We start from the raw sequence: 57,671 nt of genomic DNA on the forward strand, positions 1-57,671 counted from the left end.
AACTCGGTAGCGGCCATAAGCCGGGGATCATGAGCATTTAAGTCCTCAAGTATTTTGTGGTCAGGTAAAAACTTGGCAAGCAGGTGCACAGTATTAGTTTTTCCGCTGCTATGGTCTCCGATTACCAACCAATCTCGCTCAAAATCCTCTCTTTCCAGGGGTAGTGGTCCGGATAGTCCCAAAGCAAAAATGTTCGCCAAGTTCTGTTGAATAGGCGAATGCGGGAGATCAAAACGAGTAGGGAGGGCCTGCAGACGTACCTCGGGGGAGCTTAAGAAGTTTTCGGGCTCCGGAATAGGTGGCATCGCCGCCCTGAACGGAGTGGCTTCCCGGCTGGGGGAAAATACAAAGATCCCGGCCTCGCTAATCTGTTCCAAGACCCGAGGGGTAAAACCGGCTTGAGCGGCCTGTACTCCATCGCGAATCACCCCTACTATCTGGGTTTTTATTCCTTGAAATAGGCGGGAAGAAGCCGTAGAGGGGCCAGAGACTACCAGCAGGGAAATCCCCAAGGCTTCGCTTTGCCGGCAAAGTCCGGCCAGCAAATCATTACCGCTTAGCGGGCCATAGGTGCGCTCTAATGAGTCCAGCAGATCTTCACAATCATCGATAAGCAACGTGCCCGACAGCTGCCCCCGACTGGCTAATTTTAATAATTCCAAGCTCATTTGCGGGGTAGTAGCGATAGTTCCTGGCCAAGTTTTATGATGAGCTTTGTTAAACGATGCCCCAAAGAAATCTTGCGGAGAAGTGCAAATAACGTGGACTTCCTGTCCTTTATTGGCCAGTTGTAAGGCCACCATTAAAGCCAGAGTAGTTCTGCCGGAGCCTACCGAACCGACCAAATGCAGCGAAAATCTCAGGGGCAGCATTAAGGGGGCGGTGCATTGTCGGTGCGGATAATCGCCCAGCCCCAAAATTACTTTGTCGGCTGCAGGAGGCAATTGTGCTAAAGGGAGGCGGCGGGGTAGGGGAGGCGCCCAGGGAAGGCGCGCGGGAGCAGGAGGGTGCCAGGCAGCGCGGCACAGCTGCGCCAGTTGTTCGGCCTGCTCCGTATGGGGGATCCAAGCAAATTGCACCAGCTTTCCGGAAGCGTCGCTGGCAGATTTTATCCAGGCACGCCCGGCAATCGCCGGCAATTGGGCGCCGCGGCCATCCCCCAACACATCCCCAGAATCAGCAGTATCTAGTACCCGTAAACAAATCCGTAGCGCCATATTCGACTTGATCTGCCCATCAACGATCCCCGCCGGGCGTTGGGTAGCCAGAATCAGATGGATTCCCAGACTGCGCCCCAAAGTTGCTAAACGGATTAACGAATCAAGTAAATCTGGGTGGTCGGTAGCCAGTACCCGAAACTCGTCCACGACCACCACAATCCGCGGATGCTGCCGGTTCTTATGCTGCTCTCGGTATTTAATCTCGGCGTTCAAGGACAAGATAGCGCGTTTGGTTAGCGCGGGTTCAAGATCTGTCAAAATCCCCAATACATGGGGTAAGGACTGCAATTTTTGGAAAGCATCCCCGCCCTTGTAATCCACCAGCACATATTGCAGTTTGCTAGGCGGGTGGGATAGTGCCAGGGACAGCAGCCAAGTAGTCAGGGCTGCAGATTTACCAGCTCCGGTGGTGCCAGCCAAGAGGGCGTGGGGACCGTCTTTAACCAAATCCAGGTAGCTCACCCCCTGAGCATCAAACGCAACGGGAGCTTGCAGAGACTGGGAGCGTTTCCAATTGTCTCTGATAGCTGCCAAGGGTGCGACCGCGCCTACAAATTGCGGCCAAAGTTGCCCAAAAATAACTTTACCAGCGAGTTTACCTGCGGATTCGGAAGTATGACCGCGCGTGATTAAACGGCACCAGAGCAGACTCGGCAAGTCCGCGTGACGGGTAGCGCGCCGATGAGTTGGTACCGTTACAATCCGATTCGCCCACACCGGAGCTTGGCCGGGAGTTTTCGCCCAGGTAACCCAAATGTTTTCTCCGGTACCGAGAGGTTCTTTAGAGGGAGAAACCAGTACTACTCGCGGAACCGAGGATTTCACTTGTCCCGGAAGGGGATCCGGAAAGTCTGGGGAGCCGAGGGCGTCCTCGCCAGTAGCATCCTCGCTGTCCGCAGAGATGTGTGGGGGATAGTTTTCGTCGCCACGGGTGAAATCTGCCGCGGTCACCGCTAAATCCAGTCGGTAGCGGGCACCTTCTTGCCAAGCTAGCTGCGCTGCCCACCAAAGGGCTCGTTCGCGGGCATAGCTACCGGTAAAGCAGAGTTTATCTCCTCCTTTTCCGCGGACTACCCGGTGCGGGCTGATCCAGGCGCCCACTTCACCTCCCTCATGGAGGGATGCGGGGTGGGAGGCAGCGGGTTTTGGTTGGCTAGCGACCAGCAGCAGCTGCGCGGGGCTTACCGGACGGGGGCGGCGATAAAACCAAATCCCCATTCCCAAGGCTGAAAGAGCGGCGAAAACCAGCATGCCGACGAGAGGAGGAATCCGGAGTAGGGAAGTAAGAGAAAGCGGTAAAAACACTAGCACCGGTAAGAATAGCCATTGCCGCCAGGATCCAAGTTGTGACTTTGGGCGGGGACGAGTAACCCGCAGAGCGCGAGGACGAGGGGAAACTTTTAACACCGTGTTTCCGGCGCGAATCCTTGAGGAAGACCCGATCTCTTGTTCCTGGCGGATCCGCGAAAAGCAGGAAGCAAATGAGCCCCGAAAAGTTCCGTTCGCCGAACCAAGATCCCGCACTCGCAGTTTGTCCTGCTGAGAGATAAAAAGCAGGTGTTCGTGAGATACTGCCCGGTCGTGCAGCTGGGGTCTTCCCAGCGCGCAATAGTTGCCTGCGAAGGGCAAGACTAAGCCAGCCGCGGGGCCGCGCTCTACCTGCAAATGGCAGGGAGCGGCCAAGGCTTTTCGCGCTGATTCCAACTCCACTCGGCCAATCTAACTGCCGCCCCAGCAGCTCCGCCAGATTATTTTATTTGCTTGTGGATAACTTTTTGGGGAGCGGATACTTTTCTTTTCTGGATGAAAATAAGGGAAAATGAAGCCATGGCGAGTGAATACGAGCAGGCATTGGCGCAGGCACAAAAACATTGGGAAGAGCTAGTAGACCAGATTAATCAGGCACGGGTTCTCTATTATGACCGCGACCGTCCCACGCTTTCGGATGCCGAATATGACCAGTTGTTTCGCCAGCTAGAAGAACTAGAGGGACATTTTCCGCAGCTAATAAACCCCGATTCGCCTACCCAAACCGTAGGGGGGAGCGCGCAAAAAACTTTTTCTTCCGTCACCCACCTAGAGCGGATGGCTTCCCTAGATGACGTGTTCGATACCGAAGAAGTCTCTAGCTGGTATCAGCGAATGGCGCAGGCCACCGGGGGGGAAACTCCCAAAGTGAGTGCGGAAGTGAAAATTGATGGCTTAGCGGTGAACCTCACCTATCGCAAGGGGAAGCTTGTCCTGGGAGCTACTCGCGGAGATGGCAGCGTAGGCGAGGACGTGACCGCTAATATTCGTACTATCGATAACATTCCCCAAACGCTAGGCGGGAAGGTAGTACCCGAGCTGTGCGAAATCCGAGGGGAGATCTATTTCCCCCTCGCCGATTTTAACCAGTTAAATGAGCAGCGCAGCGCCCAATGGGAGGAATATAGTGCAGCGAAAAAAGCTGGTAATCTTCCCGCTTGGCGCGCTCAGCGCCAAAAAACAGGACTGCCTAGCAAGGTGGAACCCCCCTTCGTTAATCCCCGTAATGCCGCAGCCGGTTCTTTGCGGCAAAAAGACCCCCGGGTAACTGCGGCTCGCCCGCTAGCTTTGATTGCCCACGGTATCGGGAAAGTACAGTGGAAATCCGCTGATTTAGCTGCCGGTTTCACCCCGCCGACCAGCCAATTGCAGTGGTATCACCAGCTTGGGGAGTGGGGGCTACCGGTAAGCGAATATACTCGCCCGCTGCGCGGCCTGGGCAAAATCCAAGAATTTATTACCTATATCGGTAAAATCCGTCCCGAGATTAGCCATGAAATCGATGGAGTCGTCTTAAAAATCGATGACCTGAAAACTCAGGAGGAGCTGGGCTTTACTGCCCGCGCGCCACGCTGGGCGGTTGCCTATAAGTTCCCACCCCAAGAAGTCCACACCAAACTGCTGGATATCCGGGTCGGGGTAGGGCGTACCGGTAGGATAACCCCCTACGGAGTTATGGAAAAGGTGCTGGTAGATGGCTCTAATGTGGAGCGCGCTACCCTCCATAATCCCTTCGAGGTACGCCGCAAAGGCGTAAAAATCGGGGACACCGTGGTGCTGCGTAAAGCGGGGGACGTGATCCCCGAAATCGTATGTCCGGTAGTGGATTTGCGGGATGGCAGCGAACAGGATTGGCAAATGCCCAAGCAATGTCCGTCTTGCGGCAGCGAGATTCGTCCCGAAAAACAAGGCGATAAAGATTTACGCTGCCCCAACCAGAAGCATTGCCCCGCACAAATTAAAGAACGGCTTATTTTCTTAGCTTCGCGCGGTGCCCTCGATATTGAAGGACTGGGTGAGCAATCCGCGGCAGCACTCACTATGCCCGAGGCGGAGCGGGAACAAGTACTGCTCGCCCTCACCCGAGGCGCGGCAATAATGGTCGGAGGAAAATTTATCTATTGTTCTGAGGCCGACCCGGCAGCTACCACACCGTCGGAAGCCGCCAAGTCCTTGCTACCGGCGCCAGCCTCCCCAGTACTTCCGCTAGAGGCCGGGGTATTCGATTTAGATTCCGAACAGCTCTTACAGGTAAAAACCTGGAATCTTAAGCAGGTAACTAAAGTTGACCGGGAGGCGCTAAAAGCCCAGTTAATAGCCGGAGGAAAGAGCGAAGAGGAAGCAAAAGCTCGGAGCCGCCAGCTACTACGAGGGGGAGAAATCTGGAGCTATAGCGCCTATTTTGGAACTGGAGATCCCGGGGCAGCCACCTTGGGGGCACGGGGAAAACTATTGCTTGAGGAACTAGAAAAAGCTAAAACCCAGCCGCTATGGCGTATTTTGGTTGCGCTATCGATTAGGCATCTCGGTCCCCAGGCCTCCCGGATCCTAGCGGCGCGTTTTGGCTCCCTACAAGCAATCGTTAATGCCAGTGAAAAAGAGCTCACCAGCGTAGCTGATATTGGAGAAGAGATCGCCTCCTCTATCACGAACTGGTTCGCCGTCGACTGGCACCAGGAGATTGTGGCCGCCTGGGAAAACGCCGGGGTAGTAATGCGGGAAGAGGAAGCTACTAAAGCGGAACAAACCCTATCCGGACTAAACGTAGTGGTTTCCGGCAGAGTAGAGGGCTATACCCGTGACGAAGCCAAAGAAGCGGTCATGCGGGCGGGTGGAAAATCTGCGTCCTCGGTTTCAAAAAATACCGATCTTTTGGTCTACGGAGAAAAAGCCGGTTCAAAACTAAAGAAAGCCCGCGAACTGGGGGTAACTTGCCTGCCGCAAAAATATTTTTCGCAGCTTTTAGCAGAGGGAATAGCAGCAGCTCTCGCCAATGCCGAATCGGGAGACCGGGCAGGAAACGCGCGGGAAAGCAGGTCGCCAAAAGTGCACCTACCTGCGTTCTCGCCCGAAAAAACTCCGCTTTCAGAGCCACCAGCATCCGCTAGTGGTTCCGATAGCTTGTTTTAGCGCGGATTCAACAAACTCCTATGGCTAAGGCGTTAGAGTGGTAACTATGTTGAGGATCCCGAAGAAAACGATCCCACCGTTACTGCGCGGCTTAAAAATTGTGAGTGCGGTGATTGCGACCCTACAGGCCATGACGGTTACGGTTATCGTAGCTATTGACCAGTTACGCAAGTTACGACAAACCGGTAAACCTGGTGGGTATCCCCAGATTGAAAACCAACCGATCCGGGTAGATCGTTCCCGCTTGAAAACCTATATGGACGGAGAAACCCTCTATCGCGATATGTTGCTCGCGATAGAGGGCGCGAAAGAGCGAGTATTTTTTGAAACTTTTATCTGGAAATCGGATGAAATCGGCCAGGAGTTCAAAGACGCTCTGATTCGGGCAGCCGAGCGCGGTGCCGAGGTGTACATTATTTGGGATCGCTTCGGGAATCTGGTGGTAGATCCCCGCTTTTTCCGTTTCCCCAAGCTAAAAAACCTGCATGTCCTGGGATATTCCTTAAAACACACGGCGCGGGATCACCGTAAAATCCTGGTCGTGGACTCCAAGGTGGGTTTTGTGGGGGGCTATAACATCGGCTCCTATTACCTGGATAATCAGTGGCGAGATACCCATCTGCGCATTAGTGGCCCCAATGTGTGGGAGCTAGAAAGCGCTTTCTTGGACTTTTGGAATTATGCCCAAAAATGGCATTTGCGTCTAAAAAAAGTGCGGGATCCGCGCGCCAAATCCTGGAATTCAAAAATCCAGGCCTGCGTTAATGACCCGAAACGACTACTGTTTCCGGTACGCGGAATGTATGTCAACGCCCTAGATAAAGCGCAAGAATCCGCCTATATTACTTCGGCTTATTTCGTTCCCGATCGGGTAATTCAGCGTTCCCTCATCGATGCCGCCCGCCGGGGAGTAGACGTAAAAGTACTGGTACCCGCCAAATCAAACCATATTATTGCGGACTGGATTTCCCGATCTTACCTAACTGATTTGTTGGATAACCAGGTAGAACTGTGGGTCTATGACAATGTGATGATCCATGCCAAGACCGCAGTTATTGATGGATACTGGTCAACAATCGGCACCGCTAATATCGACCGGCTATCGATGACCGGTAACCATGAAATAAACATGTCGATTACCTCCCGGCCGTTAGCGGCGAATATGGAAAATATTTTCTTTACTGACCTGTTAAATGCCCGGCCTATTAGCCGCCACGAATGGAATCAGCGACCTTTTATTGCTCGGATAGCGGAGCGACTCTTACGACCCTTCGCCTTCCTGGTTTAAACCCAGCTGACCGCGGTTACCACCTTGAGTATGCCCGCGGCTCCGGGCCGTAATATGACCGGGAGTGCCGCGGGCATTAGACTGGAGCTATGTCGACAATTGATAGGGATGAAGTAGTGCGCGTGGCCGGCCTGGCGCGGATCGCACTCACCGATGAAGAAATAGACCAGTTCGCGGGGGAGCTGGAACAGATTGCGGCGGCTGTCGCCACCGTGTCCGAGGCTGTAGGTCCAGATACCAAAGCCACCTCCCACCCGATTGAAATGAGCAATGTGCTCCGCCCGGATGAGCCCGGCGAATGCCTTGACCGGGAGGAACTATTGGCCGGAGCGCCTTTGGCTGAGGACGGCCAGTTCCGGGTACCGCAAATCATTGGGGAGGAATAACCGTGGAAGACTTTTTGAAACTTTCGGCCCTGCAGCTAGCAGAAAAGTTGCGCGGTGGGGAACTGACCTCCGAGCAGCTAACCCAGGCTTGCCTAGCGCGGATTGAAAAGTTAAATCCCGAGCTCAACGTATTTGTGCATCTAGATCCGGAGGGCGCGCTAGAAACTGCCCGGCGGGTGGATCAGGATCGCCAGGGCGGAAAAGAACTTCATCCCTTGGCAGGGGTGCCGATTGCCTTGAAAGACAATATGGTTACTCGCGGCCAGGAAACTACTTGCTCCTCGAAGATTTTGGCTGGTTGGAAGCCTCCTTATGATGCCACGGTAGTTACCAAAATCAAGGATGCGGGGCTGCCGATTATCGGTAAAACCAATATGGACGAGTTCGCGATGGGCTCCTCCACCGAGCATTCTGCCTTCGGCCCCACTCACAATCCTTGGGATCCTTCCCGGATTCCCGGTGGCTCTGGCGGGGGCTCGGCCGCGGCAGTCGCCTCCTTCATGGTGCCTTTAGCTTTAGGTTCCGACACTGGCGGCTCGATTCGCCAGCCCGGGGCAGTCACTGGCACCGTAGGCGCCAAACCCACCTATGGGGCGGTTTCCCGTTATGGTCTGGTAGCCATGGCTTCCTCCCTGGATCAGATTGGCCCGGTGACCCGTACAGTTGCGGATGCCGCCACGCTACAAGAACTAGTGGGCGGGCACGACCCCTTTGATTCCACTTCCCTAGATGAGCCGGTTCCGGCTTTGCTAGAGGCAGTCAAGGAATACCAAGGTAAAACTGATCTCTCCGGGCTGCGCCTAGGGGTAGTTAAACAAGGTAGTGGAGAGGGGTATGAAGAGGATGTAACCCGCGCCTTTAACGATACGGTTGCGGCTTTGAAAGAGCGGGGAGCAACGGTTACTGAAATCGATATGCCCTCCTTCAAATACGCCCTCGCTGCTTACTATTTGATTATGCCGGCAGAGGTTTCTTCTAATATGGCGCGCTTTGACGGTATTCGTTTCGGGATCCGGGTAGAGCCGACCTCGGGGCCGGTAACTGCCGAAACCGTAATGGCGGCTACCCGGGAAGCTGGGTTCGGGTCGGAAGTTAAACGCCGGATTATTCTGGGTACCCACGTATTATCCGCCGGATACTTCGACGCCTATTATGGCAGCGCCCAGAAGGTGCGCACCTTGGTGCAAGAAGACTATTCCCAAGCCTTCTCGCAGGTAGATGCGCTAGTGTTGCCCACTTCTCCCACCGTAGCCTTCAAACTCGGGGAAAAAATTGGTGACCCGTTGACCATGTACAACTGCGATATTGCCACCATCCCTGCAAACCTGGCGGGTATCCCAGCGATCAGCGTGCCCATCGGGCTGGATCATCAAGGATTGCCGATTGGCTTCCAGGTAATGGCGCCGCAGCGTGCCGATGCCCTGATGTATCAGGTAGCCCAAGCCGCAGTCGATGCCTGCGGCACCGACGTTCCGGCTGCTTGCCCGGTGAAGTAGAGGAGAAGCAATGAGCGACTTAATGAAATACGAAGATGCAGTAGCCGAATTTGATCCGGTATTGGGGCTGGAAGTCCATGTCGAGTTGGGCACCAAAACCAAAATGTTTGATAGCGCCCCGAACTCTTCGCTGGGTGAACCTAACACCCGGGTAACTCCAGTTTCGGTGGGTCTGCCCGGATCCTTGCCGGTTGCTAACGAGCGGGCAGTGGAATACGCGATCAAGATTGGCCTGGCACTCAACTGCGAGATTGCCCCCTTCTGTCGGTTTGCGCGCAAAAACTATTTTTACCCTGACCTGGCAAAGGCCTACCAGATTTCCCAATTCGATGAGCCTATCGCTCATGACGGGTATGTAGATGTAGAACTCGAGGATGGGGAAATCTTCCGGGTCAATATTGAACGCGCCCATATGGAAGAGGACGCCGGCAAGAACACCCATATCGGGGGAGATGCCGGACGGATCCAAGGTGCCGCCTATTCCCTGGTGGATTATAACCGCGCCGGGGTGCCGCTGGTAGAAATCGTTTCTCGTCCGATCGAAGGTGCCGGTGCGAAAACCCCGCAGGTAGCAGCGGCCTATGTACGTACTCTGCGCGACATTTTCCGTGCGTTGGAAGTTTCGGAGGCGCGGATGGAACGCGGAAACGTGCGCGCGGACGTGAACGTGTCTTTGCGTCCCAGCCCGGATGCTCCGCTAGGAACCCGCACCGAGACCAAAAATGTGAACTCCTTTAAGGCCATTGAAAAAACGGTTACCTTCGAGATTCGCCGCCAGGCAAAGATTCTTTCTGAAGGCGGCAAAGTAACCCAGGAAACTCGTCACTGGCACGAGGATACTTCCTCCACTTCTGCCGGGCGGGAAAAATCTGATGCTGAAGATTACCGTTACTTCCCGGAACCGGATCTAGTGCCGGTAGCTCCCGCGAAAGAATGGGTAGAAGAGTTGCGCGCCAATCTGCCGGAACTGCCGGTAGCCCGGCGCCGCCGCCTGCGGGAAGAATACGGTTTCTCCGATATGGAAATGCGGGATGTCGTAAACGCTGACGCTTTAGATATTATCGAGGCCACGGTAGAAGCGGGCGCCGCGCCGCAGGCAGCACGCAAATGGTGGATGGGGGAGATCTCCCGGATTGCCAAAGAAAAGAACCTGGATCTAGAAGAGGTAGCGGCTAAACCTGCCGATGTGGCGCAGCTACAAGATCTGGTAGACCAGGGTAAACTCAATGATAAGTTAGCCCGTAAAGTCATTGCCGGGGTACTGGAAGGTGAAGGTACCCCCGCAGAAGTGATGAAAGCGCGGGGATTAGAAATCGTGCGCGATACTGCTGCCCTAGAGGCCGCGGTAGCCCAGGTGATTGCCGATAACCCGAAAGTGGTAGAGCAAATCAAGGGTGGGAAAGTCAAGGCGATTGGCGCCCTCATGGGGGGAGTCATGCGTGCCACCAAGGGGCAAGCTGATGCCGGTGAAGCTCGGGAAATGATCCTTAGGCAAATCAACGGCTAGTTCCCGTACTTTGTATCGGTGACGCACGGGAGAGAGATTTTTCCTCCCGCCCAAGAATTCGGAAAACGTCGCTACGTTTTCCGAATTCTTGGGCCCACCGCGCCTACTCGGATAAAATCTCTCTCCCGCGCATTTAGCTAGCTACTTTAGCGCTCTAGTTCTTCTTGGGGGGGGAGTGGGGTTGGGAACCGATCCTTTTTTGGAACGCGGACGCACCATGGCCTGCAGTCCTTCGCCAGAAACCGCCAACCAGTAGAGGTCAAACTGTCCGAAAGTAGCGCTGCGTAGCTGGGTGGGGTCAGCCACCGGAGATAGCAAACGCGCAATCACCATGTCGGAAGCTCCCAGTTTCCGTAGCAAGCTGGAGAAGGTCTTAAAACTGGCAGTTTTGCCGATTCCGGCTACTGCTATAGAGGAAAAATCAGGTTCACACTCGTAAAAAGAACGCTGATCCTGGGGGATACACTCGTTAAAGGCTTCCCCCAGGATTTTCTTGGCGGCTTCACTATTGTGACTACGCCGGTAACGTAAAATTGTCCAACCGGCGACGATCCCGACAATAACTCCCAGTAAGATCCAAAGCGCCATACTTATCCTTCCAATGCCGACAGTGCCTGTTGATAAACCTGCTGGTCTTTCCGACTAAAACAGCAGATCGTAACCGATTTTAAAGTGGAGGGGAAACTAGAAAAGTCTTTGATTTCTGCCATTGCAATCGTGGCGGCCTGGTCAATGGGAAAGCGGTATACCCCGGTTGAAATCGAGGGGAAGGCAATGGAGTGACAATGGTTCTCCGCGGCTAGATGCAGACAGTTGCGCCAACAGGCCGCCAGAAGCTCGGCTTCTCGGCTACCTCCGCCATGCCAAACCGGGCCAGGAGTATGAATCACATGCTTGGCAGGCAGGTTATAGCCGCCGGTGATTTTGGCCTCCCCGGTACGAGCTCCGCCCAGGGTGCGGCATTCTTGGAGCAGACCGGGGCCGGCCGCGCGGTGAATAGCTCCATCCACGCCGCCTCCTCCCAAAAGGGAAGTGTTAGCCGCGTTTACGATTGCGTCTACCTCCAGGGTAGTAATATCAGCTAAAATTACTTCTACCTGCAGATTTCCTAGTTGCATTTCATTAGTCCATTATCTTTAATCGAGCAGTATCCGAACGGGTTTTTCTCTAGATAACGTTGATGGTAGTCCTCAGCCGGGTAAAAGATGGGAAGCTGGGTGGCAGCAGAGATCTCGGTGACTGGCTCGGCTCCGTAGAGGTCTAAGATTTGGTTTTTAAACTCTGAAAGCACTCTTAGAGCTGTATGCTCTTGATCCGAAGTAGTGGGAAAAAGCTGGGAACGGTATTGGGAACCCACATCGGCGCCTTGCCGATTACGAGTAGTGGGGTTGTGGTGGGAGAAAAATACCTCTAACAGTTGGTGGTAACTGATTTGTTCCGGGTCGAAATCCACACGCACTGTTTCCGCATGACCGGTAGTGTCAGTGCAAACCTGCTGGTAACTGGGGTGTTCTAGGTGTCCTCCCATATAGCCGACTTCGGTTTGCTGCACCCCGCCCAATCCTGAGAAAAGACGTTCTGCTCCCCAAAAGCAACCCATTGCAAAATAAGCGGTTTCGGTGTTTCCCATGGTTTCAGTATAGAGGTCGAGAAGTTACTACTTCCGGTAGCAGTAGAGTATTTACTCCAGGAAATCGTCAGTGACCGGAACTAGCTGCGGATATTTGGGGCTGTGTCCGTCTCCAGAGGAGCGTTCTCGGGGGGGGGAAGTTCTACGGGACTTAGCCCACTGATGGTTCCCCGGATCCACCCTAAGCGCCCGTGATCCTACCCGCAGAGGATGTAGCCATCCGGGTTGGAAATAAAAAAATATCTCACCGCATGCGGTGAGATATTTTTCAGGTAAGACTCTATTGCGGAGCCTCTGGCCTGGTGCCAAATGCTCTTGAAGAGTTACTTCTCCATGGAGTTAACTAGCTTCGCCAGCTTCGACTTGCGGTTAGCCGCCTGGTTGCGGTGAATAATCTTCTTTTGCGCGGCACGATCCAGTTTCTGGCTGGCCACACGCAATTCAGACTCGGCTAGCTGGGCATCGCCAGCAGCCACCGCTTCGCGGGTACGACGTACCAGCGTTTTGAGCTCGGACTTTACCGAGCGGTTGCGCAAGCGGCGCTTTTCATTCGTACGAATACGCTTCTTCTGAGACTTAATATTTGCCAATGTTTCACTCTCTATGAGTATCCAATATGCGGTCCAGAGGGCTGAGCCGGATTCGGACTGGCGTGTGGGGCACGCTGGCAAGAAACCGGCAAGACTAAAGCCGACCGGGGCTAAAGTCTGCGAATCAGTTTAGCAGGCGCGAAGCCCTAGATGCTAAATAATTCGGTGGTGGTAACCAAGTTCACTCCTATGGCCGCCTCGTAATAGTTGCTTTCACCCCGAGCGCCCCCGGTGAATGCTCTCGAGTCTGCCTCGGAAAAGTTTGCCCCCAGTTACTAGTTTGATAAAGCCCGCGCCTCAGCTAGAAGACTTCGTCGGGGCTAGCTGCCAGAAGATCACCGCTAGCGGCGACCCTGGTTGGGGCTACGCCCTCGGAGCCGGTCTAGTTGACGACGTTCTTTCTTCGTGGGTCTCCCAGAGCCAGCTTCCCGGCGCGGCAGGGAAGGTAAATACAGCTTCGGAAGCCGCTCGGGAGTTAAATCTTCGTATGCTAAACGCGCTAGGGGATAGCTAACCCGCCGTTCCAATAACTGCTTGACCTGCAATATGTGGTCGAAGCCTCCGATCCGCACCACTACTTGGTCTCCGAGACGCACCGGCGAAGAGGCTTTAGCACTTTTCCCATTGATTTTTACGTGGCCAGCTTTACAAGCTTTAGCGGCTGCCGAACGAGTTTTATACTTCCGCACTGACCACACCCAAATGTCGGCGCGTACCGAACCGAGGTTAGCGGTTGCGTCCGCTTCCCCCTGGTTGCCTTCTGCTGTTGCCATCTGGTTTCTGCCGCTCCTAAAGTCACTAAGTCCTAAGTATTCCGATGTTTAGCGCGGTTTTTTATTTTTCATTCTAGAGGTTAGTGGTTCTGTCCCCCGCTTTGGACACAATTAGCGTAACCTTAAAGAAGAGGAATATTGTCCCGTGAGGGGTGTTGAGGAAAGGAATAAATTGGTACCTAATCCAATTCCCGCTGCCAAATTGGCCAATGGGCGGGTTCCTTTGAACATTTTGGAGTTGGCGCCGCTTTCTACCGGCATGACCCGGAAAGAAGCCCTGGACACTTCGCTAAATCTAGCGAAGAACGCTGACCGCTTGGGTTATACCCGCCTGTGGGTAGCAGAGCACCACGGTTCGCAAGTTTTCATGTGTTCAGCTTCTTCGGTAATAATCACTCGCGCCCTGGAAAACACTACTCGTCTGCGGGTAGGCGCCGGCGGGGTGATGCTACCTAACTGGGCTCCGCTTACGGTAGCGGAAACTTACGGAACTTTGCACACTATTTACGAGGGGCGCGTTGACCTGGGGCTAGGACGGGCTCCCGGTACCGATCCGGCTACGGCGCGGGCGCTGCATCGCGGCTCCAGTGAGCCCGCCTATTTCGAGGAAGATCTAGAAGAACTCGCCAGCTATCTTTCAGATCAAAAATCAGTGGTGCACTCCGGGGTAGTTTCGGGTGCCGAAGCCTCGATTCTCGGGATTGAAGTTATCGGTGTGGATCGCCCCTACACCCGGGTACGTGCCATTCCAGGGGAAGGCACCTGCATCCCTATGTGGATGTTGTCTTCGTCCTCTGCAGGCGCAAAAGTTGCAGCTGACCTGGGGATGCCCTATGTGTTCGCCGGCCACTTCGCTCCTTATAACATTGATGAGGCGGTAGAGATATACCGTCGGGAGTTTAACGCCAACGCCCCGACTGCCATGGTGGATCATCCGGTAGTGATGATGGGCATGAATGTAATGTGCAACGAGGACGAAGCGGAAGCAAAGTACCAATTCACTACTACCTACCAGGTACAGGGGAATGTGCTTTCCGGACGGCCGGGCACGCTCACCCCGCCCACCGATGACCTGGATGCGACTTTGGGTGAAAACTTGGCCGATCGGGTGCGGGCGCTGCCCTCTATTTCCGCGGTCGGTACCCCCGAGCAAGTAGTCGAAAAGATGGATTGGGTTTCCCGCAAATACCTGGTGGATGAGATCATCACCGTTACTCACGCTTACGACCCCGAGGTACGCATTCATTCTTTGGAGCTGGTGGCTGAAGCTTGGGGCTTGCCGATACTGCCAAAAGATGGGGAAGTAGAAGCTGCGGAGCCAACATCTCCCAGTCCGGAACCAGAAGTGGTAGAAATCTTCGAGGAGGAACCGGAGGGAAAACCGGTACCTCGACCTGGTGGGACGCGGAATCGCTCGGCAGTGTACGGGCCGGTGCATCGCAGTGAAAGAAAGAAGCCAGCGCTAAAGAACTCTGCCGCTAGTTCTGCGAAAGCAGCTACCGCTAGTGAGGATACCCCGGCAAAGAGAGCTACTGCCTCAAAAGCAGCGCCTGCTAAAAAGCCGGCAGCTAGGAAGAGCACTGCTGCTAAGAAACCTGCCGCCAGAAAAACCGCGGAGAAGACTCCCACGAAAGCAGCCGCTAAACCAAAACCGGAGGCAAAAACGGCAGATAAATCCGATGCTGCTAGTGAACAAGCAGACTCTGCAGCAAAGTCAACTACGCGCATCCGTACGCGGCGTAAGCCACGCCCTCGCAGTTAGGGTTTGGGGAGTTAAAGCAATAGGATAACGCCGAGAACACAGCGGGATTTTAATAGGAAGATAATAGTATTGGCTAACAGCGAGCGGGATTTAGGGATTGCCCCCGGTAACACGGATCCCCAGCGGATTCGTAATTTTTGTATCATCGCCCATATTGATCACGGCAAGTCTACGCTGGCTGATCGGATGTTGGGGGACACCGGGGTGGTCTCGGAACGAGAAATGCGTGAACAATATCTGGATCGAATGGATATTGAACGCGAACGGGGTATCACTATTAAGTCCCAGGCAGTGCGAATGCCTTGGCAGGTGGGGGATACCCACTATGTGCTGAATATGATTGACACCCCCGGCCACGTGGACTTTTCCTATGAGGTTTCCCGCTCCCTAGCTGCTTGCGAAGGGGCGATTCTGCTAATCGATTCTTCGCAGGGGATTGAAGCGCAAACCCTGGCTAACCTGTACTTGGCGATGGAACACGACCTGGTAATTATTCCGGTTCTTAACAAGATTGATCTTCCGGCGGCGCAACCAGATCGCTGCGCGGAGGAAATCGCAGGACTGCTGGGAGGTTCTCCCGAGGATTGCCTGCGGGTTTCCGCCAAAACCGGCGAAGGAGTGCCAGAGCTCCTGGATCGGATCGTAGCGGAGGTTCCGGCGCCTCAGTCCAGCAGTAAGGCACCGCGTGCCCTGATTTTTGATTCCATCTACGACACTTACCGCGGAGTAGTGACCTATGTGCGGATGATGGATGGCAGTCTCCAAAAGGGTCAGCGGGTAAGAATGATGTCCACTGGTTCTGAGCATGAGCTGTTAGAGATTGGGGTTATTTCTCCGGAGCCTACCCCAGCCGCCGGGCTCGGGCCGGGCGAAGTTGGATATTTGATTACTGGTGCTAAGGACGTGCGGCTATCTAAAGTTGGCGACACGGTAACCAGTGCCAAGGATCCCGCCAGTGAGATTCTGCCTGGCTATCAGGAACCTAAACCCATGGTTTATTCGGGGATCTATCCGGTAGATGGGGACGATTTCCCGGATCTGCGAGAGGCATTGGATCGGCTGCAGTTAAATGATGCGGCGATTACTTTTGAACCTGAAACCTCTGTGGCTTTGGGGTTTGGTTTTCGCTGCGGGTTTTTGGGGCTGCTGCACCTAGAGATCGTGAAGGAACGCTTAGAGCGGGAGGCGGGACTGTCGATTATCGCCACTGCGCCCTCGGTGATTTATCAGGTCACTCAAGAGGACGGCACGGAACTAGAAGTGACTAATCCTTCCGAATATCCGGATGGGAAAGTCTTGGACGTACAAGAACCGGTAGTGGAAGCCACCGTTTTGACCCCTAACGATTACGTAGGACGAATCATGGAGCTTTGCCAAGGCAGGCGGGGCACCCTAGGGAAAATGGAGTATCTATCCTCTGACCGGGTAGAGATGCATTATCGTTTGCCGTTAGCGGAGATCGTGTTTGACTTTTTTGACCAGCTGAAATCCCGGACGCGAGGATTTGCTTCCCTGGATTATCACGAGGCGGGTACCCAATCAGCTGACCTGGTGAAAGTCGATATTTTATTAAACGGCGAGGGCGTGGATGCGTTTAGCGCCATTGTGCATCGCGATGCGGCCTATGCGTATGGAGATAAAATGACGCGGCGGCTAAAAGATTTGATTCCCCGTCAGCAGTTTGAGATTCCCGTACAGGCAGCAGTGGGATCGCGGATTATTGCCCGGCAGACTATTCGGGCGCTGCGTAAGGATATGTTGGCGAAATGCTATGGCGGGGATATTTCCCGTAAACGCAAACTTTTGGAAAAACAAAAGGCAGGAAAGAAACGAATGAAAGCAGTGGGCGCGGTGGAAATCCCGAACTCGGCTTTCATTGATGCTATAACCCAAGATACTCCCACGGGAAAGGGGTAAATCATGAGTGAAGAACTATCTGAGCGCAAGGAAGCTGCAGAAAACCAGGGTTCGGAGGCAGAACTGGCGGCGAGTGAAGCCGGAGGGGAAACGTCCGATTTTGACCTGTCATCTCCGGAAGGCCGCTATCTGGCCAGGTCGAAGTCTTTTGTCTCCCGGGCACGTCAGCTTAGTGATTCTTTGCAACATACTTGGGACGCCCATGCCGGTGACTATGTGGTACCGGTACCTACTGGAGCTGGACATACCGCGGTGGCCGAGGACGCGAAGCCCCTATCGTTTAAACGGCTTTTCGATCGCAAAGCAGTAGTGCGTCTGGAAATTGGTACGGGTAATGGCGATCAGATTGTGTCGGCGGCGGTATCTCATCCAGATCGCGACTATATCGGGTTCGAAGTTTACCGCCCGGGAGTGGCGCAAACCGTGTCGAAAGCGGTTAAAGCTGGGGTGGATAACCTGCGGATTATCGAGGCTGACGCGGCTCAGGCATTACCGATTCTGTTCCCGGAAGGCTCTCTCGATGAAGTCTGGACTTTCTTCCCGGATCCCTGGCGCAAAACCAAGCACCATAAACGGCGCCTAGTGCAGGCCGAGTTTGCGGAAACGGTGGCGCGAGTACTGCGCCCCGGGGGAGTGTGGCGCCTGGCCACCGACTGGTCGGATTATGCCTTCCAGATGCGGGACGTGATTGAGGATTCCCCCTATTTCGAAAATCCTTATGCCGGAGTTAATCCCCATGAGGAAGACCCGGATCCGGGGCGTGGCGGTTTTGCACCCCGCTGGGAAGGGCGCGTGATGACCAAGTTTGAACGGCGCGCCATCGATGCGGGACGCGAAGTATTTGACCTGGTGGCGCAGCGGCTTTCGTGAGCGGCACCGCCAAGCTAACAGAGCTTTTTTCCGCAGCTAATGAGGGCGGGCGCTCGCAGCTTTCTCCAGTAGCGGGGGAGGGCGCGGCGCACGCTGATTTAAGGCAGCAGGCAGCCGGCTTTGCGGTCTATATTCATGTGCCTTTTTGCCGGGTGCGCTGCGGGTACTGTGATTTCAATACCTATGTGAACGGTTTTGGAGCTGGCGCTGACCGGGCAAGCTACCATGATTCGGCTCGCCGTGAGCTAGCGCTGGCTGCTCAGTTTTTGCGTCAGGAAAAGCTAGTTCCCCCGCCAGCGTCCTCAGTTTATTTCGGAGGCGGTACCCCCACCCTGCTCAGCGTGCGGGCGCTGCGGGCAATCTTGGAGGAAGTTGAGTCCACCTGGGGGATAGCTCCGGGCGCCGAGGTTTCGATTGAAGCTAATCCGGACACGATAACTGCGCAGGTAGCGCAGGAACTAGCAGCCAGTGGATTCACCCGCGTGTCCCTGGGAATGCAATCGGCGGTGCCGCAGGTATTGGCCACTTTGGAGCGGACTCATTGCCCGGAAAATCTTCCCCAGGCAGTAGCGGCTTTGCGTGGCGCTGGCCTCGCGGTGTCCCTGGATTTGATTTACGGGACTCCCGGGGAGTCTTTAGCGGATTGGGAAGCCTCGTTGCAGGCAGCCTTGGCCTTAGAAGTTGACCATATTAGTGTCTACTCTTTGGTGATTGAGCCCGGCACCAAAATGCACGCCCTAGTCGATCACGGAAAGCTGTCTCCGATCGATCCCGATAGCCAGGCGGAAAAATATGAAATGGCGGACTCGCTGCTAAAAGCGGCGGGTTTTAAATGGTACGAGATCTCCAACTGGGCTAGGCGGCAAGAGGGCGAAAAGCTTCCTAGCCCACAGATTCCGGATGCTACTTATTTGGCGAATGCATCGCGGCACAACCTGGCTTATTGGCGGGACTGGAATTGGTGGGGGATTGGGCCGGGCGCCCATTCTCATCTCGGCCAGGTGCGCTGGTGGAATCAAAAACATCCCCGCGGCTACGCGAGCCGCGTAGCCGCGGGTGACCTCCCAGTTCAAGACGGGGAGGTGGTCGCTGCGGCCAGTCGGGAACTGGAGCGGGTTATGTTGGGGCTGCGTACCGCGGCGGGAGTAAAAAGCTTGCGTGCAGAAGAACGAGCCCAGTTACCGGCGCTAGTGGCAGCGGGATATCTTGAAAAGGAGGCAGCAGGTCGCGGCGAAGCGATCCTAACTTTGCGGGGACGTTTAATGGCGGACTATGTTACCGGCCAGCTGCTGGGCTGGTAGCTAGCGGGTGCCGGCGGCGGTAACGAAATCGATTAGGGACTCGACCGGCCCTAAAAGACCCGGTTCCAGATCTCGCCAGTCGCGGACTTTCCGCAGAATATGTTTCCAGCCTTGAGCGATATCCGCCTGGTTTGCTGCCGGTAAGCCTAACGCTTGCAGACTGCCAACTTTGATATCCGTGCCCCGGGGTACCTCCGGCCAGGCGGATAACCCCAAGCGTTGCGGTTTTACGGCCTGCCATACGTCCACGAAGGGGTGTCCCGCAATCGCGACTGCGTCCTCTCCAAAAGTGTCAATGCACTGCTGGGTGATACGCGACTCTTTAGAGCCGGCAACCAGGTGATCCACCAAGGCGCCGATTCTTTCCTGCGGGGTAGGAGCAAACTCTGCCAGCCGCTCCTGCAGATGATCCACCCCGTCCAGGATCTCAACTACCACCCCCAGCTCTCGCAGGTCGTCACCCCAAACGTGCTCTACCAGTTCCGCGTCGTGGCGTCCTTCTACCCAAATCCGAGAAGCCCGCGCTACCCGGGCTCGCCGTTTATCCTGCTGCGGCGCGCGCCGCGAACCGGAGTTAGTGGCGGCACGACCGCTCACCAGTTTAGGAGCCTGATCGTTTTTGGCTGCCGGGGCGGGAGCCCGTAGTTCTACCGGTTTCCCGTCAATCCAAAAACCGGCTCCTAGGGGGAAAGCTCGCACTTTTCCGCGGCGATCCTCTAATTCCACCAAATACATGCCGCCGGCTTTATAGCAGCGCAACACGGCGCCTACAAAACCGGTCATCACGTCCTCAACTACCAGGCCGCGGGTAGCAGCCACCGGACGGGAAGCCGGGAGCTTCCGCCAATCATCATTAGCGAGGACGTCTTTTCCGTAGCGATCAAACACGCCCTTACTATAGGGGAAACTTCAGGCGCTACAGGCTACCGCCCCGCTAGAGTCTTCAGATTCGCCGCTCCCGGAATAGTTAGGATCCAGGGCCGCTGCCTCTTCCGGGCTCACCCACGCTGGCAACTGGCTTAGGCGTGAAAGATACTCGCTAATCGCCTCGAAATCACTCAAAATCTGGGGATCCGCAGAAGAAAGCACTTGGAAAACCACAAAAGCGCGAATATCGCTTTCGATGGGCTGCTGGCCAGTAAGGAACGGATTTTCCCGTAACATATCCTCCAGGCGCTCCAAAGTCAGCGAAAAGTTCCGCTGGGTTTGTCCGTCGGCTTCACCGTGAGAAACCGCCCAGGAAGGTGCCACCAGCTGTTTATTTAGCCAGGTATCGAGAGCATCGAGTTTTGCCCGCTCATTCTTTGGGTACAGATCCGGGGCTTCAAAATGACTGAAAGGTTTCCAAGCGGTGCAAAAATCTAGCAGCATATCAGCGGACTCGGTGGCCACAATCTGGTTATCACGCTGGGAATCTAGAATCACCGGTACGGTTTGCGGATCATCAGGCTCAAAAGTGGGCTGGCGGCGATATAGTTCGCGTGCCGAACGCACCATCAGCAGCGGGTCATAGGAATAACCATCCCGAATAAATTCGAAACCATCGGGACCGGAGCCGGTAGCGTAACGCACCCCGATTGCAGCCTCTAAACCTAAGAGCCGTCGCGCAATGGTCACCCGGCGGCAATAGGGGCAGAGGGGAGAAACAACTAGCAGGTAACGGCCGGCCTGTACCGGTAACTCTTCGCTACCAAAACGATAATTCGGGATCATAGAAAGCTCCTGTCCTGGGTTCAACTCTCATTATCGCAAATGCAGAGCGCCCTCGCGCGCTGAGCGAATCGAGTCAAAATGTGGCATAATAAACGGGTGCTCCGGGGTCGGTGAAAATCCGAACCGGCGGTAAAGTCCGCGACCCGCCCACTATGGGCGGCTGAACCGGTGAAATTCCGGTACCGACGGTTATAGTCCGGATGGAAGGCAGCACGGGCAGTTATGCCTACCTGGCGTCTGCGCGCGCCCAAGCCTCCTCGGAACACGCTCTAAACGAGGAGGATTTTTGTTGGCGCTTTCAATGCCCCCTAAGGCTGCGCTTACTCACGCTCTCGCGGCCGCCAGCAAAGCTGCCCTCCAAGGTCCGCGAACCGGGGGAAATCCCCAGGTGGGCTGCGCTATTCTTTCTCCTGCCGGTCGGATTATCTCGGTGGGATATCACCGGGGAGCTGGAAGTGCCCACGCCGAAGTAGACGCCCTCGCAAACTTGAAAGAGGATACCGGATCGGCTCCGCTAACCGCCGTAGTCACCTTGGAGCCCTGCAACCATAGCGGTAAAACTCCTCCCTGTACCCGCGCCCTGATTGAAGCGGGGATCAAGAATGTTATTTGGGCAGCCGATGACCCTAATCCGAAAGCTGCTGGTGGCGGGGAATATTTAAGAAGCGAAGGGATTAATGCCCAGCCTGCCAGCGAAGTAGGGATTGAGGAAAACGTCCTCGCTAAGGCCCGGGCAGTTAGCGCCCACTGGGTGCAGGCCATAAAGCGCGGCCGCCCCTGGACGATCGCGAAAGTAGCACAGACTCTGGACGGGTATTGCGTCGCTAAGGACGGGTCTAGTCAGTGGATTACCAACCGACTTTCGCGAGCCTACGCACACCGCATTCGCTCCGGTGTCGATGTAATTATTGCCGGCACCGGCACTGTCATTGCCGATAATCCGCAGCTGTCCGCGCGTCTAACTGATGGGCGGCAACTCCCGCATCAGCCGCGTCCCCTGATAATTGGTAGGCGCGAGATTCCCGCAGATTTTTACCTGGCGGGAAAAGCGGAACAGGCTCGCACCCATGACCTGAAAGCGGTACTTGAAAGCTGCTATCAGCGAGGAGAGATTTTTGCGCTCCTGGAGGGTGGACCTACCTTGGTAACCGCGGCACTAAAGGCTGGCCTGGTCGATGAACTGCATATTTATCTCGCTCCGCGGTTGTTAGGGGCGGGACGCAAAGGCATAGGGGACTTGGGGATTACCTCTTTGAACGGCTCGCGAGATTTTAGTTTGCGAAAGGTTAAAGAGCTAGGGGGAGATGTTTTCTTGGCGTTAGAAAAGGAAGGGGCAGCATGTTTACCGGACTAATCACAGAGGTAGGCCGCATCAAGTTTCTAAAGCAGCAAGAACAAGATCTCGAAATCGGGGTCGCTTGCAGTTTTGCCTCCCAACTAACCCCGGGAGAATCCGTGGCTACTTCCGGGATTTGCTTGACCGTGACCCGGATAGAAGACGATGCTTTTTTCGCTTACGCGATGCCGGAAACCGTAAAGCTCACCACCTTGGGGCAAAAGAAAGTAGGTGACCCGCTTAATCTGGAGCGCGCCCTCCTGCCTACGGATCGCCTAGGGGGACATCTGGTCGCCGGGCATATAGACGGCACCGGCACGGTAACTTCGCTAGAAGAAGGAGAGCGCTGGTTGGAGCTGCAGATTTCGGCTCCGTCCTCGCTACTTTCCCAGATTGCCCGCAAGGGATCGATTGCGATTGACGGAGTGTCCTTGACCGTAACCGCGGTGGGTGCCGATTACTTTAGGGTGGCGATTATTCCCGTCACCCGGGACCACACAACTTTAGGGACGCTAAAGGTTGGTTCCCTAGTTAACCTAGAGACTGATCAGATAGCGAAATACGTGGAACGTTTACTGGAGGCTAGTAAAACCAATGAGTGACTTGGTGCAGTTATTTGAGCGGGTCAGCGCGGCACTGCGGGCAGGCAAACCCGTTCTGGTTGCGGATTCCAAAGACCGCGAAAACGAGGTCGATGCGATTGTCAGCGCCCAAGAAGTTACCTCCGAGTGGATGGGGTGGATGGTGCGTTACACCTCGGGTTATATTTGTGCCCCCATGCCGGCCGAACGTGCGGATTTGCTAGGATTGCCGATTCAATGGCCGGCCAATCAAGACCAGCTACGCACTTGCTATACCGTTTCCTGTGATGCTGCCGAGGGGGTAACCACCGGAATCTCGGCTGCGGACCGGCGTACCACTTTGCGGGCTTTAGCCAATCCTGATGCCAGCAGTGAAGATTTGGTACGTCCGGGCCATATTCTGCCGCTGCGGGCGCGCGGTGGCGGGATATTTACTCGTGCGGGACACACCGAAGCCGCCGTAGATCTAATGAATCTAGCTGATTTGGTTCCGGTAGCGGCGATCGGGGAAATGGTGCACGACGACGGTTCTATGGTTCGCTATCAGGACTGCCCGGCAATCGCCGAAAAGTTCGACCTGGAACTAATCACGGTTGCAGAGCTGAAAGAATTTTTATCCCAGGTCAAATCCCCGGCAGATGTAGAAGCGATTGCCCGGGTTACCCAGATCGCCAGCGCGAAATTGCCGACAAGGTATGGGGATTTCACGGTACGTGCCTATCAGGATTCCGAATTGGGGACAGTACATATGGCTCTGATTTCCGAAAAGACTCCCGAGTCGACCGCGCTGGTGCGAGTGCATTCCGAATGTCTGACCGGGGAGTCTTTCGGTTCGTTGCGTTGTGATTGCGGGCCGCAGTTACAGCAAGCGATGAGACAAGTAGCAGCCGAGGGCGGCGCGATTATTTATCTGCGCGGACAAGAAGGACGCGGGATTGGACTAAGTGAAAAAATTAAAGCCTATGCGCTGCAGGACCAAGGACGCGATACCGCGCAGGCCAATCTTGATTTGGGGTGGCCAGTTGACCTGCGTGAATACGGCGCAGCCGCGGCGATTTTACGGGATCTAAAAATGACTGCTATCCGTTTGTTGACGAACAATCCGCAAAAGGCGCTGCTGAGTCAAGATGGGATTCAAGTAGAGGAAACCGTGCCGCTAGAAGTAGGGATCGATCCTCACAATATTGAATATTTACGCACTAAACAGCGACTGGGGCATACCTTCCACAATCTCGACAATTTCGCGGCTAAGAAATAGCTGCGGCGCCCTAAAAACAATCGACCGGTACTGAGGAGGAAAAATGGCTGGAGCGGGAGTTCCGGACCTGCACACTTTAGCTGCAGGTAAGAAAGTAGTGATTATTGCTACCCATTGGCATGAGCAAGTGATGGAGGGGCTCATCGCCGGGGCTAAACGTGCCTGTCAGAACGCGAAGGCGGACTTTGAAGTGGTGCGGGTTCCGGGCTCTTTTGAGCTTCCTCTGGCCGCTAAAGCCTATGCCGAAAGCGGGAAAGCTGACGCCCTGGTTTGCCTGGGGGTAGTTATTCGCGGGGGTACTCCGCATTTTGACTATGTGTGCGATGCGGCGACTTACGGCCTTACCAAAGTATCGGTTGAGTCCGCTATTCCCCTAGGGTTTGGTTTGCTTACCTGCGATAACGTAGAGCAAGCCCTGGACAGGGCCGGTCTGGAATCCTCTCACGAAGATAAAGGTTACGAGGCCGTGCAGGCGGCGTTAGCCATGGTGCAGGTCTTAGCTAAGGCTCAGAAGTAAGCGGCATTGTCTTTAGCTTTGCGCGAATCACCGGTTCCGGGTTAATAAGTAGCTGCCAATCAAGGTAGAGTTAGCAGTCGAGGTGGCCGAGTGCTGAAAAAGTTTTAAATGGGATTTAGCGCTATGGTTTTCCAGGACAGTGAGGAGATATGAGCCAGGCAAGTATCCGGCGCGACGACGTGTTAAGAGCTATCGTCACCGACTATGTGGAGACCGGTGAACCTGTAGGCTCTAAGGCGTTGGTAGATCGGCATGACCTGCGGGTATCCCCGGCCACGGTTCGCAACGACATGTCGGTGCTGGAGGAAAAAGGCTATCTGTATCAGCCGCATACTTCTGCGGGGCGGGTACCCACCGAAAAGGGATATCGCGCCTTCGTAGACCGGATTTCGGAGCTCAGCCCGATTACCGACGCGCAACGCCGCGCACTTGAGACTTTCGTGTTAGGCGCTGCTGATTTTGATGAAGTGGTCGAACGCACCGTTAGAGTTTTAGCTCAGTTGACTCGGCAATTAGCGGTGGTGCAGTATCCACATTTTGAACGCAGCGGTCTGCGTCATGTCGAGTTAATCCCCGTTGCCGAGTTCAAACTGTTAGTAATCGTGATTACCAATAGCGCCCGGGTGCAGCAAGCTACTATCGATACCCGCTATGAGCTAGATTCAGCAAGCGTTCGCTCTTTAGCGATACTCCTAAACTCCACTTTAGAGGGGATGGAAGAATCGCAAATATCCCAAGTGGAACCGGTTTTAATGGCAGGAGCCCGCCCCGAACAGCTCGAAGTGATCTCGCAGGTACTGCCGATTATTCGCGAGGCGCTTACCGGGGAACGAACCGAGAGGATCGTGATGGTGGGTGCGGGAAACTTGGTGCGTTCTAGCCCGGAGTTTTCCAGTTCGATTGGCTCTATCTTGGATGCCCTCGAAGAACAGGTAACTTTGCTGCGGTTATTCTCGGAGATCGACCAACAGGACTCACCGGTTACGGTGACGATTGGCTCGGAATCAGGGGAGCATTCCCTGTCAGAGACTTCCATCGTGGCGGGTGCCTATGGAGATAAAGAAAGCGGGGTCGCCCACGTGGGGATAGTGGGGCCGCAAAGAATGGACTATCCGCGCGCGATGAGCATCGTGCGGGCGGTTTCGCGGTACTTATCGCGGATGATGACCAGGTAGATTAGGAAAGAGGAAAAAGGATCCTTGGCTGATTATTACGAGATTCTAGGAGTTTCCCGGGACGCTAGTGAAGCGGAGATTAGGCGTGCGTACCGCCGGAAAGCACGCAAGTTGCATCCCGACGTAGCTGGGCCACAGTCAGAGGAGGCTTTCAAAGAGGTCTCGATGGCACACGAAGTCCTCTCTGATCCGGAGAAGCGTCGCCGCTACGATATGGGCGGTGAATCCGGTTTTGCTAGCTCCGGTATGGGAGACTTTTCGATGTTCTCCGATATTTTCGAGAGTTTTTTCGGAGGAGATACGGGCGGTGGCCCTACTCCTCGGGGGCGAAGAGGCGAGGATCTGCGCCAGCGTTTGGAAATCGCTTTAGAAGAAACGGTTTTTGGGGTAAAGAAGCAGGTACAGGTACGTACCGCCGTCCTGTGTCCTACCTGTGAGGGAAGCTGCTGCGCTCCGGGAACTTCCCCGCGTACCTGCCAGGTTTGTAACGGTCGGGGCTCGGTGACCCGCTCTACCCGCACTTTCTTGGGGCAAATGCAATCCACAGTGCCCTGTAGCGCGTGTGCCGGTCATGGTACCACTATCCCAGACCCCTGCCCCGAATGCTCCGGGGAAGGACGAGTGCGTACCACCTCTACTTTGCAAGTGGAGATTCCCGCCGGGGTACAAACCGGGCACAAGGTGCAGCTGCGCGGCAAAGGTGCAGTAGGACCGGGGGGCGGTCCCAGCGGGGATTTGTATTTAGAGATCAAAGTAAGCGCCCATCAGGTATTTTCCCGACAGGGCGATAACCTGGAGACCACCTTGCGGGTGCCGATGACGGCCGCTATTTTGGGGACCCAAGTTGACCTGGATACTTTCGACGGCACGCAAGAGATAACTATCGCAGCTGGCACCCAGCCCGGTCAGCAGATTCGTCTTCCTGGTCTTGGGGTAGGACGCTTGCAGCGAGAAGGCCGCGGCGACCTGATCGTAAACATTATGGTGCAGGTGCCTACCAATCTGGATGCTGCCCAGCGGGAACTGATTGAACAGTTGGCGCAGCTACGACAAGAAGATCGGGTAGAGCCCGAGCTGCTAGAAGACGGCGGAGTCTTCTCTCGTCTGCGGGAACGATTTGCAGGTCACTAATGTTTCTTCCGGTATTTTTAGGTGATGAATCCTGCCCGCCGCTTTCTGCCCTACAGGAGGGGGACCGCGGATCCCTTAAAGGTGCAGAAGCCGCCCACGCAGTCGGTTCCCTACGTCTAGGAATAGGTGACCCCCTCGACCTGGTTGACGCTAAAGGATTGCGCCTGCGCTGCCAGATACTCGCAACCGAGAAAAACTATTTAGAGTACAAAGTACTTCAGGTAATGCACCTATCTTTGCCGCGAACCCAGTTTGGGCTGATCCAGGCGCTTTCTAAAGGAGGGCGTGATGAACAGGCGGTAGAGTCGGCAGTCGAGTTAGGGATAAGCCGGGTGCGCCCCTGGGCGGCAGGGCGCTCTATTGTGCAGTGGAAAGGAGCCAAAGTGCAGCGGGGCGCCAAGAAGTGGGAGTCACTGCTGCAAGCGGCTGCGAAACAGTCGCGTCGCGCCAACTGGCCGCAGCTGGATCCGCTGGCCGATTCGCGGCAACTGCGAGATTCGATTGCCGCGAAGAGCAGCGAAGAAGAGTTTCTACTGTTAGACCCAGATTCTTCCCTCCCTCTTATCGAAGCTTGGGAGCAGGTAAGCTCGGCGAAAATGATACACCTGATAGTAGGGCCGGAGGGCGGGGTGAGCCCAGAAGAAACTGCTGATTTTTGTGCAGCTGGCGCGATTACTGCACGGCTGGGACCTACGGTATTACGTTCCTCAAGTGCCGGACCGGCTGCCTTGGCAGCGCTAGGACTTTGTAGTGGCCTGTGGGGCCGGAAGGAAGCACTCTAAAATGAGCGATGAGCTAACCCAGGTGGTAATGCCCGAAGATCTAGATCCGGTGTTGGTATTTGGCCCCGGAGACCAGGTGTTGCGGGCAATGCAAGATAACCTGCCGGGGGTACGGATTAACTCGCGCGGCAATATCGTAACTTTTCAAGGCAATCCTGGTGAGGCGCGGATGGGTGCTGATTTGCTGACCGAATTGATTGCGGCTGCCCGTCACGGTAATCCCTTATCTGCGGCGGCAGTCCAGCAGGCCTTAAGCTTAATGTCATCCCAAGAAACCTTGCCGGTACTGCGTACCAAACGCCGGCAGGTTAGGGCAAAAACCCCGGGGCAACAAAAATATTTAGAGGCGATCGCCAATAATCGGATCGTCTTTGGGGTGGGGCCAGCCGGAACCGGAAAAACCTACCTGGCCATGGCCAAAGCGGTGGAAGCCTTAGAATCGGGGGCGGTGTCCCGCATAGTTTTGACCCGTCCCGCCGTAGAAGCCGGTGAATCCCTCGGCTTCCTACCCGGCACCCTCACCGAAAAGATCGATCCCTATCTGCGTCCTCTTTATGATGCCTTGCGGGAAATGTTGGAACCGGCTGAACTGGCCCAGCTATTAGAGTCGGGAACTATCGAGGTGGCTCCCTTAGCCTATATGCGGGGACGTACCATCTCGCATGCGTTCATCGTGCTAGATGAAGCCCAAAACACTACCACCCAGCAGATGAAAATGTTCCTCACCCGCCTAGGGGAGGGATCCACTATGGTAGTGACCGGCGATATTACCCAAATCGACCTACCCCGGGGCAAACTTTCGGGACTTAAAGATGCTCGCAACGTCCTCACTGGAGTTAAAGATATCGAGTTTTGCTATTTGACCAGCGAGGACGTAGTGCGCGATAAGCTGGTAGGGCTGATTATTGATGCCTATGAGCGACATGCGAACACGGCAGAGGAAGGGGAGAAATACCGGTGAGCGTAGAGGTATTAAACGAAACTGAATATCCAATCGACGGGGAAGAATTCCAAGCACTTGCCGCCTATGTACTGGAGGCTATGCATGTATCTCCCTCCGCCGAATTATCCCTGATTTTCGTGGAACCAGATGCAATCGCCGCCCTGCATGAACGCTGGTTAGATCTAGAAGGCCCTACCGACGTGATGAGTTTTCCCATGGACGAGCTGCGTCCGGGAAGCGCGGATGCTCCCACCGAGGCAGGGATCTTAGGAGACATCGTGATTTGTCCGGAAGTTGCCCAGACCCAGGCAGCTAATGCCGGACACTCTTCCACCGAAGAAATGTTGCTGCTTACGGTGCATGGAATCTTGCATCTTTTGGGCTATGATCACGCCGAAAAGGATGAAGAAAAAGAAATGTTTGCTTTGCAGCGCAAGCTATTGCTGACCTTCTTAGCGGAGCGGGGCTGAAGTTGTTCTCCCAGATACCCGCCTCCGGGCTCCTGGCATTAGCCATCGTGCTAGTGGGGGTAGACGCCGTCTGGGCAGCGGCTCTGGGAGCCTTTCAAACCCTGTCTCATGCCCGTGCCCAAGACCTGGTTGAAGAGGGACGTCGCCGCGCGTCGCTAGTGCGCTTACTACTCGAAGATAGGGAACATACCGTGGCTATCTGCCAGTCTTGGCGTCTGTTTGCACAGGTATTAGCGGCTACCTGCATGACTTTGGCCATGGTCGGATTTGGTCTGACTTGGTGGGTGGCGCTCCTAGTCTCGCTCCTGGTATTGGGGGCGCTACTACTAATCTTTGCTACTTTTGCCGGTATGCGAGTAGGGCATTACCGTCCCGAAGCTACCGCTTTGTGGCTGAGCAAAATGGTCAATTTCGGACTGAAAGTATCGGTGCTTTACCGCCCCATAGAATGGATAGTACAAAAGATAGCGCCCCTCGGTCCGGCAGATGAGGCCGCTTCCCGTGCCGAAATAGCGGAAGATTTCCGGGAAATGGTCGATGAAATGGCCGAGGAAGAAAATCTAGCTTTCGAGGATGAAGATCGGCAAATCGTGCGTTCTGCTCTGGAGCTGGGGACTACTCTGGTTCGCGAAATTATCGTGCCGCGTACCGATATGGTGGCGGTAGAAACCACTACCTTGGCCAGAGAGGCCTTCGAAGTTTTCATTCAATCTGGTTTTTCGCGGATCCCGGTACTGGGTGAAGATGCTGATGATGTGCGCGGCATCCTCTATCTCAAAGATGTAATTTCGCGTTGTTTTTCTCGCCCCGAACTGATGGATTATCCGGTTCCTGAAATGATGCGCGAAGCCTTCTTTGTCCCCGAAGTGATGCTCGCTGATGACTTGATGCGGCAGATGCAAGCCGATGCTCCTCACATCGCGGTAGTGGTGGACGAATGGGGAGGCACAGTTGGTCTGGTGACCATCGAAGATATTTTGGAAGAGTTGGTCGGCGAAGTAACCGATGAGCATGACCGTGCCGAGCAAGAACCGGAGCAGCTCAGTGCCGATACTTGGTTGGTGCCCGCCCGTTTAGGTTTAGATGACCTCGCTGAACTGGTAGATCTGGAAATAGATGATGACGAAGTGGATACTGCTGGCGGACTGCTCGCCAAAGCTTTAGGAAAAGTGCCGCTGCTGGGATCACATGCCCAAACGAGGGGACTGGAAATTACGGTAAAAGAAGTAGCTGGCCGGCGCCGACAAATGGATACCCTATTGGTAAAACGTCTAGATAAAGAAACGGACGAGGAATGAGTGAACAAGAGATAAAATCGCCTAGCGAGCACCGCGCAGGATTTGTTTCTATCGTGGGTCGCCCTAATGTGGGTAAATCTACTCTAACGAATGCGCTGGTGGGGCAGAAGGTAGCGATCACTTCCTCGCGTCCGGAAACGACCCGCCATAACGTGCGCGGAGTAGTTCAGGGGGAAGATTACCAGCTCGTGTTGGTGGATACACCCGGGCTGCACCGTCCCCGCACGCTGCTGGGTAAGCGCCTCAACGATATGGTGCGCGAAGCTTTGGTAGATGTAGATGCGGTGGTATTTTGCGTGCCCGCGGATCAAAAGATCGGTCCGGGGGATCGCTATATTGCAGCTGAACTTAAAGAACTTAAGCTCCCGGTGATTTTGGCGGTTACCAAAGCGGATCTGGTTTCCAAAGAACGGATGGTGGCCGCGCTGGTAGCTGCAGGTGAACTGGGGGATTGGAAAGAGATTGTCCCCGTCAGTGCCAAACAGGGCGAAGTGTCGGTACTAGCGGATCAGATCGCTAAATATCTGCCGCCCTCTCCGCCTCTATATCCGCGCGACCAAGTAAGTGACGAATCGGTAGAAAAACTGATTGCGGAATTTGTGCGCGAGGCCGCCTTAGAAGGGGTACGCGAAGAGCTGCCACACTCGATTGCGGTGCAGGTAGAAGAAATTCTCTATCAGGGGGAAGACAGCGGACCACAGCTAGGGTACGGTACACACCGTGCCCCGGAAAAAGATAAAGACACTGAGGAGTCTGCGCAGGATGAAGCTGGTTCCGAGAGTGGGATTTCTCCTTCCGCTACTACTGTGGAGGGCGAGGCCGCTTCACCTCAAAAAGAAACCAAGCCTCTAGACGTGCATGTAAACGTGTTCGTGGAACGCGATTCCCAAAAAGGAATTTTGATCGGTAAGGGCGGCAGCCATATTCGGCGGGTGCGGATAAAATCCAAACGGCAGATTCAAAGACTGTTAGGTCAACCGGTGCAATTGCATCTGCATGTACGGGTGGCGAAGAATTGGCAGTCAGACACTAAAATGTTGGGACGTCTCGGATTCTAACTCTCTTCCTATGGGGATAGGTTCTATAACTCGCTATTATTCGGCGGCTGTTAGCTTCCGTAAAAATGCGTGTGGAAGGATTCTTGTAAACGTTTCCCCATATCGGAATTTTCCTGCTAGGATCTTTTACGTTAAGTTTCGGCGCGAGGAGGCGTTTAGTAGTGGCAACCATTAGGGACGTGGCCAAGGCGGCGGGAGTCTCGATTGCTACCGTTTCGCGTGCCCTGAATGGGAATACTCATTTAGCTGCCGATACCAGGCAGAAAGTGTTGGCAGCCGCTGAAGAACTGGGATATCAAAAAGACCGGTTAGCAGCGGCTATGCGCACGGGGCGTACGGGAGCCATCGGGTTGGTGGTAGGAGACGTGATGAACCCGTTTTATGCGATGCTGGCGCATTGTGTGGAGCGGGCGGTGCATTCCCATAAAGCTTCCCTCGTGCTCTCTAATGCACATGAGGACGGAGAGAGTTACGAAAACGGGATTAGGGCACTGGCGAAACAGGGGGTAGATGGGCTGCTAGTGGTACCACCCTCCCGGGTATCACCGGGATGGAAACATCCGGATTCCCCCGAGGGAATGGCAATGGTGGCTTTAGATCGGGAAGCTCCGGGAGCCAAGATCCCCTCGGTAGTGATTGATTCTTCGCGAGCAATGCAAGACCTGGGAGAGCATCTACGCGCTGCCGGGTATCGTCATCCCGCTTATCTGGCAGGACCCGAGTTTTCTTTATCGGAGCAAAGACGCGCTGGAAAACTCCAGGAAGCCTTAGCTAACTGTGGTTTTGGGAAACTAGAAGTGGAATATTGCCCTCACGAGGCAGTGTCTGCGGCTAGTGCCGCCCGGGCGCTATTGGCACTGTACCGTCCCGATATTATTATCTGTGCCTCTAACCAGATCGCCCTGGGGGTATTGATGATCGCCAAAAGTATGGGAATGCAGCTAGGTGCTGACCTGGGATTAGCGGCAATCGATGATATTCCCTGGTTTTCAGTAATGTCTCCGGCGATCAGCGTAATAGACCAGCCGGTCGATAAACTCGCTAACTTGGGGGTAACGGTACTGATGAAGCAGATTTTCGGTGCCTCCTATTTGCCGAAAGCTGGGGATCGTTTAGTGGCCGGTGAAGGTGCCTTTATTCCTCGGGAATCCACCCAAGGTCCGCAGTTGTCTGCTCAATATGCGGGCCGGTGGTTACCAGAAAGCGGAAAAACAGTTTAGAGTAGTCCCGTGCGCATGATTATTCTGCTGCTAGGCTGCCGCGACGAAGTCCAGTAAAACTGGTCGAGGCTCGTCGCGGGATTCTTTGGTGTCTTCGGCCAGCCACTAAAAGCAGAAAGAAATCTTAGAATGCGAACTACTGGTAAAGCTCCTCGGCAACAAGCTTCCGGAATGCCTTTTCAAAAGTATGCCCATTTTTGGGATACTTCGCTGAAACTTCCTGATCGTACCTGGCCAGATAGAAATGTTACCCAGGCTCCCCGCTGGCTATCTACGGATTTGCGGGATGGTAATCAGGCTTTGATTGACCCCATGGATCCGTTGCGGAAACGGAAAATGTTTGATCTGTTGGTGCAGATCGGATTGAAAGAAATCGAAATCGGGTTTCCGGCGGCCTCGCAGGTAGATTACGATTTTGTACGCTCGCTGGTGGAAGAGGACGCAATTCCCGAGGACGTCTGCGTTTCGGTGCTTACCCAGGCACGCGAAGATCTAATCGGACGCACCGTGGAGTCCCTAGTGGGAGTGCCGCGCGCCAATGTGCATATCTATAACGCCACCTCACCTACTTTCCGGGAAGTAGTATTCCATAACGATAGAGCGGCCACCGTGGAACTGGCAGTAAGCGGGGTGCGCGAGGTAATCGCGCAAGCAGAAAAGCAGCTAGACGATTCCACGGTTTTCGGGCTGCAATATTCTCCAGAAATTTTCGTAGATACCGAAGCCGAGTTTGCCCTGGAAATCTGTGAAGCAGTTATGGATATTTGGCAGCCTGATGAGGATCGCGAAATTATTTTGAACCTGCCGGCAACCGTGGAGCGTTACACCCCGGACTCCTATGCGGATCAAATCGAATGGATGAGCCGTAACCTTAATCGCCGCGAACACATATGTTTGTCGGTACATAACCATAATGACCGGGGGACGGGGATTGCGGCCGCCGAACTGTCTATGAAAGCCGGCGCTGACCGGGTAGAAGGCTGCTTGCTGGGGCAGGGGGAGAGGACTGGCAACGTAGATTTGATTACTTTGGCGATGAATCTTTATTCTCAAGGGATCGATCCCATGTTGGATCTGTCTAACCTGGATCAGGTGCGCGAAACCGTGGAGTATTGCACTCGTATGGAAACTAATCCTCGCCAGCCCTATACTGGCGATCTGGTTTACACTTCCTTTTCCGGCTCCCACCAGGACGCCATTAAGAAGGGCTTTGATAAGCGCGCCCAGGCAGTGGCAGCTGTCGGCGGCGACCAGAATCAGGTGATCTGGACAGTGCCTTACCTGCCGATTGACCCGGGTGATGTGGGACGAGACTATCAGGCAGTAGTGCGGGTTAACTCCCAGTCGGGCAAGGGGGGAATCGCCTTCATGATGAAACGGGATTATTCTTTGGATTTGCCGCGCCGCCTGCAGGTGGAGTTTTATCGCCACGTCCAGGACTACACGGAAAAGTTTGGGGGCGAGGTCGACTCGCAGCTTTTGTGGAAGATTTTTGCTGACGAATATCTGCCCGGCGAAGAACATAGCCTTTCGCCTTGGGGGCGCTTCAAACTGCGTGATTCTCTCGCCGATACCAACCATGAAACTGGGGAAGTTTCTTTGCGTGCTCAGGTTAGCGATAACGGAACTTTGCGCACGTTAGAGGCGGTGGCGCCCGGTCCTATTGAAGCGTTCATTACTGCTTTCCAAGGGTTGGGATTGGATATCAAAGTGCTGGACTATGTAGAGCATGCCATGGAAACCGGGGAAAGCTCGCGGGCAGCCGCCTATGTGGAGGCCGAGATCGCCGGCCAGGTGCTGTGGGGAGTAGGTATTGATCCCTCGATTACCCGCGCTACCTATAAGGCAGTCATCAGTGCCCTCAACCGCGCGGAACGCTAGGGCGTGGGCGTTACTGAACAATGCTTTACCTCGAATAATAGCTGCTAAAAACCGTTTTGCAGGGACTCTAACAATCGTTTTGCAGATTTTAGGATGGTTACTGGTATTCGAATTTGTGGAGGAGGCCGCTAGCTCTCGCTCGCAAGTACCTGTGGAACTGTGCTAACACTGGCCTAGCAAGTAGATATGAGATAATGAGAGGATGCTGCGAACCTATATCGACCAGGCGATTGTCCTGCGAACCACCAAACTAGGGGAAGCAGACTTGATTTTGACCCTGCTTACTCTAGAGCATGGGCAGGTGCGGGCGGTTGCCAAAGGGCTGCGCCGGACTTCCTCGAAATTCGGGGCGCGCCTGAGTCCCTTCAACCGGGTAAAACTGCAGCTACACTCGGGACGTAATCTGGACACCGTCACTCAAGCTGAGTCGCTCAGCCTGAATGCCCCGGCGATCGCCTCCGACTATGAACGTTACCTCTCGGGGCAGGTAATGCTGGAAACTGCCGAGAAACTTTCCGAAGGCGAGGCTTCGCGCAGCCAGTACCGCCTGCTCGCGGGCGCAATACCGGCATTAGCGAACCGGGCGCATCGCCCGGGCATGGTGCTGTCCTCCTATCTATTGCGTACCTTAGCGATTGCCGGATGGGCGCCCGCCTTAAATGAGTGCGCCCTCTGTGGAGCTGATGGCCCTTTTAAGGTATTTTCCGCACCTGCCGGTGGAGTGGTTTGCGAAGAGTGCCAGCTCAGCGGCGGTCTTCACATATCTAAGCCAGTAACCGAGCTGCTCACTGCGCTGCTGGCGGGACAGTGGCCCCAGGTCTACCAGGCGGATCCACTAACCCAGGGGATAGCAGAAGAAGTGGTCACCGCCTATACCGAGTGGGTTTTAGAGCGAAAACTTAAGTCCTTGTCGGTTATGGCACGAAAGGCATAATAGGAATATGAGCGATCAAGAGTTTGTAGCCACTATTCCCCCGGGGCAAGGTGCTGCTATGCCGCAGTTATCGGAAGTTCCCTCCCATGTGGCACTAATTATGGACGGCAATGGACGTTGGGCTAACCAGCAGGGATTACCGCGCACGGCAGGACACCAGGCCGGAGAACTATCGCTTATGGATACGCTGGCCGGGGCAGTAGAAGCCGGGGTAAAAATGGTGAGCGTATATGCTTTTTCCACTGAGAACTGGAAACGTTCCCCGGCAGAAGTGCGTTTCCTGATGGGATATTCGCGGGATGTGATTCGTCGCCGTTCCCACGAACTAAACGACTGGAACGTGCGCATAGTTTGGTCGGGGCGGCGCGGACGCCTGTGGAAGTCAGTTATTAAAGAACTAGAAGCCGCCGCCGAGCTGACCAGGAAAAATACCGGCATGGTGTTCAATATGTGTATTAACTATGGAGGGCGCGCAGAACTGGTTGACGCTGCTCGTGCGGTTGCGCGCCGGGTTGCGACTGGGGAAATCAGCGAAAACCATATCCGCGAGGACACTTTGGCACGGGAAATGTATTTAGGGGGAATGCCGGATGTAGATTTGTTGATCCGCACCTCCGGGGAGCAGCGCCTATCTAACTTTTTGCTCTGGCAATGTGCTTATGCGGAGCTTAGTTTCGTTCCCGAAATGTGGCCAGATTTTAAACGGGAACAACTCTGGCGGGAACTAGCCGCATTTGGAGGACGCAATCGGCGTTTTGGGGGCGCGAAAGACCAGCCTTGCTCGGCTTAAGTTTGCCTGCGTCCTCGTAATAACAAAGGCGCTAAATCTCGGTATTACTAATCCCAGAGGGGATGGGCAAACAGGCCGCTACCCAGTTTCGGCTCGAACCAAGTGGACTTGGGGGGCATAATTTTACCGGCATCGGCCACTTCCAGTACCTGGTCAATCTGGGTGGGATACATATAGAACGCGCAGGCAGCGCTCGCATCTACTGCTGCTTTAAGCTCTCCATCCCCGCGAATTCCGCCTACGAACTCGATGCGCTCGCTGGTGCGCGGATCGTTAATCCCCAGCAGGGGAGCAAGTACGTTTTCCTGCAACAGCGACACATCCAATGAATCGGGCAGCTCTTTACCCGCGATCACCTCAGGATGGAAACTGCATGCGTACCATTTGCCACCCAGATACATACTGAAAGAACCCGGATTTTCTGGGGGTGCGAACCCGCCGAGTTCGGTTATCGTCGCCACCTGCGCTAAGTCGCTCAAGAACTGCGCGGGGTTGGTGTCCCCCCAATCAAGCACTAAGCGGTTATAGGGTAGGCAACGTAAATCATGATCGGGAACTGCGACTACCAGGAACTCATTCCAAGGGGCATCGGGGCGCTGCGGGCGAGAAAGCCCCACTTTGGCCGCGGATGCGGAGCGGTGATGTCCATCGGCAATATAAAAGTAGTCCAGCGCCTCTAGGGCGCGGGCAGCCAAGTCGGTATCTTCATCCGATAAAGGCCAAAGCTCATGGCAGGTTCCATCAAGAGTTTCCCCTTTAAGTAGTGGTTCCTCTTGAGTTACCCGCGCGGTAATCTCATCGATTTCTTGATTGGCACGATAAGTGAGAAATACCGGCTCAGTATGGGCATTAACCCGGTCAAAATGTTTAATCCGGTCGGCTTCTTTAATCGCCAAAGTTTTCTCGTGCCGCTTAATGGTGCCGTCTTGATAATCGGCAACCTGGGCGCACCCGACAATCCCCACCTGGGCGGCGCCTCGCCAAGTCTCCCGATAAAGGTACAGGCAAGGACGGTCTTCGCGAACCAGCACGCCTCGGTCAATAAAATCCGCCAGGTTAGCGGCAGCCTGCTCATGCACCTGGTCGGCGTGTTGATCCACGCTTAAAGGTAGATCAATTTCTGCGCGAGTAATATGCAGATAGGAATTGGGGTCTTTGCCTTGCACTGCAGCTTCCTGACGGTTCATAACGTCATAGGGCAGTGCCACTACCCGCGGAGCAGCCTCGCTAGTGGGACGCAGCGCACGAAAAGGACGCAACTTCGGCATCAAAATCTCCTTCAGATAGATGTCTTCACTTCCAGCTTATCGGCTTGGCCCCAGTTTCGTAGCTGTGTACCAACTATTAGCGAGGGGAAAATGGAAGCTAATGATAGTTTTAGGAGTATTCGCACCTAACTCCCTGCTTGCGCCGGACAAACAGGCAGCGACCTACGGTTATTTGCTGAACTGGTTGTAAGCGTTCGGGTTATAAACCCAGTCGAACTGTCCAATCATTTCTAAGAGGCCGCCCTCGCCGCAGAAGGCCTTTTTGAAGCTGTATAGTCCCCCGGAGTTATCCACCTCGAAAATTCCTCCCATATCGTATTGGGTGTATCCCTGGGCAATAGCGTCCTTAATTGCTTCATTATTCATTTGATAGTTGGGTCGCAGATTTCGTTTTTCATTGGAACTAGCAGCGTAAATATAAAAACACTTCCGGTTAAAACTGAGGGCGATGGCGCAGGAAAGGATCTCTTCCTCGGGGGTGCGAGTTTCATAGAGAGTTACCGCTTCCGGTGGGAACGCATTAAATAGGCGCCGGAAGTAATCTTTAGGGCGATGGGTAATTCCTTGGCGCTTGGCCATGATTTTAGTTAGTTCATAAAATTTATCGAGCGCTTGCTCGAAGCCAGGATCACTACGATGAAAACGCAAAGTTTCCAGACCATGTTTATAAGGAACTTTGATCTTTCCTTTATTTTTTGATTTTACGGTCTTCAGAAAATCATCATGGGTTCCCATAGAAATGTCCGCAATCATATGCATCCGGGGATTAGAAAAACTGTGTTCATCGGCTCCGCGGGTAGTAATCTCCAGATTATCTATGCCGGCATTGCGATAGGCAGCTAACACTTCCTCGTCGTAGGCAAACTCGGGATCCATCCTGAGAACAAAACCGTTGCGTTTTTCAATTACCGGGGCGGCCTCTTTTACCAGGGATTTAACCGTGTCAATATCTCTGAAATCGCAGACGGGACCGCGGGGGGCATACATAAAAGCATGAACGCCATCGTTCTTAACAGAGAGTATCGAGAGGGCGGCAGTTATGTTTCCCGCCTCATCCTGCAGATATACGTAGTCACTATCCCAGTTGTCTTTCACCTTTGCCCAGTTGACGGACTGCATAACGTGACCGTACGGACTGGAAGCAATGAATTCTTCATAGCGAGCTACGGTTTTGATATCCGTTAAATCCAAAATGGGCACGATTCTCTCCTCATTGTTTTCCGGATATACGTATCTATTCCCGGAATGAAATCCGCTTTCGGACACTTCAGTCTAGCGCCGGTGGGGTAAAGCCAGTTATGACACGCTGCGGTAGCGTCCCAATGAGGGGATGTTATCTGGGGAGTTTCTGGTCTCAACAGCATAATTTGTTTGTTTCAGACGGATTACCCCAGGTATTTAGATTGAGGATTTAGAATACCTACATGCTTGGAAGTAGCTTTTTGCACCTAAAGGAAACTCTCGCTGCGCTTACTGCTACTCGCGCTGAGGATTGGTTGTTATTTATGCGTGCCCGCCACGGGATGGCAACCGTCTACCAAACCTTGCACCAATGCTTCGGTCAAGGAAACGTAACCACCCAGGCATACACTTGCGTAACCGCAATTAACCCCATCCTGGTGGCAGGGCTAAAACCCGAGTATGGGGATATTGACCCCGATTCCATAGCTTTAGTCCCCAATTCCGCGCCCCTCCATGAGCAGACGCGGGCGGTGGTGTGGCAAAACACTTTCGGAATTCTCGCGGACAGCAAGGCGGCGCTGCTGCGTTCGCGGGTTCATAGCACTCCGGCGATTTTTCTGGAAGACTCCGCTCACTGCGTCGGATCTATGGTGCGTGATGAAAAGGGGGAGCCGCTCGCGGATATCTCGGTGCATTCTTTCGGGGTAGAAAAACTCCTGCCCACCAAGTTTGGGGGTGCGATCTGGATTAATCCGCGCCTAGAGGAGCGCAGCCCGCAGCACCATCGCTTTGTAGAAGAGCTAAAAACCGCTTGCGCCGGGGTGCGCGCTCCCCAGGGGCGCGAAGAAAAAGCTATGCGCCACTACTTTAACCAAGTTCGAGTCTTAAACCATTTACCGCGGGCGCTCTCGGCTCCTCTGCGGAAAGCTCTAATAAAAACCGATAGGTTTTTAGCCCCGATTATTCCGGTTGAACAGCAGGGAAAGTTAGATCGCGTCCCCTCCTTACCCTCAAAATGGGCGGCAGACCAGGCATTAGCCCAGCTGAAAAAGATTGAGGATACCCGGCGGCGGCGCCAGCAAGTGCAGCACGTTTATCAAGAAAAGCTTACCCGGCAACTGCAAATACCTGCTGATATCAATGGCTCCCAGGCTCTAGTGCGTTTTCCGATATTTGTTGAGGACGCGACCTCGGATATCAAGGCCGAGAGCCTCTTTTCTTTCTTGCACGCGCGCGGCTATTACCCGGGACGCTGGTATCGACCGGCACTATTTCCCGGGGTAAAAGATTACGAGCTCTACCACCTCGATCCTGAGCTTTCCGAATTACCCAACACCAAGCGCCTGATTGACAGTGCCATTAACCTTCCCACCCAGGAAAGTGTTCCGCGAGCCCAAGAAATCGCCTCTCTGGTAAATCAGTGGGCGGAAGATAATAGTTAACCACTGCTTTCCTTATAGCTGTCGACATAAATAGAGCACCATGCCAAAGAGCCCTCGGTCACAGCAGTTTTCGCCCCTGGCAGCTCGCCTATTAGACTGGGCGCGATGACAAGCAACGATAAAATGCCCCGCACCTACCATGTGCGCACCCTGGGGTGCCAGATGAACGAGCATGACTCCGAACGCATGGCGGGTCTGCTAGAAGCTGACGGATTAGTACCGGTAGAGCTGGTGCCGGCTGCTGCTGCCCGCGCCACTAATGCTGGCGACGCAGGAGCAGATGTAGTAGTAATCAACACCTGCTCCGTGCGGGAAGCAGCAGCTAACCGCCTGTTTGGGAACCTGGGGCAACTAGCCAGCGTGAAGCGGCAGCGCCCCGGAATGCAGATTGCGGTCGGAGGGTGCCTAGCGCAGCAGATGCGCGAAAAAATTATTGAAAAAGCCCCCTATGTGGACGCGGTTTTCGGTACCCACAATATTGATGTGCTCCCCGCCCTGCTGCGCCGATCTGCTCATAACCAGCAAGCAGCGGTAGAAATTGCGGAATCCCTAAAAGTCTTTCCCTCCACTTTGCCGACCCGCCGCGAATCGGCCTATTCCGCCTGGGTATCCATCTCGGTGGGCTGCAATAATACTTGTACTTTCTGTATCGTTCCTTCTTTGCGGGGGCGTGAGCGCGATCGGCGTCCCGGGGAGGTACTCGCGGAAGTAGAAGCGGTAGTAGCGCAGGGAGCTTTGGAAGTTACCTTACTGGGTCAAAACGTAAACTCTTATGGTGCCGGATTTGGTGATCGGGGAGCCTTCGCTAAGTTACTGCGTGCCTGTGGAAATATCGAGGATTTAGAGCGGGTACGCTTCACTTCTCCGCATCCGGCAGCTTTTAGCGATGACGTGATTTGGGCGATGGCAGAAACTGAAAACGTAATGCCTACCCTGCATATGCCGCTGCAATCGGGTTCCGATACTATTTTGCGGGCAATGCGCCGCTCCTACCGTCAAAAACGCTTCCTAGGGATACTGGATAAAGTCCGCCAGGCCATGCCCGAGGCCGCGATTTCCACCGATATTATCGTGGGCTTCCCAGGGGAAACTGAGGAAGACTTCCAACAAACCCTAGAGGTAGTGGAGCAGGCTCGTTTCGCTTCCGCCTTTACCTTCCTGTATTCACCGCGCCCGGGCACCCCGGCGGCTGACCGAGAGGATCAGATTCCTCACCAGGTCAAGCTGGAGCGTTACAACCGTTTGATTGCCTTGCAAGAACAAATTTGCCTGGCAGAAAACCAAAAGCTGGAAGGCAGCACCGTTGAAGTTTTAGTTGCCGAGGGCGAGGGGCGCAAAGATCAAGAAACTCACCGAATTTCGGGCCGGGCTCGCGATGGGCGCCTGATCCACGTGGCGCTGCCCGCCGGGCAAAAAGCCCCGCGTCCCGGAGATATCGTGACTGCGCAGGTCACTTACGGCGCTCCCCATAACCTGATTGCGGATTCTGGTCTGAACGGGGGAATGTTCTCCGTGCGCGCGACCAGAGCCGGGGATGCTTGGGAAGCGCGCCAAAGTAAAGAAGAAGCATACTCCCAGCAGGTGTCTTTAGGGATTCCCGCTATTCGTCCTCGCGGTTAGGTAACTTAATGGATGCCTCCAAACTTCCCCTAGTAGCGGTAGTAGGGCTTACTGCCAGTGGAAAATCTGGATTTTCCCTGCAGCTGGCTGCGGCGTTAGGGGAACGCGGAGTCGCCTGCGAGATTATTTCGGCCGATGCTTTCCAACTTTATCGGGGAATGGATATTGGAACTGCGAAAGTTTCTGTACAGGAGCGCGGAGGAATCCCGCACCACCTGCTCGATGTTTTGGAGCTTGAGGAAAAAGCCTCAGTTGCCGCCTATCAGCGCAGTTGTCGCCAAGTGATTAACGAGATTCGTGCGCGGGAAGCCCTCCCGATACTGGTAGGCGGGAGCGGGCTCTACGTGCGCGCTGTCTTGGACAAAATTGAGTTTCCCGGAACTGATAGCGGTATTAGAGCGCAGCTAGAAACCCAGGCGGCGCAGCTGGGGATAAAAAAAATGCATCAGCGCCTCGCTGAAGTTGATCCGGAGTCTGCCGCTAGAATCGTGCCGGCCAATGAACGCCGGGTTATCCGCGCCCTGGAAGTTTACGAATTGACTGGCAAGAAATTCTCCGCCACTATGCCGCGGCGGGAATACTTTCAACCTGCTGTGCAGCTGGGAATCAAGTGGCCGCTAGCAGTGCTCGATGAACGCATTAGCCAGCGTACTGCTCAAATGCTTACGCAAGGATTTATCGAAGAAGTCGCGGAGCTAGAAAAACGGGGACTGGCAGATACTCCTACCGCATGTCGCGCCACTGGCTACCAGGCAGTTATGGATTATCTCGCCGGAAAGATCACCCGTGAAGAGTCGGCAGAGCAAATAGCGCTGCAAACCCGTCAGTTAGCTCGCAAACAGCGCAAATGGTTCCGCAAAGACCCGAGAATCCATTGGCTAGACGGCGAAACCGGTGCATCCTCTAACCTCAAACAAGCCTTAACCCTCCTCGGAATCGAACAGTAACAAGAGTCATACGAGGGGGGCGAGATTTTCCTCCCGCCCAAGAATTCGGAAAACGTAGCGGCGTTTTCCGAATTCTTATGCCCACCGCGCCCACTCGGATAAAACCTCGCCCCCTCGTTTAAGTTGCCTTGGCTTACCGAGCTGTCTTCATGCGGGGGCAAGGGTCGCGGCCGGTAAAAGATGCGAGAGGGGCTCGTTCCGCTTGCTCCAAGCGGAACGTGGGGTCCCCGGAGCGCTTTTACCGAGCCAGACCCGTGAACAGACCCGCGTGCTTAGCCAGACCCTACTAGTCCTCAATTACGATGGCGTGGGCGGTTTCGCGGTCGATCCGGCCGAAGTTATAGAACGCGGCGCACGCCCCCTCGGGGGAAACCATACAGGTACCAATGGGCTTCTCCGGGGAACAGGCAGTACCGAAGACTTTGCATTCCCAAGGCTTAATCCGTCCGGTTAGCACCGATCCACATTCGCAGGCAGGAGGATCGGGAACCCGCACGCCCGGTACCTTGTACAGTCTCTCGGCATCCCAGGGGGCGAATTCCTCGGAAATCCCCATCCCGGAGTAGGGCATCCAGCCGAGACCGCGCCACTCGAAAGTGTCGCGGGTGGAAAATACCCGGTCGAGTAACCTGAGGGCAGCAAGGTTACCTTCGGGACGTACTACCCGCGAGTATTGGTTTTCGACTCGCGCTTCACCCCGTTCAACCGCTCCTGACAGGTATTGGTCGATTAGCATCGCAACCGACTGCAAAATATCGAGCGGCTCAAAACCAGTCACTACCACCGGTTTGTTGTATTCTTTCGGCAAGAATTGGAAGGCGTCGGAGCCGACTACCGTCGCCACGTGACCTGGTCCAATAAAACCGTCAATGCGGGTTTCGTCAGCCCCTACAATCGCTCGTAGCGGCGGTTCAATCTTCACGTGATTAGAGAACACGGAAAAGTTCTTTACCTGCTGTTTCTTAGCAGCTACCAGAGTCACCGCAGTGGAGGGGGCGGTAGTTTCGAACCCGATAGCAAAGAAAATAACCTGCTTATCTGGATTTTCTTTTGCAATCTTCAAAGCATCTAGGGGAGAGTAAACGAAGCGGACGTCGCGCCCACGCGCCCTCGCCTGGAGCAGGGATTCCTTCGAGCCTGGTACCCGCATCATGTCCCCGAAAGTCGTCAAGATAACGTCCGGTTGATTAGCTAGCCAGAGGGCATCGTCTACCCGCCCCATGGGGATCACACACACCGGGCAGCCGGGGCCGTGAATAAACTGCACGTTTTCTGGCAAGAGATGCTCCAGGCCGTGCCGGTAAATCGTGTGGGTGTGTCCGCCACAAATCTCCATAAACGCTAGCGGGCGCTCAAAGTGTTTGGCCTCCGCGTTGATACGTTTTACCAGTTGGCGTGCAAACTCGGGGTCGCGGAATTCGTCAACGTACTTCATATGTTCTATCTCTTTTCGCGGTCAAAAGATTCTGGTAGCAAGAGTCGGCTAAACCGAGGTGGTCTTAAATTGCTCCAGCTCGCTTTCAAACTGTCCCAGTTTTCTAATCTGATCTAAAGTAGTGGCGGCCTCTTGGGCGTCAATCTGCGACATCGCAAATCCCACGTGTACCAGCACCCAGTCGCCGACTTTTAAACCCTCGTCTGCCAGCAAATCTGTGGAAATCATCCGTTCCACCCCAGATAGCGAAACCTTGGCACGACCGCTTTCATTTTCATCGAATGCCACGATTTCGGCAGGAACTCCCAAGCACATAGAACCCTCCTTGAGCTAACTACTTCCAGGTTACTTACAATTGTCAGTGCTATCAAAGATGAAAACTGGTGCCGGTTTGTGCGATTATCAAAGAGTGGATCCGAAAAATCGCCTGAATAAGGACGAACTCAAAGTAAACTCCAATATTGCCCGGGTACGCAGCCGGGGAATGAAACTCAAAGACGACTACGTGACGCTCTCGCACGGCGCCGGCGGAAAAGCCTCGGCCGCGCTAGTTGATCAAGTGTTTGTTTCTGGTTATGGCAACGAGGTGCTTGCGGAACTAACCGATGCCGGGGTGCTGCCCCTAACAGAACTGCTAGGTGCGGTAGCCGGTAACGAGGACGCTGACTTCGGTGGCGGCAAGCTGGCAATGTCTACCGATTCTTATGTAGTTAACCCCATCGTTTTTCCCGGTGGCTCTATCGGGGAACTGGCGGTTAATGGTACCGTCAATGACCTGGCAGTTTCGGGGGCTATCCCCAAGGTGATTAGTGCCGGTTTTATTTTAGAAGAGGGTCTACCGATTGCGGATCTGCGTCGGGAAGTACAGGCGATGCGCGAGGCCGCCGAGAACGCGGGGGTACGAATCGTTACCGGTGATACCAAAGTGGTTCCCAAAGGAAGCGGCGACAAATTGTTTATTAACACCGCTGGCATTGGGATTGTGCCCGGAGATCGTCACCTAGGTGCCAGTAAAGTGCAGCGCGGCGACCGGATTATTGTTTCCGGAGCGATCGCTGATCATGGCATGTCGGTGATGATGGCGCGCGGTGATCTGGCGATTGAAGCCCCCATTAAATCTGATACCCGTGCCGTTAATCACCTGGTAGAAGCGTTAATTACGGCGGTTCCACAGACTCGCTGGATGCGCGATGCCACTCGCGGCGGCCTGGGAACAGTACTGAATGAACTAGCGGTAGCTACCGGGTGGGGGATAGCAATCGAGGACGAATCGATTCCGGTACACGATATGACCCGGGGTGCCTGCGATATGCTCGGCATCGATCCGATCTATGTAGCGAACGAAGGTATGTTCTGTGCGGTAGTGCCGGCCGAAGAGGTAGATACGGCGCTGGAGGCGCTGCGAGCACTGCCCGGCGGGGAAGAAGCCGCCAATATCGGGCGGGTAGTTTCTAAACCGGAGTCATCAGTAGTGATGGTGACGGCTTTCGGGGGGACCCGGATGATCGATATGTTGGTGGGTGATCCGCTGCCGCGAATCTGCTAACCGGCTCAAAGTGAGCAGGTAAAAGCAGATTAGCAGGTGCCAAAAGTGCTGCTAACAAGCTCCTAGAACTGCTGCCCACGCCTGCCCTAGGCTCAGCCCTCCATCATTTGGGGGCACGGTTTTGTGAGTCATGACTTGGTAGCCGTCTTCACGCATAATCCGGATAAAATGGCTGCTAAATAGGCGATTTAGGGCAACCCCGCCGGTTATTCCCACGGTTTTAATCCCGGCTTTTTCGGCAGTTTCTCCCGCCTGGCCAGCCAATAGTTGCGCTAGCCCCAGATGGAACTGCCAGGCACGTTCGCCCACTTCCCGCTCCTCCTCAGCCAGCATCTCGAAAAGTTCCCGGTAGCTACCAAAACTGGATGCCTGTGTGTCAACATGTCTATTTGCCCAAGTGTTGGCGGCGTGTTCTAGTTCCATTGCCGCCTGTGCCTCGTAGGTTACTTCTGTGCAGATTCCTAGCACGGCGGCCGCGGCATCAAATAGTCTGCCGCCACTGGTGGTGGCGACTACTCCAAAACCACTATCTAACTGGCTTTTTACCAGTTCTAATTCGGCGTGCTTTCCTTGCCGATCCCCAATTTCGTTACTAATTTTCTGGGTAATCTCATCCAGCTTCCAATCGTGGGCAATCCCTAACGCTACCCTCCAGGGGTACCGGACTGCCCGATCTCCTCCCACCAGGCTAAACGAGGGAAGGTGAGCGCGGCGACGCCAGGCAGCCCCCGCAATCTCCAGGATTTCGCCGCCCCAGATAGTGCCATCGGTGCCATATCCGGTGCCATCTACTGCCACGACTACCGCTGGATCCAGGTGAGAATGCTCCGCCAACAGGCTATAGGCGTGTGCCACATGGTGCTGCACCTGTAACAACTCAATGTCGCGCTGGTCGGCAAAACGGGAAGCCCAACTGACCGTGGAATAGGCAGGGTGCAGGTCGCAGACAACTTTCTCCGGCCGAGAATGCTGGAAATTCAACATTTGGGTTACTGCCCTTTCCAAGGCCTCCTGACTGGCCAGAGTACCCATATCCCCAATATGACCCGAGATATGCGCCCAATCTTCACTGGCCAGACAAAAACTATTTTTTAATTCCCCACCTACCGCCAAGATAGGTGCCGCGGCTGCCTGTGGCAGCGCCACCGGCAGTGGTGCATAGCCCCGGGAACGGCGGGAAGGAATAGTTACTTGCGAGTTCGCTAAGAAAACTGAGTCCTCCATCGGTAGATGAATATCGCGGTCATGGAAAACGAAACCATCAGCTATTCTCGCCAAACGCGCGAGCGCGTCCTCGTTCGTAAAACACAGGGGTTCTCCCGCCAAATTGCCGGAAGTCGCCACCAGCGCCATCTCGGAGCATTCGGCGCTCAAAAGTTCTAAGTGCAAAGGGGCATAGGGCAATAAAATTCCCACATCCCCCAAGCCGGGAGCCACCGCGGGGGCTAAATCGTACCCGGAGCCAAAAGGAGCAATCACAATCGGGCGCGCGGGGGAGGAGAGCTCCTCTAGCTGCGAATCGCTAAGGCGTGCCAGCCCCCTTGCCGCCTTGAGGCTGGGAGCCATGACTGCAAACGGTTTTTCTCCCCGGTTCTTGCGTTTGCGCAGCCGCGCCACCGCCTCTTGATTGCGGGCATCGCACATCAGGTGAAAACCGCCAATACCTTTTACCGCCAGGATTTCTCCGCGTCGTAAACGTGTGCGGGCTTCAGCTAGGGCGGTGGCGATCAAAGGGTGGCGATCTCCCGTTGGAGGGCGCAGATTTGGGTTAGTAGTATCGCTCACCCACAGGACTGGGCCACAATCAAAACAACTCACCGGTTGTGCATGGTAGCGCCGATTTTCTGGGTCGGTATACTCTGCGCGGCACGCTGGACACATTGGGAACTTAACCATAGTGGTGGTATCCCGGTCATAGGGTAAATCCATCATGATAGTCGCGCGCGGGCCACAGTTAGTACAGGTAATAAAGGGGTAGTGGTAGCGCCGATTGTTCGGGTCAGCCATTTCCTGGCGGCAATCCGGGCAGGTGGCAGTGTCGGGAGGAATCAAGGTACGCGCGCCAGGACGCCGCCGCGAAGACACAATCCTAAATCCACTTTCGTCCTCTTGCTCCGGAATCTCGCGGGCAACGCTCTGGAGGACGCTCGCCAGGGGAGGTAGGGTCGCTAGCATTTTCGTCATAAAGTTTTCAATATCGCGGGCGCTGCCTTGGGCTTCAATAAAAACTGACTCATCGTCATTTCCCACGAATCCGCTGAGGGAAAAATCCGCGGCCACTTTAGCCACGTGGGGCCGAAAACCTACCCCTTGCACTACCCCTCGGAGGCGATAGGCTCGCCGCATCTGCGCCCTCCTCGTAAAAACTTAACCACTTCCACCCTAGCGCTAACCCGAATGAAGGGAAGCGGGTAAGGTTAAGAGCGTTCCCGCTGTGAGCGGCAAGTCACGAAATCGAGGAGGGTCATGCACGAAGTTGCGCTTTCGCGTCAACTGGCGCGGATAGTGTCGCGAAACGCAGCTGGCCGTGAGGTGCTAGAGGTCGAATTAGAGGTAGGACACTTGCGCCAGGTGGTTCCCGAAGCTCTCCATTTCGCCTGGAGCGCAGTTCGCAAAAATACCTTACGCGGTCCTGCCCGGCTCAATATCACTGAGATACCGGCGGTGGTATGCTGCCGCGAATGTAAAGCCACCACCGAATTGCGAGAAGTGTTGGATTTTCGCTGCCAAGAATGTTCATCGCGGGATTTGCAGATAATCAGCGGGGAAGAGTTTAGAGTGGTGTCTATTGAGGTGACACCCTTAAGGAAGGAATAAAATGGGACGTTTTCATCGCCACGATGACGGCACGGTACATTCACACGATCACGGGGATCATACCCATCATCACGATCATGGTGACTATGTAGCTGATCCGGAGGTAATCGGAGATCACTCAGGCTACGACACCGAGAAAGAACGCATTGAAATCCTAGAAGATATCTATGCGGAAAATGACCACTTGGCAGAACACAATCGCCAGGCGTTCGCAGAAAACAACGTAAAAGTGGTTAACCTGATGAGTTCGCCCGGATCGGGAAAAACCACCCTCCTGGAGCGCACCCTAGCTGAACTGCAAGGAAAAATGCGGATCGGAATTATTGAAGGCGATATCGAGACTCCTTTGGATGCCGATCGCCTCCGCGGCTATGGTGCTCAAATTTCCCTGCTCAACACCGGGCAGGGTTTTGGGGGTGAATGCCACTTGGATGCCCCCATGGTGCATCACACTTTGGATGGTTTAGACCTCAGCCAACTTGACCTGGTGATTATCGAGAATGTGGGTAACCTGGTATGTCCGGCCGAGTTTGACGTGGGGGAGAACGCCAAAGCGATGGTGTTCTCTATTACCGAGGGCGAAGATAAGCCCCTAAAGTATCCGGTGATGTTCCGCTCGGTAGAAATCGTGGTGGTAAACAAGATGGATCTGGCGCCCTATCTGAACTTCGATATGGATCGTTTCCGCGGCTACTTAGAGCAAGTAAATCCGGGGGTGAAAGTGGTTGAAGTTTCCGCCGAAAAAGGAGAAGGGATCGACGCCTGGATTCAGTGGCTGCAGCAACTATGAATACGTTAATTTTATTTGCGTAATATAGGTGGATGTTTTACCTGGTTACCGTGATGTTTGCACAGTAGCTAGTTATAATGATCTCGAGAGACGTTGTGGTCTACCTTCAATATCAGTGAGGAACCGGAAATGAGCTATGAGATAAAACCGTGGCGGGAGGGAACCCTCGCCGATAACCTCGCCAGCGCCGGGGTCAGCCGACGAGATTTCGTTAAATACTGTGCGGGCTTGGCAGCAATCTTTGCTGTGGGTACCCCCCAGATGGCGCATGCAGCTCCGGCGCAAAAAGCCGCCGAAGAATTGGCCGACAAACTAGGGGCGATCACCAAACCTAATGTGGTGTGGCTCCAGCTCCAAGAGTGTACCGGCTGCATGGAATCAGCTTTGCGCAGTGGCGGTACCACCGTAGAAGAAGTGGTACTGAACCTACTTTCGGTGAATTACAACGAGCTGCTGATGGCCGCCGCGGGAGAAGCTGCGGAAGAAGCTTTGGCCGAAACCAACGCCAAAAAGCATATTTTGGTAGTTAACGGCTCTGTTCCTACTAAAGATGGCGGTATCTACTGCACCATAGGTGGCAAAACTGCGGAACAGGTTCTGCGGGAATCGGCCGAAAACGCAGACATAATCTTGGCAGTGGGAGCCTGCGCAGTCTACGGTTCGGTGCAGGCGGCGAAACCCAACCCCACCGGGGCAGTAGGGGTAGATGAAATCATTAAAGATAAAGCGGTGATAAATGTTTCTGGTTGCCCCCCGATTGGGGAAGTAATCACTGCCTCCCTAACCTATATCTTGACCCACGGCAAGCCTCCCGAAGTTGATTCTGAAGGGCGTCCCCTCTTCGCCTATGGTCAGCGGATCCATGACTCCTGTCCGCGTCGCCCCCATTTTGATGCCGGGCAATTCGTACGTACCTTTGACGATGCCGGAGCTCGCGAAGGTTGGTGCCTGTACGATGTGGGCTGTAAAGGCCCCTCTACCTTTAGCCCCTGCCCGATTGTGCAGTGGAATATGAAAGCAGGTTGGCCGATTGGTGCCGGTCACCCCTGTATCGGCTGCACCGAGCGTGACTTTTTCGACCGTTTCTCACCGTTCTATCAAGTCCTGCCAAACGTCCCCGGATTCGGAGTGGAAGCTACTGCCGAGAAGGTGGGATTGGGCTTTACCGGAGCGGTGGCGGCCGGTGTCGCTGTGCACGCGGGAGTTACCGCCGTTAGAGCTGCAGCAGACCGAAAAGCCACCCGGAATTCTCCGATGGCTGCCTTTGGGGACGCTACCGATGTTGATACCGAACCACCTTCCCCAGAGGAAACTCCCAACGCAGAAGTTCCTAAGGACAGCGAAAAGAACAGTGAGGCGAACTAATGGCTGAAAAAGTAGTTATCGACCCGTTAACCCGCATTGAGGGACATCTGCGTATCGAGATGGAAACCGAAGGCGAGCAGATTAAAAAGGCCTGGAGCGTTAGTACCCAGTTTCGAGGGATCGAGACTATCGTCCAAAATCGCGATCCTCGGGATGTATGGGCCTTCGTCCAACGTATTTGTGGGGTTTGCACTTCGGTTCACGCGATTGCTTCCATTACCGCAGTAGAAGATGCTATCGGTTCCAATCCCCCAGAAAATGCGCGGTTGATCCGCTCGCTGGTTTTGGGGTCACAAGAAATCCAGGATCACGTGATTCACTTCTATCACTTGCATGCTTTGGACTTCGTTAATGTTCCCAATGCGGCGAAGGCAGATCCGGCTAAAGCACTGGAGTTTGCCCACTCCATCGGTTCTAAATGGCGGGGCAATAACCTCAAGCGCTTCACCGAGGTTCGGGACACGGTGAAGAAAATCCTGGAGTCCGGACAGCTTTCGGTGTTTACCGGCGGGTACTGGGATCACCCAGATTATCGTCTTCCTCCCGAAGCAGATTTGATGTGCGTGGCGCACTATCTGGATGCTTTAGAGTTCCAACGCTCCATGATTCGTATCAATACGGTATTCGGGGGTAAGAACCCGCATCCGAACTTCTTGGTGGGCGGCATGGCCTGCTCGATTGATCCGCAGTCTTCTGAATCCATTAACCAGGTGCAAATGGATCAAGTAAAAACCTGGGTAGAAGAGATCAACGAGTTCGTCAAGGATTGTTACTACCCGGATATTTTAGCCTTGGGTGGGGTTTACAAAGACTACTTCGATATCGGCGCTACCCATCCGAATTACCTGGCAGTGGGGCTAGCCGGATCGATGTTTGCGGGTGATCCCAATAAATCTCGTCTTTCCTCACCGCACACCGCCATTAAGCCGGGAGTCATATTCGACGATGATTTAACCAAGGTTCATCCTTTCGACCCCCACAAGATTGAAGAGTTTATTACTTCTGCTTGGTATGAGTATTCGGTGGGAGACAAGAAGGGACTAACTCCCGACAAGGGAGAGACCACGGTAAAATACACCGGTCCGCAACCGCCTTTCAAATGGCTAGGTGACCGTGATAAATACACTTGGTCGAAAGCTCCTCGCTATGACGGTAAGCCGATGCAGGTCGGCCCGGTCGCGCGGATGCTTTTGGCCTATGCCCAAGGATACGAACCGGTTAAGAAGCTGCTCGACGGAGCGATAGCTACCTTAGGTATTACCCCCAAACAGATTAACTCTACGATGGGACGGACTTTTGCTCGGGCGGCGGAAGCAGTAGTGTCGGCCGATCTCATGCGCGAGGATTACAATGCTCTGGTTAAGAACATCAAGGAAGGCGATATTGATGTTTTCGATGCCAGTAAGTGGGAGCCCAGTCGTTGGCCGGCCGAAGCGCAAGGATATGCCTTCATTGAAGTTGCCCGGGGAGACCTATCGCACTGGGTATCAATCAAGGATGGAAAGGTGGATCGCTACCAAGCGGTAGTTCCTACTACCTGGCTGGCAGGAGGGCGCGACGCTCAAGGAGTTACCGGCCCCTACGAGGAATCCCTGATGGGGACAGGAACTCATCCGCTGGTGGATCCCAAGGCCCCCCTGGAACCGATGCGTACTATTCATTCCTATGATCCCTGTATGTCCTGTGGGGTTCACATTCTCGATCCCGATGGAAATCTTCTGGGTGAGGCGGTAACGTCATGAGTGATAAAACGGGAACGGCAACTGTAGGATTATCGAAAAAATCCTCTGAGAAAGCTTTAGCAAAGGCGAATAAAGATCGACAAATCGAGTTTTTCGCTCAAGATAAAGCGAAAACCGAGGGGATTGAGGTCGGGGGCGGCTTCAGTTGTTCGGATATCTCCCTGCGACGCCTGCTGGTAATGGCGGCGGTTTCCCCGGAAGGCAGCACGGATCCGGTAGATGTAGCGCTTAAAGAGTCGCTGCGCTACCGATTCCGCCATGGCGCCCCCAATGTAGAGATCCCGGCCGAAAACTTCGATCCCGCGGTCGATCGGCGCTACTCGTTGGCGCGTATCAATGATATGAAGCGGACTAAGACCGGGGAGTCTCGTAATACGGTTATTGCGCGGGGTGATCTCGAATCGGTGATGAATGTTGCCGCCCCCGAACGATCGCTGCGAACTTTGCTAAGGAAGAATGCGCAGATGGCGGGGTCGCGCGGCTACCGCTGTCTGGGGGTTGCCACCGCCACCGTGGATGAAAACGGCAATATCAGCCCCTTCACGATGGAAGGCTTTGTCAATGTGCGTCCGGTCGGTACCGGTCTGCAAGGCGGAGAGCTTACTCCCACCAGTGAAGATTGGGTCAGGCTTAGCGTCTGGTCTGCTAGTTTGCGTTTCCTGCATTGGTTTAACGTTTTCCTGATCGTTACCCTCTCCGTAACTGGCTACTACATTATGGATCCGTTCTTTGGGGATACTTTCTTCCGGGGGATAGATCCGGGATACCTCATGGGGATTATGCGTTTCATCCACTTTGCAGCAGCATTTGCCTGGCTGGCGGTGGGGGCTGCCCGGGTAATTATTGCTTTCATCTCCAAAGATCGCTATATGAGGTGGGAAACTTTCTGGCCGTTTAAGAAGAAACAAGACTGGATTAATTTCAAAGAGACGGTAGGTTTTTACCTCTTCTTACGCAAAGAGAGCCCGCTTTATGTGGCGCACAATCCGCTGCAGCAGATGGCCTACACTTCTATTTATGTCCTAGGGGCTTTCCAGATGCTTATCGGAGTGGCGTTGTATGCATTGCCATACAAAAACACCAACCTTTTTTGGCAAATATTGGCGGCTCCCAATGACTGGTTGGGAATCCCGATGATGCGTTTCATCCACGCCATGATCATGTTCATGTTCTGGGGTTTCGTCATCGGGCATATTTATCTTGCTTTCCGGGCAGATTCGCTGGAACGTCACGGAGGAATCTCCTCCATGATTTCCGGCGGGGTTTGGATGCGTCGTGCCTCAAAGCCCTATGATGCTCCTGAACTTTAGATTGAAAGGAATAGATGTCGGCAGGTAACTTGACGTCTGCGGGGGACTTTACCCCGCAATTTCCTGCGAGTTTACCATCAGAAATACCCTTAGGGGCAGAAAATAGTGATCACTATTTACCCCTTCCTGACATCTCTCAGGCTGATGGTAGTGCTTGGGAAGGAAGCCGTTTTACCGTCTTGGCGGTGGGAAACCCGATCATGGGTGATGATGGCATTGGCCTAGAGATCCTAGCGGGACTACAAGCATTAGTACCCCAGCGTCCTGCTTGGCAGGCTGCGATCGCCCGGGGAGAACTATCACTGTTAGAAGGTGGAACTAACGGTATGGAGCTGGTTCCGGTAGTTCAAGAGGCTGAGCGACTCTTGATTCTAGATTCCGTAGCTCCTGGCAAGGAGCGCCAACCGGGGCAAGCACTGCATATGAGTGGGGATCATGTACCCCGCCTACTTTCAATGAAGATGTCACCGCACCAGGTGGGACTGCTTGATGTGTTAAGCTCTGCCCGCCTTACGGGAAAAGAGCCCGCAGTGCTAGAAGTTGTAGGAGTAGTTAGCGAAAAAGTAGACCTCCACTTAGGTTTAACTGCTACCGCCGCATCGGGAATAAAACCAGCGGTCAATTATGCTGCCCAGATCCTAGATTCGTGGGTTAATCCTTAGCCCATTCCACCCAGGAAATTTCAAACTCACGACCGTGAGCCAGATTGCCAGTAGGCATCCCGCATTCTGGGCATAGCAGCGCAAAAAACTCGTCAATCTCTACCTCTTTACTGCAATTCGGGCAGTAGACACTAGCGGGAATGGTGTTTACCTCGAGCTCGGCCGAACTACAAATGGTGTTTTCGCGAGCGATTGGCCAGGAACCATAAAGAGCTTCTGGAATAGCGCCAGACATAGTACCGACATTTAGCGCGACTTTTTCAACTCGGGTAACCTGATAATCAGCGTCAGCGGCTGCTTTTTCCACCGCCGCCACTACCGAAGTTAATAGCCCAAGTTCATGCATATATTCATTTTCCCAGGAGAGTCATGAAAATCAACCTAGATGAAATCATTGATCCGCTGGAAGGGCGGGTAGTGGTATCCCCAGACTCGCAAGGCCAGGCTCATGCTCGTTTTGATCTGCAAGGTTTACCGCGGATAGACGGAATGTTGGTGGGAAAATCTGCGCTGGAAGCCTTGAAAATGACCGAGCATTTATGCGGGATATGCCCAGTAGCTCACCATTTAGCCGGGATCCGCGCCCTCGATACGCTCAGCGACAGTGCGCAACTATCGCGGGCAGCTGAGCTTACCCGCCGCCTACTACATTACGGATCGGTGGTGGAAACCCATTCCCTACGGTTCTTACGCCAAGACCGCGATAGCGGGATTACGCTAAAGAAAATCTCTAAGAAAATGCTGATTGCAGCAGGTTCGCCAGGGCATTTCCCAACTACCGCCGTGCCGGGAGGGGTTAGAAATTGGCCGAATATCGAAGATTTAAAGACCCTTCAAAAAGACCTATCTGGCGCGTTAACCAGCGCCGAAAAGCTGTGCGAACTAGCTCTCAACATTCAGCCTAAGACCGCAGTATTTAGCCAGTTTGCGGGGATAGATTTAGCTTTGATTAACGAGGACGGAGACCCGGATATTTTTGGAAACAGGGTTCGGGCAGCGCGCGCCGGTTCGACCTGGAAAGAGTTTGACTTCTCGCAGTGGAACCAGCAGATAACTGAGGATAATCCGGGCGCACCAGCACCGCGTCCCTATTTGACTGGTTTGGGCGCAAAAGAAGGGGGCTATCGGGTAGGGCCGGTTGCGCAGCTTTCGGTGGGCCTCTTACCCAGTGAGCTGGCAAGCGCGGCGCAAGTACGCTGGTTAGCGGCTAGCCGAGATGCGGCTAGTGCGCGCGCAATCATTACCTTGCACGTCTTGGAAAGAACTGTCGCGCTAGTGTCTGAGCTTATAGATTTGCTTGCACCAGGACAACTGGAAGATTGCCCCCCGGTGGAGCAGGCACGTTTTAAAGAGGGAGTTGCCACCGGACTGGTTGATGGTCCGCGCGGATTGCTGGCTCATACCTACCGCACCGATTCCCAAGGGGTGATTAGTGCCGCTACCATCCTGACTCCTACCGCGCAAAACGAACCCTGGCTGGCAGATCTATTAACCCAGGCGATCAGCAGAAAAGATGCGAGTAGACAAGCAGTTCTAGAGCAATCAATCCGTGAGGCTGATCCCTGTCTGCCGCTGAGTTCAGCTCCGGAGGGGCAAATGGGGCTGACGGTTGATACCCTGCAAAACTAGTGAGGAGTATCCTGGGGTGAGAGGATCAAGTATCCCGGTAAGGAAGGATGTAGATCATGTGCGTGGGAGTGCCCTGCAAAATCTTATCGATTGAGTCCGGCGTGATGCCGATGGGGCGCATCGATGTAGCTGGACAAGTGCAGGACGCTTGTATGGCATATCTTCCCGAGGCGCGCGTAGGCGACTATGTCCTCATCCAAAATGGTTTTGCAATGAATCTTTTAACCGCCGAGGAAGCCCAGGAATCATTGGACACTTGGAGAGAGTTGGGAATGATTTCCTAGCCGGCAGGGCGGGCGGTGGAGGATCCCTCATCGCAAGCAGATAATTTGTTAAACTCGGTAGCAAGCTCATAGATAGTCGAAGGAGTTATCGTGGCATGTTTTATTGTTCCAACCGTAGAAGCAGTGGCGGTTACGGCAGCTAAGAAACAAATCGCAAGGAAAGCAAAAAATGGTGCTTCCCCGGAAAGTACCGAACGTTCTTTAAATCTAGTTCGCAAGCTGACCTGGCTAACCAACCTGCTATGGGGCGGAGCCTTGTTGCTGGCTTTTGAGCACCTCTGGCATGGGGAAGTGATCCCATATTTCCCGTTCCTGTCTGCGCTTACGGAGCGATCAACCACCCAGCAGATGCTATTTGAAATGGGAACCGTGGGTGTCGGGATGGCAGTGCTGGTCACCGCAGTCTGGGGGATTGGAGTAGCCCTGATTCGCGCTAACGAACGGCGTACCAACCCAGCTCCTGAAAAGATCGAGGCGTAAAGGATTAACAATGACTCTAGTAATCACCCTTTTTGCGGCAATCTGTTCCACCGCCTGGTGGTATGCACATGCCCCCCAATCAAAAATGCGGGTAGATCTCCTTTGCTGGATGTACTGGGGAGCCTCTCTAATGTGGACAGTTGACCTGGCCGCTGAATATATCGAAGAAGGCGCAGAGGTATTTTCGCCTGCTGCCAGCGATATGCTCAACGATACCTACCTGGGTCTGTTCGTGGTGGCACTGGCCGGTATTGTCTGGATCGGTTACCTGATCGTTAAGGATCCCCGTGGGGTTCGCACCCAGCTATTGGCGCAGCGGGAAACTGCTCTTGATCGAGATGCCAGTGTCGACGCGAAAGATTTAGTCGCTTCTCGTTAAGGACAATAGCAGTTTTTCGCCAGTGAAAACATGCTGACCAGATAACTAAAACTTAATAACTGCGCGGGCAGATACTGAGAAAAGTATCTGCCCGCGCTTTGCTATATCGCCGGAAGGTAATGAACACGAGGGATAACTTTTTCCTCCCGCCCAAGAATTCGAAAAACGTAGCGACGTTTCCCGAATTCTTATGCCCACCGCACCCACTCGGATAAAAGTTATCCCCCGCGTATCTAATCGGTGCCGCGTTTGTAACTTGCAGTCGTCTAACTATGCAGGGGAAACCGCTAGGAGGCGAAAACCTTTTTTCGAGGCCAGGCGGCGGGTGGGGAACCCTTGCGCGCACAGCCATTTTTGCATCGAATCTGCGCCTAGATTCTTTCCCATTACCAAAATCGCTTCTCCATCGGATTTCAATAGCGGCAACCAGGTCAGCAGTAAGTCTTGGAGGGGTTTTTTCCCGATCCTTACCGGGGGATTAGACCAGATCAGATCGAGTCCTCCGGCAG

At 54.4% G+C, this 57,671-nt stretch carries 53 protein-coding genes and 1 riboswitch (2 of these 54 only partly in view); of the genes, 38 read left to right on the forward strand and 15 right to left on the reverse strand.

Going from position 1 to position 57,671, the window contains the following annotated elements; translation table 11 throughout:
• Nucleotides 1-2,930, reverse strand: the 5' portion of a protein-coding gene (locus F605_RS0106115; RefSeq protein ID WP_022865015.1) for an FtsK/SpoIIIE domain-containing protein. The gene continues 322 nt to the left of window position 1, outside the view; the window shows 2,930 of its 3,252 coding nt (coding positions 1-2,930); its start codon is at nt 2,928-2,930; the stop codon falls past the left edge of the window.
• Nucleotides 2,931-3,047: 117 nt separating this feature from the next.
• Here F605_RS0106115 and ligA point away from each other — a divergent pair, with 117 nt between their 5' ends.
• From ligA to gatB, 5 genes are all read left to right on the forward strand, one after another.
• Complete coding sequence (ligA, locus tag F605_RS10215; RefSeq protein ID WP_022865016.1) at nt 3,048-5,657, forward strand: NAD-dependent DNA ligase LigA; 2,610 nt, start codon at nt 3,048-3,050, stop codon at nt 5,655-5,657.
• A 46-nt stretch (nt 5,658-5,703) separates the two neighbouring features.
• Nucleotides 5,704-6,945 (forward strand): phospholipase D-like domain-containing protein, encoded by a 1,242-nt coding sequence (locus F605_RS0106125; RefSeq protein ID WP_040765418.1) that lies wholly within the window; start codon nt 5,704-5,706, stop codon nt 6,943-6,945.
• 89 nt (nt 6,946-7,034) lie between these two features.
• A complete protein-coding gene (gatC, locus tag F605_RS0106130; protein ID WP_022865018.1) occupies nt 7,035-7,331 on the forward strand; it encodes an Asp-tRNA(Asn)/Glu-tRNA(Gln) amidotransferase subunit GatC in 297 nt (98 codons plus the stop codon).
• Between the two features lie 2 nt (nt 7,332-7,333).
• Complete coding sequence (gene gatA / locus F605_RS0106135; protein ID WP_022865019.1) at nt 7,334-8,827, forward strand: Asp-tRNA(Asn)/Glu-tRNA(Gln) amidotransferase subunit GatA; 1,494 nt, start codon at nt 7,334-7,336, stop codon at nt 8,825-8,827.
• Nucleotides 8,828-8,837: 10 nt separating this feature from the next.
• Nucleotides 8,838-10,334 carry an Asp-tRNA(Asn)/Glu-tRNA(Gln) amidotransferase subunit GatB gene (gene gatB, locus F605_RS0106140; protein ID WP_022865020.1) on the forward strand — a complete coding sequence of 499 codons (1,497 nt, stop codon included), beginning with the start codon at nt 8,838-8,840 and terminating at the stop codon, nt 10,332-10,334.
• 141 nt (nt 10,335-10,475) lie between these two features.
• Here the strand turns inward: gatB and F605_RS0106145 are convergent, their stop codons facing one another.
• The 5 genes from F605_RS0106145 to F605_RS0106165 form a co-directional block, all read right to left on the reverse strand.
• On the reverse strand, nt 10,476-10,922 hold the full coding sequence (locus F605_RS0106145) for a hypothetical protein (RefSeq protein ID WP_022865021.1): 447 nt from the start codon (nt 10,920-10,922) through the stop codon (nt 10,476-10,478).
• Between the two features lie 2 nt (nt 10,923-10,924).
• Nucleotides 10,925-11,452 (reverse strand): O-acetyl-ADP-ribose deacetylase, encoded by a 528-nt coding sequence (locus F605_RS0106150; protein ID WP_022865022.1) that lies wholly within the window; start codon nt 11,450-11,452, stop codon nt 10,925-10,927.
• On the reverse strand, nt 11,443-11,964 hold the full coding sequence (msrA, locus tag F605_RS10220) for a peptide-methionine (S)-S-oxide reductase MsrA (RefSeq protein WP_022865023.1): 522 nt from the start codon (nt 11,962-11,964) through the stop codon (nt 11,443-11,445). Before msrA ends, F605_RS0106150 begins: the two co-directional genes overlap by 10 nt.
• 323 nt (nt 11,965-12,287) lie before the next feature.
• Nucleotides 12,288-12,554, reverse strand: a complete 267-nt coding sequence (gene rpsT, locus F605_RS0106160; protein WP_022865024.1) for a 30S ribosomal protein S20 — start codon at nt 12,552-12,554, stop codon at nt 12,288-12,290.
• Nucleotides 12,555-12,895: 341 nt separating this feature from the next.
• Complete coding sequence (locus F605_RS0106165; RefSeq protein ID WP_022865025.1) at nt 12,896-13,327, reverse strand: RNA-binding S4 domain-containing protein; 432 nt, start codon at nt 13,325-13,327, stop codon at nt 12,896-12,898.
• A 172-nt stretch (nt 13,328-13,499) separates the two neighbouring features.
• Between F605_RS0106165 and F605_RS10225 the strand changes: the two genes are divergently transcribed.
• The 4 genes from F605_RS10225 (at nt 13,500) to hemW (ending at nt 19,177) form a co-directional block, all read left to right on the forward strand.
• Nucleotides 13,500-15,089, forward strand: coding sequence for an LLM class flavin-dependent oxidoreductase (locus F605_RS10225; RefSeq protein ID WP_022865026.1), 1,590 nt, complete (start codon nt 13,500-13,502; stop codon nt 15,087-15,089).
• Between the two features lie 69 nt (nt 15,090-15,158).
• Nucleotides 15,159-17,006, forward strand: a complete 1,848-nt coding sequence (gene lepA / locus F605_RS0106175; protein WP_022865027.1) for a translation elongation factor 4 — start codon at nt 15,159-15,161, stop codon at nt 17,004-17,006.
• A gap of 3 nt (nt 17,007-17,009) precedes the next feature.
• Nucleotides 17,010-17,876, forward strand: coding sequence for a tRNA (guanosine(46)-N7)-methyltransferase TrmB (trmB, locus tag F605_RS0106180; protein ID WP_022865028.1), 867 nt, complete (start codon nt 17,010-17,012; stop codon nt 17,874-17,876).
• Nucleotides 17,873-19,177: a radical SAM family heme chaperone HemW gene (gene hemW / locus F605_RS10230; RefSeq protein WP_022865029.1), complete on the forward strand. Its 1,305-nt coding sequence runs from the start codon at nt 17,873-17,875 to the stop codon at nt 19,175-19,177. Before trmB ends, hemW begins: the two co-directional genes overlap by 4 nt.
• Here the strand turns inward: hemW and F605_RS0106190 are convergent, their stop codons facing one another.
• Complete coding sequence (locus tag F605_RS0106190; RefSeq protein ID WP_022865030.1) at nt 19,178-20,065, reverse strand: DUF3097 family protein; 888 nt, start codon at nt 20,063-20,065, stop codon at nt 19,178-19,180. It abuts the gene before it with no gap.
• 21 nt (nt 20,066-20,086) lie between these two features.
• Nucleotides 20,087-20,890, reverse strand: coding sequence for a glutathione S-transferase family protein (locus F605_RS11055; RefSeq protein ID WP_051132125.1), 804 nt, complete (start codon nt 20,888-20,890; stop codon nt 20,087-20,089).
• Between the two features lie 94 nt (nt 20,891-20,984).
• Nucleotides 20,985-21,106: riboswitch (FMN riboswitch) on the forward strand.
• A gap of 70 nt (nt 21,107-21,176) precedes the next feature.
• Between F605_RS11055 and ribD the strand changes: the two genes are divergently transcribed.
• The 15 genes from ribD (at nt 21,177) to F605_RS0106270 (ending at nt 36,264) form a co-directional block, all read left to right on the forward strand.
• Nucleotides 21,177-22,244 carry a bifunctional diaminohydroxyphosphoribosylaminopyrimidine deaminase/5-amino-6-(5-phosphoribosylamino)uracil reductase RibD gene (ribD, locus tag F605_RS0106200; protein ID WP_156005309.1) on the forward strand — a complete coding sequence of 356 codons (1,068 nt, stop codon included), beginning with the start codon at nt 21,177-21,179 and terminating at the stop codon, nt 22,242-22,244.
• Nucleotides 22,229-22,828, forward strand: coding sequence for a riboflavin synthase (locus F605_RS10240; RefSeq protein WP_022865033.1), 600 nt, complete (start codon nt 22,229-22,231; stop codon nt 22,826-22,828). Before ribD ends, F605_RS10240 begins: the two co-directional genes overlap by 16 nt.
• Complete coding sequence (locus F605_RS0106210; protein WP_022865034.1) at nt 22,821-24,065, forward strand: bifunctional 3,4-dihydroxy-2-butanone-4-phosphate synthase/GTP cyclohydrolase II; 1,245 nt, start codon at nt 22,821-22,823, stop codon at nt 24,063-24,065. Before F605_RS10240 ends, F605_RS0106210 begins: the two co-directional genes overlap by 8 nt.
• A gap of 43 nt (nt 24,066-24,108) precedes the next feature.
• The gene (gene ribH / locus F605_RS0106215; RefSeq protein WP_022865035.1) at nt 24,109-24,582 is read left to right on the forward strand and encodes a 6,7-dimethyl-8-ribityllumazine synthase; all 474 of its coding nucleotides are present in this window, start codon (nt 24,109-24,111) and stop codon (nt 24,580-24,582) included.
• A 149-nt stretch (nt 24,583-24,731) separates the two neighbouring features.
• Nucleotides 24,732-25,757: a heat-inducible transcriptional repressor HrcA gene (hrcA, locus tag F605_RS0106220; RefSeq protein ID WP_022865036.1), complete on the forward strand. Its 1,026-nt coding sequence runs from the start codon at nt 24,732-24,734 to the stop codon at nt 25,755-25,757.
• A 24-nt stretch (nt 25,758-25,781) separates the two neighbouring features.
• A complete protein-coding gene (gene dnaJ, locus F605_RS0106225) occupies nt 25,782-26,888 on the forward strand; it encodes a molecular chaperone DnaJ (RefSeq protein WP_022865037.1) in 1,107 nt (368 codons plus the stop codon).
• Nucleotides 26,888-27,670 carry a 16S rRNA (uracil(1498)-N(3))-methyltransferase gene (locus F605_RS0106230; RefSeq protein WP_022865038.1) on the forward strand — a complete coding sequence of 261 codons (783 nt, stop codon included), beginning with the start codon at nt 26,888-26,890 and terminating at the stop codon, nt 27,668-27,670. The genes dnaJ and F605_RS0106230 overlap by 1 nt, the downstream gene beginning before the upstream one ends.
• A gap of 1 nt (nt 27,671) precedes the next feature.
• Nucleotides 27,672-28,631, forward strand: a complete 960-nt coding sequence (locus F605_RS10245; protein ID WP_022865039.1) for a PhoH family protein — start codon at nt 27,672-27,674, stop codon at nt 28,629-28,631.
• The gene (gene ybeY, locus F605_RS0106240) at nt 28,628-29,083 is read left to right on the forward strand and encodes an rRNA maturation RNase YbeY (protein WP_022865040.1); all 456 of its coding nucleotides are present in this window, start codon (nt 28,628-28,630) and stop codon (nt 29,081-29,083) included. Before F605_RS10245 ends, ybeY begins: the two co-directional genes overlap by 4 nt.
• Nucleotides 29,084-29,085: 2 nt before the next feature.
• On the forward strand, nt 29,086-30,381 hold the full coding sequence (locus tag F605_RS0106245) for a hemolysin family protein (RefSeq protein ID WP_022865041.1): 1,296 nt from the start codon (nt 29,086-29,088) through the stop codon (nt 30,379-30,381).
• Complete coding sequence (era, locus tag F605_RS11545) at nt 30,378-31,439, forward strand: GTPase Era (RefSeq protein ID WP_022865042.1); 1,062 nt, start codon at nt 30,378-30,380, stop codon at nt 31,437-31,439. Before F605_RS0106245 ends, era begins: the two co-directional genes overlap by 4 nt.
• A gap of 161 nt (nt 31,440-31,600) precedes the next feature.
• Nucleotides 31,601-32,659 (forward strand): LacI family DNA-binding transcriptional regulator, encoded by a 1,059-nt coding sequence (locus F605_RS10255; protein ID WP_022865043.1) that lies wholly within the window; start codon nt 31,601-31,603, stop codon nt 32,657-32,659.
• A gap of 129 nt (nt 32,660-32,788) precedes the next feature.
• Nucleotides 32,789-34,540 carry a 2-isopropylmalate synthase gene (leuA, locus tag F605_RS0106260; protein WP_022865044.1) on the forward strand — a complete coding sequence of 584 codons (1,752 nt, stop codon included), beginning with the start codon at nt 32,789-32,791 and terminating at the stop codon, nt 34,538-34,540.
• A gap of 202 nt (nt 34,541-34,742) precedes the next feature.
• Nucleotides 34,743-35,474 carry a DNA repair protein RecO gene (recO, locus tag F605_RS0106265; RefSeq protein WP_022865045.1) on the forward strand — a complete coding sequence of 244 codons (732 nt, stop codon included), beginning with the start codon at nt 34,743-34,745 and terminating at the stop codon, nt 35,472-35,474.
• A 7-nt stretch (nt 35,475-35,481) separates the two neighbouring features.
• A complete protein-coding gene (locus F605_RS0106270) occupies nt 35,482-36,264 on the forward strand; it encodes an isoprenyl transferase (RefSeq protein ID WP_022865046.1) in 783 nt (260 codons plus the stop codon).
• A gap of 47 nt (nt 36,265-36,311) precedes the next feature.
• Here the strand turns inward: F605_RS0106270 and F605_RS0106275 are convergent, their stop codons facing one another.
• Both F605_RS0106275 and F605_RS0106280 read right to left on the reverse strand, forming a co-directional pair.
• Nucleotides 36,312-37,532 carry a DUF1015 domain-containing protein gene (locus tag F605_RS0106275; protein WP_027723656.1) on the reverse strand — a complete coding sequence of 407 codons (1,221 nt, stop codon included), beginning with the start codon at nt 37,530-37,532 and terminating at the stop codon, nt 36,312-36,314.
• Nucleotides 37,533-37,700: 168 nt separating this feature from the next.
• The gene (locus F605_RS0106280) at nt 37,701-38,732 is read right to left on the reverse strand and encodes a lipid II:glycine glycyltransferase FemX (protein WP_027723657.1); all 1,032 of its coding nucleotides are present in this window, start codon (nt 38,730-38,732) and stop codon (nt 37,701-37,703) included.
• Between the two features lie 224 nt (nt 38,733-38,956).
• Between F605_RS0106280 and F605_RS0106285 the strand changes: the two genes are divergently transcribed.
• The 3 genes from F605_RS0106285 (at nt 38,957) to miaA (ending at nt 42,723) form a co-directional block, all read left to right on the forward strand.
• Nucleotides 38,957-40,156, forward strand: coding sequence for a DegT/DnrJ/EryC1/StrS family aminotransferase (locus F605_RS0106285; RefSeq protein ID WP_022865049.1), 1,200 nt, complete (start codon nt 38,957-38,959; stop codon nt 40,154-40,156).
• Between the two features lie 105 nt (nt 40,157-40,261).
• Nucleotides 40,262-41,776: a tRNA (N6-isopentenyl adenosine(37)-C2)-methylthiotransferase MiaB gene (miaB, locus tag F605_RS0106290; RefSeq protein WP_022865050.1), complete on the forward strand. Its 1,515-nt coding sequence runs from the start codon at nt 40,262-40,264 to the stop codon at nt 41,774-41,776.
• 8 nt (nt 41,777-41,784) lie between these two features.
• A complete protein-coding gene (gene miaA / locus F605_RS10260; RefSeq protein WP_022865051.1) occupies nt 41,785-42,723 on the forward strand; it encodes a tRNA (adenosine(37)-N6)-dimethylallyltransferase MiaA in 939 nt (312 codons plus the stop codon).
• A 286-nt stretch (nt 42,724-43,009) separates the two neighbouring features.
• On the opposite strand, the gene hypD is transcribed toward miaA, so the two are convergent.
• Both hypD and F605_RS0106305 read right to left on the reverse strand, forming a co-directional pair.
• Complete coding sequence (gene hypD, locus F605_RS0106300; protein ID WP_022865052.1) at nt 43,010-44,158, reverse strand: hydrogenase formation protein HypD; 1,149 nt, start codon at nt 44,156-44,158, stop codon at nt 43,010-43,012.
• A gap of 48 nt (nt 44,159-44,206) precedes the next feature.
• The gene (locus F605_RS0106305; RefSeq protein ID WP_022865053.1) at nt 44,207-44,473 is read right to left on the reverse strand and encodes a HypC/HybG/HupF family hydrogenase formation chaperone; all 267 of its coding nucleotides are present in this window, start codon (nt 44,471-44,473) and stop codon (nt 44,207-44,209) included.
• A gap of 46 nt (nt 44,474-44,519) precedes the next feature.
• Between F605_RS0106305 and hypE the strand changes: the two genes are divergently transcribed.
• A complete protein-coding gene (gene hypE / locus F605_RS0106310) occupies nt 44,520-45,704 on the forward strand; it encodes a hydrogenase expression/formation protein HypE (protein ID WP_244865188.1) in 1,185 nt (394 codons plus the stop codon).
• Between the two features lie 51 nt (nt 45,705-45,755).
• On the opposite strand, the gene hypF is transcribed toward hypE, so the two are convergent.
• Nucleotides 45,756-48,050, reverse strand: a complete 2,295-nt coding sequence (gene hypF, locus F605_RS0106315; protein ID WP_022865055.1) for a carbamoyltransferase HypF — start codon at nt 48,048-48,050, stop codon at nt 45,756-45,758.
• Nucleotides 48,051-48,170: 120 nt separating this feature from the next.
• Between hypF and F605_RS0106320 the strand changes: the two genes are divergently transcribed.
• The 6 genes from F605_RS0106320 (at nt 48,171) to F605_RS10265 (ending at nt 54,390) form a co-directional block, all read left to right on the forward strand.
• Nucleotides 48,171-48,521, forward strand: coding sequence for a hydrogenase maturation nickel metallochaperone HypA (locus F605_RS0106320; protein ID WP_022865056.1), 351 nt, complete (start codon nt 48,171-48,173; stop codon nt 48,519-48,521).
• 1 nt (nt 48,522) lies between these two features.
• Nucleotides 48,523-49,311 (forward strand): hydrogenase nickel incorporation protein HypB, encoded by a 789-nt coding sequence (gene hypB / locus F605_RS0106325; protein ID WP_022865057.1) that lies wholly within the window; start codon nt 48,523-48,525, stop codon nt 49,309-49,311.
• Nucleotides 49,312-49,440: 129 nt separating this feature from the next.
• Complete coding sequence (locus F605_RS0106330) at nt 49,441-50,676, forward strand: hydrogenase small subunit (protein WP_051132126.1); 1,236 nt, start codon at nt 49,441-49,443, stop codon at nt 50,674-50,676.
• Nucleotides 50,676-52,418, forward strand: a complete 1,743-nt coding sequence (locus F605_RS0106335; RefSeq protein WP_022865058.1) for a nickel-dependent hydrogenase large subunit — start codon at nt 50,676-50,678, stop codon at nt 52,416-52,418. Before F605_RS0106330 ends, F605_RS0106335 begins: the two co-directional genes overlap by 1 nt.
• Nucleotides 52,415-53,728, forward strand: a complete 1,314-nt coding sequence (gene cybH / locus F605_RS0106340; RefSeq protein WP_022865059.1) for a Ni/Fe-hydrogenase, b-type cytochrome subunit — start codon at nt 52,415-52,417, stop codon at nt 53,726-53,728. Before F605_RS0106335 ends, cybH begins: the two co-directional genes overlap by 4 nt.
• 14 nt (nt 53,729-53,742) lie before the next feature.
• A complete protein-coding gene (locus F605_RS10265; protein ID WP_022865060.1) occupies nt 53,743-54,390 on the forward strand; it encodes a hydrogenase maturation protease in 648 nt (215 codons plus the stop codon).
• Here the strand turns inward: F605_RS10265 and F605_RS0106350 are convergent.
• Nucleotides 54,380-54,736, reverse strand: coding sequence for a hydrogenase maturation nickel metallochaperone HypA/HybF (locus F605_RS0106350; RefSeq protein WP_027723661.1), 357 nt, complete (start codon nt 54,734-54,736; stop codon nt 54,380-54,382). The two genes, F605_RS10265 and F605_RS0106350, sit on opposite strands and share 11 nt — an antisense overlap.
• 23 nt (nt 54,737-54,759) lie before the next feature.
• Here F605_RS0106350 and F605_RS0106355 point away from each other — a divergent pair, with 23 nt between their 5' ends.
• From F605_RS0106355 to F605_RS0106370, 4 genes are all read left to right on the forward strand, one after another.
• Nucleotides 54,760-56,019, forward strand: a complete 1,260-nt coding sequence (locus F605_RS0106355) for a nickel-dependent hydrogenase large subunit (RefSeq protein ID WP_022865061.1) — start codon at nt 54,760-54,762, stop codon at nt 56,017-56,019.
• 56 nt (nt 56,020-56,075) lie between these two features.
• Nucleotides 56,076-56,303 (forward strand): HypC/HybG/HupF family hydrogenase formation chaperone, encoded by a 228-nt coding sequence (locus F605_RS0106360; RefSeq protein WP_022865062.1) that lies wholly within the window; start codon nt 56,076-56,078, stop codon nt 56,301-56,303.
• A 90-nt stretch (nt 56,304-56,393) separates the two neighbouring features.
• Nucleotides 56,394-56,783 carry a hypothetical protein gene (locus F605_RS0106365; RefSeq protein WP_022865063.1) on the forward strand — a complete coding sequence of 130 codons (390 nt, stop codon included), beginning with the start codon at nt 56,394-56,396 and terminating at the stop codon, nt 56,781-56,783.
• A gap of 10 nt (nt 56,784-56,793) precedes the next feature.
• The gene (locus F605_RS0106370) at nt 56,794-57,162 is read left to right on the forward strand and encodes a hypothetical protein (RefSeq protein WP_022865064.1); all 369 of its coding nucleotides are present in this window, start codon (nt 56,794-56,796) and stop codon (nt 57,160-57,162) included.
• 270 nt (nt 57,163-57,432) lie between these two features.
• On the opposite strand, the gene F605_RS0106375 is transcribed toward F605_RS0106370, so the two are convergent.
• A protein-coding gene (locus F605_RS0106375; protein ID WP_022865065.1) for a methyltransferase crosses the window boundary here: on the reverse strand, nt 57,433-57,671 show its end. 367 nt of this gene lie beyond the right edge of the window; only the last 239 of its 606 coding nucleotides appear in the window; its start codon lies off the right edge, out of view; it ends in the stop codon at nt 57,433-57,435.

The organism is Varibaculum cambriense DSM 15806, from assembly GCF_000420065.1.
GTDB classification, from domain to species: Bacteria; Actinomycetota; Actinomycetes; order Actinomycetales; family Actinomycetaceae; genus Varibaculum; species Varibaculum cambriense.

Bases quoted from the DNA above. Each gene is read 5' to 3' on its own strand.
- hrcA (WP_022865036.1), top strand. From the start codon at position 24,732: ATGAGCCAGGCAAGTATCCGGCGCGACGACGTGTTAAGAGCTATCGTC.
- F605_RS0106285 (WP_022865049.1), top strand. From the start codon at position 38,957: ATGCTTGGAAGTAGCTTTTTGCACCTAAAGGAAACTCTCGCTGCGCTT.
- F605_RS10240 (WP_022865033.1), top strand. From the start codon at position 22,229: ATGTTTACCGGACTAATCACAGAGGTAGGCCGCATCAAGTTTCTAAAG.
- hypF (WP_022865055.1), bottom strand. From the start codon at position 48,050: ATGCGGCGAGCCTATCGCCTCCGAGGGGTAGTGCAAGGGGTAGGTTTT.
- ligA (WP_022865016.1), top strand. From the start codon at position 3,048: ATGGCGAGTGAATACGAGCAGGCATTGGCGCAGGCACAAAAACATTGG.
- F605_RS0106320 (WP_022865056.1), top strand. From the start codon at position 48,171: ATGCACGAAGTTGCGCTTTCGCGTCAACTGGCGCGGATAGTGTCGCGA.
- gatB (WP_022865020.1), top strand. From the start codon at position 8,838: ATGAGCGACTTAATGAAATACGAAGATGCAGTAGCCGAATTTGATCCG.
- F605_RS0106145 (WP_022865021.1), bottom strand. From the start codon at position 10,922: ATGGCGCTTTGGATCTTACTGGGAGTTATTGTCGGGATCGTCGCCGGT.
- F605_RS0106355 (WP_022865061.1), top strand. From the start codon at position 54,760: ATGAAAATCAACCTAGATGAAATCATTGATCCGCTGGAAGGGCGGGTA.
- F605_RS0106330 (WP_051132126.1), top strand. From the start codon at position 49,441: ATGAGCTATGAGATAAAACCGTGGCGGGAGGGAACCCTCGCCGATAAC.
- hypD (WP_022865052.1), bottom strand. From the start codon at position 44,158: ATGAAGTACGTTGACGAATTCCGCGACCCCGAGTTTGCACGCCAACTG.
- F605_RS0106370 (WP_022865064.1), top strand. From the start codon at position 56,794: ATGACTCTAGTAATCACCCTTTTTGCGGCAATCTGTTCCACCGCCTGG.
- F605_RS0106350 (WP_027723661.1), bottom strand. From the start codon at position 54,736: ATGCATGAACTTGGGCTATTAACTTCGGTAGTGGCGGCGGTGGAAAAA.
- gatC (WP_022865018.1), top strand. From the start codon at position 7,035: ATGTCGACAATTGATAGGGATGAAGTAGTGCGCGTGGCCGGCCTGGCG.
- miaA (WP_022865051.1), top strand. From the start codon at position 41,785: ATGGATGCCTCCAAACTTCCCCTAGTAGCGGTAGTAGGGCTTACTGCC.
- leuA (WP_022865044.1), top strand. From the start codon at position 32,789: ATGCGAACTACTGGTAAAGCTCCTCGGCAACAAGCTTCCGGAATGCCT.
- trmB (WP_022865028.1), top strand. From the start codon at position 17,010: ATGAGTGAAGAACTATCTGAGCGCAAGGAAGCTGCAGAAAACCAGGGT.
- F605_RS0106210 (WP_022865034.1), top strand. From the start codon at position 22,821: ATGAGTGACTTGGTGCAGTTATTTGAGCGGGTCAGCGCGGCACTGCGG.
- F605_RS0106150 (WP_022865022.1), bottom strand. From the start codon at position 11,452: ATGCAACTAGGAAATCTGCAGGTAGAAGTAATTTTAGCTGATATTACT.
- msrA (WP_022865023.1), bottom strand. From the start codon at position 11,964: ATGGGAAACACCGAAACCGCTTATTTTGCAATGGGTTGCTTTTGGGGA.
- miaB (WP_022865050.1), top strand. From the start codon at position 40,262: ATGACAAGCAACGATAAAATGCCCCGCACCTACCATGTGCGCACCCTG.
- F605_RS0106230 (WP_022865038.1), top strand. From the start codon at position 26,888: ATGTTTCTTCCGGTATTTTTAGGTGATGAATCCTGCCCGCCGCTTTCT.
- F605_RS0106335 (WP_022865058.1), top strand. From the start codon at position 50,676: ATGGCTGAAAAAGTAGTTATCGACCCGTTAACCCGCATTGAGGGACAT.
- F605_RS0106270 (WP_022865046.1), top strand. From the start codon at position 35,482: ATGAGCGATCAAGAGTTTGTAGCCACTATTCCCCCGGGGCAAGGTGCT.
- cybH (WP_022865059.1), top strand. From the start codon at position 52,415: ATGAGTGATAAAACGGGAACGGCAACTGTAGGATTATCGAAAAAATCC.
- recO (WP_022865045.1), top strand. From the start codon at position 34,743: ATGCTGCGAACCTATATCGACCAGGCGATTGTCCTGCGAACCACCAAA.
- F605_RS0106360 (WP_022865062.1), top strand. From the start codon at position 56,076: ATGTGCGTGGGAGTGCCCTGCAAAATCTTATCGATTGAGTCCGGCGTG.
- F605_RS0106305 (WP_022865053.1), bottom strand. From the start codon at position 44,473: ATGTGCTTGGGAGTTCCTGCCGAAATCGTGGCATTCGATGAAAATGAA.
- F605_RS10245 (WP_022865039.1), top strand. From the start codon at position 27,672: ATGAGCGATGAGCTAACCCAGGTGGTAATGCCCGAAGATCTAGATCCG.
- F605_RS0106125 (WP_040765418.1), top strand. From the start codon at position 5,704: ATGTTGAGGATCCCGAAGAAAACGATCCCACCGTTACTGCGCGGCTTA.
- hypB (WP_022865057.1), top strand. From the start codon at position 48,523: ATGGGACGTTTTCATCGCCACGATGACGGCACGGTACATTCACACGAT.
- ribH (WP_022865035.1), top strand. From the start codon at position 24,109: ATGGCTGGAGCGGGAGTTCCGGACCTGCACACTTTAGCTGCAGGTAAG.
- F605_RS0106275 (WP_027723656.1), bottom strand. From the start codon at position 37,532: ATGCCGAAGTTGCGTCCTTTTCGTGCGCTGCGTCCCACTAGCGAGGCT.
- F605_RS0106165 (WP_022865025.1), bottom strand. From the start codon at position 13,327: ATGGCAACAGCAGAAGGCAACCAGGGGGAAGCGGACGCAACCGCTAAC.
- era (WP_022865042.1), top strand. From the start codon at position 30,378: ATGAGTGAACAAGAGATAAAATCGCCTAGCGAGCACCGCGCAGGATTT.
- F605_RS10265 (WP_022865060.1), top strand. From the start codon at position 53,743: ATGTCGGCAGGTAACTTGACGTCTGCGGGGGACTTTACCCCGCAATTT.
- F605_RS11055 (WP_051132125.1), bottom strand. From the start codon at position 20,890: ATGATCCCGAATTATCGTTTTGGTAGCGAAGAGTTACCGGTACAGGCC.